The following is a 57,671-nucleotide window of genomic DNA, read 5'->3' on the forward strand; positions in this document are numbered from 1 at the left end:
GAAGAGGTCTGGAAAGGCCCGCCAAAGAAGGTAAAAGCCCTGTAATCGAAAATGTGGACCCTCCGCAGACGACTCCCGAGTAGTGCGGGGCACGTGAAACCCCGTATGAATCTGCCAGGACCATCTGGTAAGGCTAAATACTCCCTAGCGACCGATAGTGAAGCAGTACCGTGAGGGAAAGGTGAAAAGCACCCCGGAAGGGGAGTGAAAGAGAACCTGAAACCGTGTGCTTACAAGAAGTCAGAGCCCTCTTTATGGGTGATGGCGTGCCTTTTGTAGAATGAACCGGCGAGTTACGTTTGCAAGCAAGGTTAAGGTGAGAAGCCGGAGCCGCAGCGAAAGCGAGTCTGAATAGGGCGAATAAGTTTGTAGGCGTAGACCCGAAACCGTGTGATCTACCCCTGTCCAGGGTGAAGGTGCGGTAACACGCACTGGAGGCCCGAACCCACGTACGTTGAAAAGTGCGGGGATGAGGTGGGGGTAGCGGAGAAATTCCAATCGAACTCGGAGATAGCTGGTTCTCCCCGAAATAGCTTTAGGGCTAGCCTCGGTGGGACAGTCGTGGAGGTAGAGCACTGATTGGGTGCGGGGCCCGCCAAGGGTTACCAAGCTCAGTCAAACTCCGAATGCCATAGACTGAATAACCGGGAGTCAGACAGTGAGTGCTAAGATCCATTGTCAAAAGGGAAACAGCCCAGACCATCAGCTAAGGTCCCCAAGTGTGTGTTAAGTGGGAAAGGATGTGGAGTTGCACAGACAACCAGGATGTTGGCTTAGAAGCAGCCACCATTTAAAGAGTGCGTAATAGCTCACTGGTCGAGTGACTCTGCGCCGAAAATGTAACGGGGCTAAACACACCACCGAAGCTATGGCTTGATGCTTTGCATCAGGGGTAGGGGAGCGTTGTGTGCGCGTTGAAGGTGTACCGGAAGGAGCGCTGGAGTGTACACAAGTGAGAATGCCGGTATGAGTAACGAAAAGATCAGTGAGAATCTGATCCGCCGAAAGCCTAAGGGTTCCTGAGGAAGGTTCGTCCGCTCAGGGTAAGTCGGGACCTAAGGCGAGGCCGAAAGGCGTAGTCGAAGGACAACAGGTAGAAATTCCTGTACCACCGTAATCCGTTATGAGCGATGGGGTGACGCAGTAGGGTAGTGACGCGAGCTGATGGATGCTCGTCCAAGCAGTGAGGCTGGTGTGTAGGCAAATCCGCACATCGTTAAGGCTAGGCTGTGATGGGGAGGGAAAATTTACAGTACCGAAGGTCATGATCTCACACTGCCAAGAAAAGCCTCTAGCCAGGAGAAGGTGCCCGTACCGCAAACCGACACAGGTAGGCGAGAAGAGAATTCTAAGGCGCGCGGAAGAACTCTCGTTAAGGAACTCGGCAAAATGACCCCGTAACTTCGGGAGAAGGGGTGCCTCGGTAGGGTGAATAGCCCGAGGGGGCCGCAGTGAAAAGGCCCAAGCGACTGTTTAGCAAAAACACAGGTCTGTGCGAAGCCGCAAGGCGAAGTATACGGGCTGACGCCTGCCCGGTGCTGGAAGGTTAAGGGGAGCGGTTAGGGAGAAATCCCGAAGCTGTGAACCGAAGCCCCAGTAAACGGCGGCCGTAACTATAACGGTCCTAAGGTAGCGAAATTCCTTGTCAGGTAAATTCTGACCCGCACGAATGGCGTAACGACTTGGGCGCTGTCTCAACGAGAGATCCGGTGAAATTTTAATACCTGTGAAGATGCAGGTTACCCGCGACAAGACGGAAAGACCCCATGGAGCTTTACTGCAGCTTGATATTGGACTTTGATACGATTTGTACAGGATAGGTGGGAGCCTAGGAAGCCGGAGCGCCAGCTTCGGTGGAGGCGCCGTTGGGATACCACCCTGATCGTATCGGAGTTCTAACCTGGTACCGTGAACCGGTACGGGGACAGTGTCAGGTGGGCAGTTTGACTGGGGCGGTCGCCTCCTAAAGAGTAACGGAGGCGCCCCAAGGTTCCCTCAGAATGGTTGGAAATCATTCGAAGAGTGCAAAGGCAAAAGGGAGCTTGACTGCGAGACTGACAAGTCGAGCAGGGACGAAAGTCGGGCTTAGTGATCCGGTGGTACCGCATGGAAGGGCCATCGCTCAACGGATAAAAGCTACCCTGGGGATAACAGGCTTATCTCCCCCAAGAGTCCACATCGACGGGGAGGTTTGGCACCTCGATGTCGGCTCATCGCATCCTGGGGCTGAAGTAGGTCCCAAGGGTTGGGCTGTTCGCCCATTAAAGCGGTACGCGAGCTGGGTTCAGAACGTCGTGAGACAGTTCGGTCCCTATCTGTCGTGGGCGTAGGAAATTTGAGAGGAGCTGTCCTTAGTACGAGAGGACCGGGATGGACGCACCGCTGGTGCACCAGTTGTTCCGCCAGGAGCACAGCTGGGTAGCTAAGTGCGGACGGGATAAGCGCTGAAAGCATCTAAGCGTGAAGCCCCCCTCAAGATGAGATTTCCCAGTATGTAAGACCCCTTGAAGACGACAAGGTTGATAGGCCTGAGGTGGAAGTGCAGCAATGCATGGAGCTGACAGGTACTAATCGGTCGAGGGCTTATCCAAAAAACTCTAAAATGCAGTTGAGTTTCGTATCCAGTTTTCAGGTGATCAAGCGCCTGAGTGAGAAAGGTTTGATCTTTTCTCGCAGCGTTTTTTAGCTGCATGCCTGTTCTAAGGTATGATCTTTTGCTGAAGCGGAAAGCGTGGAAGTAAAAGCAGCGCAAAAATCATGTTTGGTGGCAATGGCGGAGGGGTTCCACTCGTTCCCATCCCGAACACGACCGTTAAGCCCTCCAGCGCCGATGGTACTTGGACCGAAGGGTCCTGGGAGAGTAGGACGCTGCCAAGCAATGTTCCCCGATAGCTCAGTCGGTAGAGCACTCGACTGTTAATCGAGTTGTCACAGGTTCGAGTCCTGTTCGGGGAGTCAAATCCCCAGAAAGTGACGATTTGCTTCGAAGCATATTCCGATTACTTTCTGGGGACCCCAAAAATTTGCTCTCATAGCTCAGTAGGTAGAGTGCATCCATGGTAAGGATGAGGTCACCGGTTCGATCCCGGTTGAGAGCTTCTCTACATATGGCCCGTTGGTCAAGGGGTTAAGACACCTCCCTTTCACGGAGGTAACAGGGGTTCGAATCCCCTACGGGTCACCATCTTCTTTCTTAAGTAGTCCCAGATATATGGAGGCTTAGCTCAGCTGGGAGAGCATCTGCCTTACAAGCAGAGGGTCGGGGGTTCGATCCCCTCAGCCTCCACCATAAATATTGGGGATTAGCCAAGCGGTAAGGCAACGGACTTTGACTCCGTCATGCATAGGTTCGAATCCTATATCCCCAGCCATCTTTCTTAGTAAGAGCCATTAGCTCAGTTGGTAGAGCACCTGACTTTTAATCAGGGTGTCGAAGGTTCGAGTCCTTCATGGCTCACCAGTATTCCTTGCGCGTGTGGCGGAATTGGCAGACGCACTAGACTTAGGATCTAGCGTCTTTGACGTGGGGGTTCAAGTCCCTCCACGCGCACCATCTATGCGCGGACGTGGCTCAGCGGTAGAGCATCGCCTTGCCAAGGCGAGGGTCGCGGGTTCGATTCCCGTCGTCCGCTCCATCTTAATACGCGCCCTTAGCTCAGCTGGATAGAGCGTTTGACTACGAATCAAAAGGTCAGGAGTTCGAATCTCTTAGGGCGCGCCACTTTTTCAATTTCATATTTCACCTTAATGACGGGATGTAGCTCAGCTTGGTAGAGCACCTGGTTTGGGACCAGGGGGTCGCATGTTCGAATCGTGTCATCCCGACCATCTCTTTAAGGTGCGGGTGTAGTTCAATGGTAGAACTCCAGCCTTCCAAGCTGGTAGCGTGGGTTCGATTCCCATCACCCGCTCCATACATAACAGCAACATCATCGGATAAGATGATGTTTTTTGTTATAATCTTATCCTTATTACCATTGCGGCCTTCCTCTGGGTATAAAAGTTTTCTATCGACCTGTTATACCCTTGCGTTTTACTGCTTTACCGTGTTAAGGTAAGTAAAGTTGCAAAACGGAATTGAATCTGCAGTCATGGTGTCCAAGAATTTCTTACAAATTAAGTGAAGATTTTCAGGGCAGATTGTTGTATGATGTTAGGAAACGCGTGGCGCACGTCATTAGGTCTAACCGACAAAGATCATGACCATGCTGAATAGAGTATGCAGCATTGGGATGAAAAGGGGGAGAAACATGACAGAGTTAACGGTTACCGCAGGTAAAGGCAACTCGAATAACCTGCTTCGGCGCGACATTCGTTTTTTGGGCAATATTCTAGGAGAGGTCCTGGTGCATCAGGGCGGCAATGAGCTCTTGGATATTGTCGAGAAGATACGTGAAGCCAGTAAATCCCTGCGGGCTGTATTTTTACCGGAGTTACATGAAGAGTTTAAGGGAATGATCAATTCTTTAGAACCCGGCATCCGTCATCAGGTGATCCGTGCATTTGCGATCTATTTTCAATTAGTCAATATCGCGGAGCAGAACCACCGCATTCGCCGGAAACGCGATTATGAGCGTTCTGCGGGGGAAGAGGTTCAGAGCGGTACGATCGAGGCTGCTGTCCGCGATTTAAAGGAACAGGGCTTTAGTTATAGCGAAGCTCAGGAACTCCTAAACGGCATGTCTCTGGAGCTGGTCATGACTGCCCATCCAACGGAAGCGATGCGCCGTGCGATTCTGGACATCCACAAACGGATCGCTGACGATGTCATGCAGTTGGATAACCCTACGCTGACCTTCCGCGAACGGGAGCAGTTGCGGGAGAAGCTGCTTAACGAGGTCATTACCCTTTGGCAGACCGATGAACTGCGTGATCGTAAACCAACAGTGCTGGATGAGGTGCGAAATGGGATGTATTATTTTCACGAAACCTTATTCCACGTGCTGCCTGAGGTTTATCAAGAACTGGAACGCTGCCTGACGAAGTACTATCCAGAGCATTACTGGCACGTCCCAACGTACTTACGCTTCGGGTCTTGGATCGGCGGTGACCGGGACGGGAATCCTTCGGTAACCTCTGACGTGACCTGGGAGACGCTGCGGATGCAACGTAAACTGGCGGTGCGCGAATATCAGCGGATTTTGTCCGATTTGTTCAAGCATCTTAGCTTCAGCACCTCGATCGTGGACGTTACGGACGAGCTGATGGCTTCCATTCAGCGGGATCGCCTGCAGGTGACGTTGCGCAAAACGCCGCAATGGAACAACGAGAAAGAACCTTACCGCGTTAAGCTGACGTATATGACGGAGAAGCTGCACAATGTTCTGGACGATAACACAAAGGATACGCCAGAGCGTTATCCAAACGTAGAGGCTTTTATCCAGGATTTGAAGATCATCGACCGCAGCTTGCGTCATCACTACGCAGACTATGTCGCAGATACGCATATTAAGAAGCTGATTCGTCAAGCGGAGTTGTTTGGCTTCCATACCGCGACGCTGGATATCCGTCAGCACAGTAAAGAGCATGAGAACGCCATGACGGAAATTTTGGCGAAAATGAATATTGTGGAGAATTATGCCGAACTGGAGGAGCAAGAGAAGATTCAACTGCTGGAACGGTTGTTAAACGACCCGCGTCCATTAACTTCTCCATATCAGGATTATTCGGAAAGCACCAAAGAATGTCTGGATGTATATCGTACGGTGTATCTGGCACAAAAAGAATACGGCACACAGTGTATCACCAGTTACCTGATTAGTATGACAGAGGCGGCCAGCGATATCCTCGAGGTCATGGTCTTCGCGAAAGAAGTAGGCTTGTTCCGTAAGGAAGCAGACGGCACCGTCGTCTGTACGCTTCAATCGGTTCCGCTGTTTGAAACGATTGACGATCTGCATGCCGCACCAGGTATTATGCGGCAGCTGTTCAGCATGCCGATTTACCGCGAGTCGGTGGCGGCGATGAACGATCTTCAGGAGATTATGCTCGGCTACTCCGATAGTAATAAAGACGGCGGCGTAGTTACAGCCAACTGGGAGCTACGCGTTGCCTTGAAGCAAATTACGGCGGCGGCCAATGAGTTTGGCGTGAAGCTGAAATTTTTCCACGGTCGTGGGGGCGCGCTGGGTCGTGGCGGTATGCCGCTTAACCGCAGCATCCTCGTGCAACCGCCGGAAACCATCGGCGGCGGTATCAAGATCACGGAGCAAGGCGAAGTGATTTCGTCACGCTACTCCTTGCGTGGTATTGCGTACCGCAGCTTGGAGCAAGCGACTTCGGCGCTGATCACCGCAGCGATTCAAGCGAAGCTGCATCAAGACCAAGGACCAAGCGCAGAAGAACAACGCTGGGAAGAGATCATGAGCGGGATTTCCGAGACATCGCTTCATAAATATCAGGACCTGGTCTTCCGCGATCCGGATTTCTTGAAGTTCTTCCGTGAGTCTACGCCATTGGTTGAGGTGGGGGAGCTGAATATCGGCTCCCGTCCATCCAAGCGGAAGAACAGTGATCGGTTTGAGGATTTGCGGGCGATCCCTTGGGTATTTGCCTGGACGCAAAGCCGGTATTTGTTCCCGGCTTGGTATGCAGCTGGAACCGGCCTATATCATTTCTATCAAAATAATGAAGAAAACCTCAAGGTTCTTCAGGATATGTATCAGAACTTCTCGTTCTTCCGTACGGTGATCGATACCTTGCAATTTGCGTTGAGTAAAGCAGACCTCGTCATCGCGAAGGAATACGCCCAAATGTGCAAGGATGATACTGTGAGAGAGCGGATCCTGGGGAAAATTGAAGAGGAATTCCATTTGACGCGGGAAATGGTGCTGAAGATTTGCGGGATTTCAGAAATCTTTGACAATCTCCCAGGCCTGCAAGAATCGATCCGTTTACGTAATCCTTATGTGGATCCCCTGAGCTATTTACAGGTGCAGTTGTTAACGGAATTGCGGTCTGCGCGTGAACAAGGGCAGGATGATGCTGAACTGTTACGTGAAGTGCTGCTTACGATTAACGGGATTGCTGCTGGACTCCGGAATACGGGCTGATCCTTTATTGGTCCATATAGCCATGCTAAGCCAGACCTTCTTAAAGAAGGTCCGGCTTTTTTGCTGTTGACTTAGCTGGATGTATTGCATTTTGGGATAAGTTGCTTTAACATTTGAATGAAGTGCCGACGACTGGAAGTACCCTTTCAAGGATGCAATGGTCAGGATTCGGATCGAGAACGACCTCTTGCATTTGCCTTAGCCAAAGGGACGAATAGCCGGACAGGCAGGGTACAAGTACCTGAGCCCTTCCAACCGATTTGGGGGAAAATATGGTGGTGGAACATTTCGATGCAAGACTGGTGAAGCTGGCCCGGAAAGGGGACCAGGGAGCCTTCGCTGAACTTGTTGATTTATATAAGGATAAGCTATATCATCTCGGATACCGGATGCTGTCTAACCGGCACGAAGCGGAAGATGTTGTGCAGGAGACGTTCTTAAGGGTACATAAAAACTGGAACCGCTACGACGATAAACAGAAGTTCTCAACCTGGATTTACCGGATTGCGACGAACTTGTGTATTGACCGACTGCGTAAGCGGAAACCAAGTTATTACCTGGACGCAGAGATGAACGATCAGGATGGCTTGGACGGATACACTCTGATTCCTGGGGATGAACGGACACCGGAAACGGAATACTTGCTGTCCGAAACGCAGCAAACGATTCATCAAGCGATCGAAGGCTTGCCTGCTAAATATAAGTCGGTGATCGTGCTCCGTTATTTGCAGGAACTTTCTCTGCAAGAAATCAGCGAGGTTTTGGATATGCCGGTGACTACGGTGAAGACGCGGGTTCACCGCGGACGCGAATTTTTGCGTAAAAAGCTGGAGCATAAAATGCTCTAAAATATGGGCTGTGCCTGGGGAATTATTTTTTGAAACGAATTCTGTACCATTACGTATTGTAAGGTAGGATGTAGGACGACTATGATCTTAGCCGTGCCTTCCGCATTTCGCATAGATTGATACTACTGAAAGGATTGGCTGATATGGAATGCAAACATGCCTCATCTATGATGCATGATTACCTGGACGGCGAATTAAGCCGCGACCAAGCCGAACGGCTGAAGCAGCATCTCGACGAGTGTCCGGATTGCCTCAAGGAATTCAGGGAATTGGAACGGACCGAAATGATGTTGTTTGCCACCATCAAGCAACATAGCAACATCTCGGCTCCGGACGAACTGGTGAACCGGATCATCAGTCAGATTCCAAGTCAACCCAAACAGCAGGCCTGGATCCAGTGGATCAAACGCCATCCGGCGTTGACCGCGGCGGCGATGTTCTTGCTGGTGATGTTGTTCAGCGCGGTATCGATTTGGGATAGCGACGATCAGCTGGTCGTAAAAGGAGCGGGCCTGGATCAAGTCATCATTCAAGGCGATACGGTCACGGTTCCAAGTGACGCTGTCATTGCCGGGAACTTGACCATTGAGAACGGGAAAGCCGAAATCTATGGTGAAGTTCAAGGCAACCTCACCGTGATTGATGGCTCCTATTACCAAGCCTCCACGGCGCATATTTCAGGCGAAGTGAAACAGATCGATCAAGCGCTGGACTGGATCTGGTACCGGATCATCAATACGTTTACGGAAGTCGCCTATAGGTGATTGTAAGGCGATATGGAATGTTTTGGGCGCCTTTCCTTTGGGAAACGGCGCTTTTTTATTTTTGTATCTATAGGTAAAATTTAGTAAGCGTTACGAAATGAACCTATTTTTGCTGGGCGCTTGCATCTGACATGTGAACGTTATAACCTAGTATTTAGGGGAAACTTAAAGAGACAGGCGTGAATGAAGCTGTACATATTGGTTCCTTGTTGGCGGGCCAAACGTCCGCAAGGATCTTTCCGGGGGTCGCAGCATGAACTATTTTATGAATTTGACTTGGCAGGATACCATTAAGGATGTCATCGATATCCTGATTGTTACCTATATAATATATCACATGATTTTGCTTGTCCGCGGAACGCGGGCTGTTCAGCTGCTCAAGGGGATTTTGGTTCTGGTGTTTATTTGGGCCGTCAGTACCTGGTTCGACTTGTATACGCTGAAATGGCTGATGAACCAAATGTTTACGTTTGGCGTGCTGGCGATCTTCATTATTTTCCAACCGGAGCTTCGACGGGCACTGGAGCAGCTTGGCCGAGGTAAGCTGTTTGGGCGGAACAGCGCGGACGAGGAAGAGTTTGGCAAGCAGATCGGTGAGATTATTAAAGCCGTCAATTATTTATCGCGCAGAAAGATTGGGGCTCTAATCGTGTTTGAACGCGATACGGGGTTAAATGAATATACCGAATCGGGAATTCCGATGCAGTCAATCATTTCTTCACAGCTGTTGATCAATATCTTTATCCCCAATACCCCGCTCCATGATGGAGCCGTGATTATTCAAGGCCAACGGATCTCTGCGGCTGCCTGTTATTTGCCGTTGTCGGAGAATCCATTCATCAGTAAGGAGTTGGGTACAAGACACCGGGCAGCGATCGGAATTAGTGAGGTCGGCGATGCGGTCTCAATCGTTGTGTCCGAGGAGACGGGGCAAATTTCACTTGCGATCGACGGACAGGTCGTCCGAGACATTAACGAGGAGTCGTTGATTTCCAAGCTGTATGCGGAATTAGGTCCGAACTCGCGCACCAAAGACAAGCGCAGCCCGTTCCGAAGACGGAAGGAGGCCGGCAAAAATGGATAAATGGCTGACTCACAACAATTTTGCTAAGGTCCTTGCGCTAGTGTTTAGTATCATGTTGTGGGCGATGGTTCATTTGGACAGCGGAACTCCCGTAGACTCCACGACCTTGGCGCAGTCGCGTTATATCGACAATGTCAAAATAGAAGTGACCGGATTTGACGAGGACAAGTACGTTTTATACGATCTGGATCCCAGCACCGTGCGTATGGAAGTGAAGGGGAAACGGATCGATTTGACGACGAATTTCTCAGATTATAAGGCGAGGCTAAATTTGGAAAATCTGGGACCAGGGACATTTACCCTTCCTTTAACCCATGAGCTTCCTCCTGGAGTCCAACTGGTCTCCATGGAACCTTCTATCGTGAAGGTGACGATTGAAGCGAAGGAAACCCGCACGATTCCTGTGACCATCGTCACGAAAGGGGAACCGGCCGACGGATTAGTACTTGGGACGCCTATTGTTGCCGGGAGCGGCACCGTTGATGTGACCCTGCCTGCGAGTGAGGCGCAAGAGCTGAGCAAAGTCGAGGGCACGGTTGATGTGACGGGATTGAAGGAATCCGTTAAAGGCAAAAGCGTCAAACTGACAGCATATGATAAGCAAGGGATACCTATGGAGAATGCGAAGATATCGCCTAGTTCTGTGGATGTAGATATCCCCATCAATAAGCTATACAAAAATGTGCCCATTGAAATACGTAAAACCGGACAATTACCATCTGGATATATCTTAACTGATATAGAGGTTGATGTAGAGGGCGTCGTTCTATACGGTACAAAGGAAGCGTTGGAGGGTATATCCTCCTATCCGCTGACGGTAGATCTGAGCCGTTATAACGGTTCGAATGAGACTAAATACGTGGTGGACTTGACTCCTCCGGAAGGTTTTGAGAAAATCGAGCCGAGCTCTGCCACGATCACATTGCATGTGATGCCCGGGGGGCAGAAGCAGCTGGACGACATTCCAATCACGTTGAAAAATGTCGGATCCATGTACGATGTCAAATGGATTCGGCCAACGGAACCAAGCTTGAGTCTGAACGTGATTGGGGCCAGCGCGGTGTTGGACGCGCTCCAACCGGAGAATGTTCAGTTGACCGCTGATCTCGCACATCTGGGGGCGGGGACGCATACGGTCCCGATTGAGATTCATTTACCTGAGGGCGTGGCGTTGGCCGACCCGAACACTTCCTTGTCCGTGGACGTGGAGCTAACGGAGAAAGGCAACCCAACCTCTGGTGTTCCTGTGGAGTCAGACGGTACACAAAGCCCGTCCGGTAATGGATCTTCGCATGGATCGCCACCTCATCAGGAGGATGGAGGCAATGCGACAGAGGACGAGACCTCAGGGAACGGCACGTGACATAAACACAAGCAGACAACAACGATGATAGACCGGTCAGACGCCTTCTGGGAGATGAGAGAACGGTGCGGCACTGGCAAATATTGAAGGAGTGAAATCATGGGGAAGTATTTTGGAACGGATGGCGTAAGAGGAATTGCGAATAAAGAATTGACAGCGGAATTGGCGTACCAGATCGGTCGCTGCGGCGGTTATGTGCTTGCAGGCCAGGTACCTAAGCCGAAGGTTGTCATTGGTATGGACACGCGTATTTCCGGCGTGATGCTGGAATCTGCGTTGGTGGCGGGGTTGTTGTCGATTGGCGCCGATGTGATTCGGCTTGGAGTCGTGACGACACCTGCGGTTGCTTATCTCACCCGCTTGCTTAAAGCGGACGCGGGAGTCATGATTTCCGCATCCCACAATCCGGTAGAGGATAACGGGATCAAGTTCTTTGGCAGTGACGGCTTTAAGTTGTCGGACGAAACGGAGCTGCAGATCGAAGAACTGCTCGACAAAGCGGTCGACGAGTTGCCGCGGCCAATTGGCGGCGACTTGGGAACCGTGACGGTGGACAATGATTCGAAGCTGAAGTACCTCGAACATTTGAAAACGACGATCAACTCCTCGTTTAAAGGGCTGAAGGTGGTGCTGGACTGCGCAAACGGGGCGGCTTATGAGCTGGCACCAAGATTATTCCGCGAGCTGGGAGCTGAAGTGCATACGCTGGCCGCTGAGCCTAACGGCCTGAACATTAACGATCACTGCGGTTCCACGCATCCAGAGCGGCTGAAGGAAGAAGTCGTTCGACTTGGCGCGCATGTCGGGCTTGCTTTTGACGGCGACGCGGACCGGTTGATTGCGATTGACGAGCTGGGGCAAGAAGTGGACGGCGACTATATCCTGTGCATCTGCGGCGATGCGATGAACAGAGCGGGCAAGCTGAAGGACAGCACCGTTGTTTCGACGGTAATGAGTAACTTTGGCTTCTACAAAGCCGCCAAGAAATTGGGACTGGCTACTCAGCAAACCGCAGTGGGCGACCGCTATGTTATGGCGGAAATGTTGCGCGGCGGCTATAATCTAGGCGGGGAGCAGTCCGGTCACGTGATTTTCCTTGACTACAATACAACGGGGGACGGTATTCTGACGGCGATTCAACTGGTCGATACGATGCTGGCTTCCGGCAAGCCGCTTAGCGAGCTGAAGAAGGTCATGAAGCAATATCCGCAGGTGTTGGTGAACGTTCGCGTACAAGACAAGAGCAAGTTCGCAGGGAACGCGGTGATTGCTGAAGCGATTGCGGAAGTAGAGCAAGAATTGGGCGATAATGGTCGTGTACTGGTTCGGCCGTCGGGAACGGAATCTCTGATCCGTGTTATGGCGGAAGGGCCGGAGAAAGCGGAGCTGGAGAAGCTGGTTGCGCAAATTGTAGAGGTTGTAGAGAAACAGTTAGTGTAACGATCGGATTATTTAACTCATGGATCTCTAGGACGTTGAGAACCGCCGGACGGGTGAGGATGCCTGTCTGGCGGTTTTTGCTAGGGAGAGGGTGTCTGTTGGGCTCTCTTTTTGATGATTATCCCTTTGCATCAGATTGGGAAGGTGACAGGCAACTGCAAATTAAGGGCATTCATTGCCTCCTTCGGGTGCGTATTCTTCCAGATCAAATCGCCCTGACCTGACTGAGAGGGATAATGGTGCAAAGAAGTGTGCGGAGGGGGGGATGAAGGTCACAAGGGGAATAACCCGATGGAAAAAGGAACGTGTCGTTTTTTTCTAGGCCATAAGGGTAAAAAGCACGGTTCGACGAATCAGGACAAGTTGATCATTGCCAAATCGTGTGAAGGTGCATATAATTAAGCATATTCGAGCAAAGAAAGTGAGGGTAGTAAGGTTTACCGGTTTTTAAGCGCCAGAACTTCATTGTGCGCGTTTCGTTTGGACGGATTAGGAAAGCGGCGTGATCAAGGGAACGTTGTTTGAGAGGCAGGGGCGGAAGGCTGGCCTGCAGCGACAACGGTAAGCCTTGAGGCGTGATATCGGTTCAAGCGAACGGCAAAGCGAAGTTGACGAGGTGGAGGTGTTCGGAATGTTCGGCGGGGGCCTCCCGGTGCTGCATCGCACCGTAACCGTATCGGCAAAAGGAAGGGGCGACCTTTCCCACAAACCGTGCGGGCAGATGGATAATCACATTCATAGATCGTTCATGAATGTACGTAAGCAAGTGACGCGGAAAGAGCCGCGGTAGACGGAGCAATCTGGACATTCGTGAAAAAATGAATGAAAATTGTGTAACGTTAGAGTGATGATCAATCTGGTGAGGATTGATTGGATATATTTTTTTACAATTGAATAGTTCTGTCTCGGTGTACCGCGAAAGGCTTCTTCCGTGCTTCATTTCTTACGGCCAAAAAACCATCTTGTAAGAATGAAACGGAGGATAAATTATTATGTGTGGTATTGTTGGATACATTGGGAATCGGGATACGCAGTCGGTGTTGCTTGAAGGCTTAAAGAAGCTGGAGTATCGCGGGTACGACTCTGCAGGTATTGCTGTATTTACGTCGGATGGTCTGAAGATTGCAAAATCGCTCGGCCGTCTGGCAAACCTGGAATCCAAACTGGAGGATGCACCACTTAAGGGTTCGGCCGGGATTGGTCACACCCGCTGGGCTACGCATGGCAAACCGTCTGACGTGAATTCTCATCCGCATACCGACCATACCCAGAAATTCTCGGTCGTGCATAACGGGATCGTCGAAAATTATCTGGAATTGAAGGAAGAACTGATCAGCCAAGGGTATGTCTTTGTGTCTGAAACGGATACGGAGGTCATTTCCCATCTGGTCGCTCGCGAGTATCAAGGCGATATCGTGAAGGCGGTACAGAAGGCGATCACTTATATGCGCGGCGCATTTGCACTTGGGGTGCTGACAGAGTACGAACCTGACAAACTGGTGGCTGTGCGTCAAGCTAGCCCATTGATCATTGGTCTTGGCGAAGGAGAGAACTTTATCGGCTCCGACATCCCGGCGTTGTTGAATTATACGCGGAACGTTTATATTTTGAACGATGGCGAGATGGCGGTACTGACCAAGGATTCTGTCGAACTGATGACCATTGAAGGGAATTTTATTTCTCGGGAAATGATTCGTGTCGATTGGGACGCTGTCACTGCAGAAAAAGGTGGGTTCGATCATTTCATGCTGAAAGAGATCCACGAGCAGCCGAAGGCTTACCGGGACACGATGCTGGGTCGGATCGACGAAAGCGGTCGCAAAGTCGTGTTGCCTGGCTTGAAACTGACGGACGAGAAGATCCGCAGCCTGAGAGCGATTCATATCGTTGCTTGCGGTACGGCCTATAACGCTGGTTTGGTCGGCGGGACAGCGATTGAGCAACTCGTACGCATTCCGGTGATGACCGATGTCGCTTCGGAATATCGTTATCGCTCGCCGTTGATTACGCCAGATACACTCGTGATCGTGGTCAGTCAATCGGGCGAAACGGCCGATACGCTGGCTGCACTGCGTGAAGCACAAGCGAATGGTGCCCATGTGCTGGCGATCACCAACGTGGTTGGCAGCTCGATTGCCCGCGATGCGGACGACGTCATCGCTACGCTTGCTGGTCCGGAAATCGCCGTCGCTTCGACGAAGGCGTATACGTCCCAGTTGATTGCCTTCTACCTGCTTGCCCTGTACATGGCTCAGGTTCGTGGTACGCAAAGCGAAGATCAAGTAGCTCATGTAATTGCGGCCATGCAGTCGCTGCCAGAGCAAGTGGAAAGCATGCTTGCTCAAGCCGATGTGGTGAAGGCTTATGCAGAGCAGATCGCGAGCAATGAGCATCTGTTCTTCATCGGTCGCGGTCTCGACTATTCCGTCGTGCAGGAAGGTTCGCTGAAGTTGAAGGAAATTTCCTATATTCACTCTGAAGCGTACGCTGCCGGCGAGTTGAAGCACGGTACCCTGGCACTGATTGAAGAAGGCGTTCCAGTAATCGCACTGGCAACTCAGGAATCGGTGCTGGAGAAAACCGTCAGCAATATCAAGGAAGTCAAAGCGCGCGGCGCAGAAGTTATGGCCATCACCCACGAGGAGCATGTGCCTGACCTGTTGAAGTCGGTGGACCAAGCGCTGTCCATTCCGAAGACGCTGCCGCTGCTGACACCAGCGCTGTCCGTTGTACCGCTCCAATTGCTCGCTTACTACGCTTCCCTGGCTCGCGGCAATGACGTCGACAAGCCACGGAACTTGGCGAAGAGCGTGACAGTGGAGTAAGAGGGATTTAAGAATGGTTTGCTGTAACCATGAAATAAAGTTCTTCTAAAGCGACCTAACGCAGGTAAAGCCGTATCAAAAAGTCGAGAAAACTCAGAGTCACTCCTGAGTTTTCCTCGGCTTTTTTCATTTTTGGAGCGTGTGATCCCCAGCTAATCCTTTGTTTTTTAATTTTTCTCCAGTCTTACATCAACATCATTATCCGAATTCATCATTTCACGGGTTTTCGCATTGTTACTCCACTAGAATTCTTATATACCTCGTGTAGAAACTGGAATTTAAGATGAGGAGCTGCAAAACTAAATTGAGCAAAGGGTCTCTCAAATTTTCGTCGTTTTTGACGATGCAACTTTACAAAAAAGAAATCCCCTAATGGGTAAATGAAAATGTCCAGATACAGTAAATTAAATTCAATCGCATTCTCGATAATTTACAATTCGGAATTTAGTATTGAAATACTTAATTTATTTGTGGTAGTATTTAGGTGGAGGTTATGTGTATAAAAAGGGATTAAATCCCGAATCTTTTTGTTATAAATCTCTCGGTTGTAAAATAAACGAAGTGACCCTAATTTTTATCTTGAAAGAAGGTGATAGATTGATTGAATCGTTCTGGAATATCTGTCTGCTCCATGATATATCAACCCGTGATCAGTTGCTTCGCGAAGCCATTCGAGTGAAACGGACGCAACAACTTCTGGAACAACAACAGTTGGCCGAAACGGAGCTAATGACAGAACCTGAGAAGCTGTTTCAGTGGATGAAGGAACGAGCCTTAGACAAAGAATTAGGCCATTTTCCCGGCGATCGGGATTTATTTTATAAATTATACCATGCAGGCAAGGACATGGACTTGTTGGAATACGCCATGCTAACCATCCAACAAGATCGGGTTACAGGGAGCATTGTCGTCCATCCGGGAATCGTCGAGCGGTTTGTCGATCAGTGTGAGCGACATGGTTGCAAGAACATTCTGTTTGCAGAAGCTGAAAAGTATATCAAAGGACTCATCGAAACGAAATGTTACCATCGACCATGGACAATCACATTGTTAACGGAAAACTACATCGTAGGCAGATTGTTCAAAACGTATTTCGAGCCCTATTCCAATATCCGCATCGTTCAAGGGTCCATTTATCAGCCGCTGCCCGCAGAACATCAATTCGACGCGATCCTGGCGATGCCAAATTTTGGTATGAAGATGAACGATGACGATGTCGCGGTTCGGGAATCCGAAGGCGCAGCGGCCAGCTACCTCCTTCCACTCTTGCAAGACGGCGGGAGATTGAGCGTGACCTTTCCTGCACGGATGCTGTTTCAATCCGGCGCGATCGCCAGCTGGCGGAAGAAAATGAATGATCAGGCGCCGGTGCAAACGATCTATTCGCTTCCGGACGGCTTGTTTCGTCCCTACACTTCTATCAAGACCTATCAGGTTGACTTCGGCAAAGTGCCTGTGGAAGAGGTGATCCTCGGGCGACTCCATATGGAGAAGTCAAAGCTTGTGGGGGAACGGGAGATTACCATCCATCCGGATCGGTTCCGAGAGCTGGATCATTGGCGAATCGAACTGCTGCTGGATGAAGATCAGGATATACTTCGTTCGTTTCAGCAGGCGGCAACCCCGAAAGTGAAGTTGCGCGATGTGGCAGAAATTTTTCGGGGAAAATCGATTCTTAAGCAGGATCTAAAGCCCGGGAACATTAAGGTGCTGAATATATCCAATCTGGATGACGGCGAAGTGCTATTGGATCAGCTTGAAACGATTGACGAGGAAGAGAGGAAAGTGAAACGTTACGAGATTCTCCCGGGTGACCTGGTCATGACGTGCCGCGGCACCGTGAACAAGCTGGCTGTATTTCCGGAGGCTCAAGGGATGGTCATCGCTTCCTCGAATATGATCGTGATCCGGTTCAAGTCGGCCATCAAGAGTCATTTTGCCAAAATGTTTCTGGAAAGCCCGGTTGGAACAGCCCTTATTCAAAGCTTCCAGCGGGGGACGACTGTAATGAATCTGAACCCGGCGGATGTGGCGGAATTGGAATTGCCTCTGGTACCGGAAGATAAGCAGCACGAGTTAATAGAGCAATATATACGGGAAAAAGAACGATATAAAGAAGTTGTTCGGGAAGCGATGAATCGCTGGGAACAAGTGAAGAGCCAGTTATACGAGGAACTCTACTGAGGAGGAATTAGGATCATGGCAACAGCGAACATTGGATTCGAGGAAAAATTATGGAGCATGGCCGATAAACTGCGCGGCAGTATGGATGCAGCGGAGTATAAGCATGTAGTGCTTGGCCTTCTATTTCTGAAATATGTGTCGGATGCGTTTGAAGAAAAATATGAAGCATTGAAAAATGAACCGTATGCTGATCCGGAGGACCGGGACGAATACGTTGCAGAAAATATATTCTGGGTACCGAAGGAAGCGCGCTGGAGCCATATCAAGGATAACGCGAAAAAGCCGGAAATCGGGCAGATCATTGATAATGCGATGATTGCCATCGAGAAGGAAAATCCGTCGCTGAAAGGCGTACTGCCGAAAGATTATGCTAGGCCAGCGCTGGATAAAACCCGCCTTGGCGAAGTAATCGACCTGTTCTCGTTCAAGGTCGGCGATGAAGAGAGCCGCTCGAAGGATGTTTTGGGTCGGGTATATGAGTACTTCCTTAGCAAATTTGCTAGCGCGGAAGGCAAGAATGGTGGCGAATTCTACACCCCGAACAGCGTTGTGCGCCTGCTCGTTGAGATGATTCAGCCGTTCAAGGGCCGCGTATACGACCCCTGCTGTGGTTCCGGCGGCATGTTCGTGCAGAGTGAGAAGTTTGTAGAGGAACATCAGGGACGCATCGGCGATATCGCGGTGTATGGGCAAGAGTCGAATCCAACAACGTGGAAGTTGTGCAAAATGAACCTCGCTATTCGCGGCATCGACGGCAATCTTGGAGAGCATCATGCGGACACGTTTCACAATGATTTACATAAAAACCTGAAGGCCGATTACATCCTGGCGAATCCGCCATTCAATATCAGCGATTGGGGCGGCGAACGACTGACAGAAGACGCTCGTTGGGCGTATGGGGTACCTCCCGCTGGGAATGCCAACTATGCGTGGATTCAGCATATCGTGAACAAGCTTGCGCCCAGCGGTGTTGCAGGCTTTGTACTTGCGAACGGCTCCATGTCGACAAGTACGACGGCGGAGTTTGAGATTCGCAGCAAGCTGGTTAACGCCGATCTAGTCGATTGCATCGTCACCTTGCCGGGGCAATTGTTCTATTCTACGCAAATTCCGGTTTGTCTTTGGTTCATTGCCAAAAATAAAGCGCCAAAGGGCCTTCGGGACCGCCGCGGCGAAATCCTGTTTATCGATGCACGCAAAATGGGTCATATGGTGGATCGGACGCATCGTGAGTTGAGTGCCGAAGATATTCACAAGATCGCCGATACGTACCATGCGTGGCGCGGACAGACGGAAGCTGGTACGTATGAAGATGTGAAAGGTTTCTGCAAAGCAGCGAAGCTTGCTGAGGTTCAGGAGCATGAATACATCCTGACGCCAGGACGTTATGTTGGCATTGAAGAAGTAGAAGAAGACAGCGAACCGTTCGAGGATAAAATGGTGCGGTTGACATCGGAGCTGGCAGAACAGTTCGCCAAGTCCCGGCAACTAGAGGATGAAATTCGCAAGCGGTTAGGGGGGATTGGGTTTGAGTTCTAATGGATTTATTTGTGCGAAATTAGATGAGGTGGCTTTAGTAGTAATGGGTCAATCGCCAAAAGGTGAGGACTGTAATCTAAACGGAATAGGGATACCATTATTAAATGGTCCAACAGAATTCGGAACCAGCTATCCCACCCCTGTTCAATATACAACAGATCCCAAAAAGAGAGCCAAGAAAGGTGATTTATTGTTTTGCGTTAGGGGCTCAACGGTTGGCAGGATGAATTGGGCTGATCGTGAATATGCAATAGGTAGAGGATTAGCCTCAATTTCACCGAAATACATTGGAGAGGAACATTATATTAAGGCTCTAGTTGATTACAACCTTCCACACATACTTAACATTGCGACTGGATCTACGTTTCCTAACGTGTCTAAAGATACACTTATCCAGTTGGATGTTTTGATAGCGCCTAGAGAAGAACGAATTAATATCTCTAAATTATTCAAAAGTATTGATAATAAGATCGAACTTAACAACGCCATCAACAAAAACCTTGAAGAATTGGCCCAAGCCCTTTTTAAGCGGTGGTTTGTGGACTTTGAGTTTCCGAATGAAAACGGCGAACCATATAAATCCAGCGGCGGCGAGTTTGAGGAAAGCGAGTTAGGTTTGATTCCTAAGGGGTGGAAGGTAGACCTTCTTCCGGACTGGATTGACTTTCTTGAAGGACCAGGAATCAGGAATTGGCAGTACAAAGAAGAAGGGATTAAATTTTTAAACATCCGTTGTATTAAGAATCAAGATTTGGATTTGATGACTGCAAATAAAGTTTCTGAAGAAGAGGCAAACGGGAAATATAAGCACTTTCTTTTAGCAGAGGGAGACGTAGTAGTATCTACTTCGGGTACGCTAGGAAGATCTGCAATTGTTAGAAAAGAACATCTACCGTTAATGCTTAATACAAGTATTATTCGATTTAGACCCAAAGACGGCATGAGCTTTTCATTCATGCATCAATATCTACTTTCTAAGGAATTTGTTAACGAACTCAATACTAAAGCTTCAGGTAGTGTTCAATTAAATTTTGGTCCCAAACACCTAAAGACCATTAAAATGCTAATACCAGAGAAGCAGTTACTTGGAAAATTCGAATACGCTGTAAGACCACTAATCGACCAGATGTGTAGCTTAAAAACTGAAAATAACAGGCTATTAATATTAAGAGATTCGCTACTCCCTAAACTCATGTCTGGTGAGATCCGTGTCCCTGTCGAACAAGAGCTTAGCACTCATGAGTCGTATCTGGTCGCGGAAAATAGAGCAGCCTATCAGCCCTAATCCAAAGGAGGTGCAACATGGCCTACTATACGACGTCTTATACCGAAAGTGACTTAGAGCAGGCCGCGCTGGAATGGTTCGAGGAACTGAACTACGAGAAAGCTTACGGCCCGGACATTTCTCCCGAAGGCGAGTATCCCGAACGGCTATTTTACCATGAGGTCATCCTGAAAGACAGACTGCGCGATGCTCTAATTCGCATTAATAAACATGTGCCGCGGGAAGCGATTGAGGAAGCAATCAGGGTCGTTGAAGTGCCGCGCAGTCCCAGCCTGCTGATCAATAACAAGGCGTTCCAGAAGATGATTACCGATGGAATCGATGTGCAGTATCAAGCCGCCAACGGCGAATATCCGACAGAGAAAGTATGGCTGTTCGACACCGACCCGGACCGGATCGACAACAACGACTTTCTGGTCGTCAACCAGTTTACCGTCGTTGAAAATCAGGGAGAGAAGCGCCCGGATATCGTCGTGTTCGTAAATGGATTGCCGATCGCCGTATTTGAATTGAAAAGCGCCTCCAACGAAGAAGTCGGGATCAGCGATGCCTACAATCAGATGCAGACGTATAAAGGAGCGATACCGTCCCTGTTCACGTACAACTCGTTCCTGGTCATCAGTGACGGTGTGAATGCGCGGGTAGGCACGTTGACCGCCAATGAAGATCGGTTTATGATGTGGCGCACGATCGACGGCGATGACGTGGCGCCCTCCTCCCTGCCCCAGCTTGAAGTGCTTGTGAAAGGGATGTTCGAGAAAAGTCGGTTGCTCGACATTATCAAGCATTTCGTGCTGTTTCAGACCGATGGGGAGCATCTGTTCAAAATATTGGCGGGATACCACCAATACCATGCCACCAACAAGGCAATTGCAAGTACGGAACGTGCGACGATGGACGAAGGTGATCGCAAAATCGGCGTCATCTGGCATACGCAAGGCTCCGGTAAAAGCTTGTCCATGGTTTTCTACGCGGGAAAACTTGTTCTGACGCTGAACAACCCGACGATCGTCGTGGTGACGGACCGGAACGATCTGGACGATCAGTTATTCAGCACGTTCAGCAAGTCGAAGGACTTGCTCAGGCAAACGCCTCAGCAAGCGGAAAATCGGACTCATTTACGTGAGCTTTTGTCGGTGGAGTCGGGCGGGATCATTTTCACAACGGTTCACAAGTTCACCCCCGATGAAAATGAAGACAAGTATCCTGTACTTACGGAACGCCGCAATGTGATCGTGATGGCGGACGAGGCGCATCGCAGCCAGTACGGGTTTCAGGCAGAAATGGTCGCCGGGGAAGACGAAGCGGCCATTAAGTACGGCTATGCCAAATATATGCGCGATGCGTTGCCGAACGCTTCTTATATTGGCTTTACCGGAACGCCGGTTGAACTGACAGATAAAAATACGCCTGCCGTTTTCGGGGACTACATCGATATTTACGATATGACCCGAGCTGTAGAAGACGGAACGACGGTCAAAATCTATTACGAAAGTCGAATTGCCCGCCTGGAGTTGTCGGAGGCGGAGCGCCCAGTCATCGACAGCGAGTATGAGGAAATTACGGAGTATCAGGAATATACGCAGCGGGAGCGTTTGAAGTCACGTTGGGCTCGGCTAGAAGCGTTGGCCGGTACGGAGAAGCGGGTTAAGAAAGTCGCTCAGGATGTTGTCGAACATTTCGAGCAGCGGCAGAAAGCCGGCTTCGGCAAAGCGATGATCGTTGTGATGTCGAGGCGGATTGCCATCGATATGTACAAAGCGATTGTTGCTCTCCGACCGGATTGGCATAGTGATGACGACAATGAAGGCAAGATCAAGATCGTCATGACCGGTAGTTCCAGCGATCCGGAGGAGTGGCAACCGTTTATCGGCAACAAGCGGCGCCGTGAACATCTTGCGAAGCGGATGAAAGATGTGAACGATCCGCTTCAGATCGTCATTGTCCGTGACATGTGGCTGACCGGGTTTGACGTGCCGAGCATGAATACGATGTATATCGACAAGCCGATGAAAGGCCATAACCTGATGCAGGCGATCGCCCGTGTGAATCGGGTATTCCGTGACAAGCCGGGTGGTTTGATCGTCGATTACATCGGAATAGCGGATTTGCTGAAATCGGCGCTGCAACAATATACGGAAAACGATCGCAAAACTGCCGGCATCGACACGGACCAAGCCGTTGACTTTATGCTGGAAAAACTGCAACTTATCCGTGAATTGCTTCATGGGTATGACTACAGCAAATTTGCTTCAGAGAAAGCATCCGAACGGATGAAGGCCATTGTTGAGACGGTCGATTACGTACTTGGATTGGGTGAAGAGAGCAAGCGGAACTTCCTAAATTGGACGACGGAATTAGCAAGAGCCTTCTCGCTTTGCGCGACGACTCCCGCAGCTGAGGAAGTTAATGTCGAAATTAGCTTCTTCAAGGCGGTAAAATCTGGTATTATTAAGTTGATAACTGATGAGAACAGGAAGAAAACGACGAAAGAGCTCGACGCCGAGTTGAATCAACTCATTTCGAAATCGGTCGTATCTGATGAAGTCGTTGATATTCTGGAAGCGGTAGGTTTGCAGAAACCCAACATCGCGATTCTATCGGATGCGTTTCTGGAACATGTGCGCGGGTTGAAGCAGAAGAATCTGGCGGTGGAACTTCTCCGCAGGCTGCTTCAGGGTAAAGTGAAGGCCGTTTCTCGGACCAGTATTGTGCAATCGAAGAAATTTTCTGAGATGCTGGAGGAAGCGATACGAAAATACAACAACCGCACCATTGAGACGACTCAGGTCATCGAAGAACTGATTCAAATGGCCAAAGAAATGAACGAGGCTGTCAAGCGTGGCGAAGACCTCGGTCTGGTCAAGGAAGAATTGGCTTTCTACGAAGCTTTAGCTTCGAACGAATCGGCCAAAGAACTGATGGGCGATCTGATGCTGAAGCAGATCGCACATGAACTGACCCAAGCGATCAAGAGCAACATTAAGGTCGACTGGACGCTTCGTGAGAATGTACGGGCGCAAATGCGGATTACCGTCAAGCGGCTGTTGAAGAAGTACGGTTACCCGCCGGATCTGGAGAAGATGGCCATTGATCTGGTGCTTCAGCAAGCTGAATTGATGGCGCAGGCGGAGACGGAAGAGTATAAATATTAAATGACATCAGGGCGTAGTAAAACAATTATACTTGTTTACTGCGCCTTTTCAACGAAAGGATGATACCATGCGCACTGAAATGCTAAAATTTCGGGTAACAAATTTTCGTTCTGTGAGGGATAGTGGCTGGATTGAAACAGGTCGAATTACTTCACTTGTTGGAACTAATGAGTCCGGAAAAACCAACCTTCTTATTCCCCTCTGGAAATTAAAACCTGCTAATGGCGAACCTATTGTACCTTTGATTGATTATCCAAGAAAGGAATTCATTGATTACGATGAAGGAAAAGCAGACGAAGTATTTGTATCTGCGGAATTCATACTATCTGACACAGATGCAGATCATTTGATGGAAAAAACCGGTTTTTCGAAAGATGCTGTTAAAAAGGTAATTGTATCTAGAAAATTCAACGGTAAATACAAGATAGAATTCCCGAATATAGGGGATCCAACTGTCTATCCATCACGAGATGTAATCGATAAATTAGATGATTTACGACGTAGAGCATCTGAAATTGCTTACAATTATAAAACTTATTCAAGTTTTAAAGACGACTTTATTTCTTTACTTTCAGAAACTATAGACAAAATTAGAAATATTGAGTATTTGAACAGTGAACATATAATTGAAATTCAGCAGGATTTTAAACAGTTTAATCCAGAACATATACCAAAAACAGCAGCAGATTTATCTTCTCTATTAAACACTGTTTTAGATTATATCGATTCATTACTTACTCAAGTGGAAAGGAAACCGCCAGCGGATGATAAAACAGTAGTTGATTTAGTAATCTCTATGATTCCTAATTTTGTATACTATGCTGACTATGGGAATTTAGACTCGGAGATATATTTACCACATGTAATAAATAACCTTGAAAGACCTGACCTTGGAGAAAAAGAACGTGCAAAAGTAAGGACTTTAAAAGTTCTATTCGATTTTGTAAAACTAGATCCCAAGGAAATCCTTCAGCTAGGACAAGAAAACATAAACATAAATAGTCCAGATCCTCAAAGGATTAAGCTTGAATCTGAAAACAAGAAAAAAAGGGAAATTTTACTTCAATCAGCTTCTACAAAATTGACTAGAGACTTTAAACAATGGTGGAAACAAGGCGATTATAAGTTTCGATTTGATGCGGATGGAAATCATTTTAGAATTTGGGTTAGTGATGAAAAAAGGCCTGAAGAAATTGAACTTGAAGGAAGAAGCAGAGGGTTGCAGTGGTTCTTTAGTTTTTTTCTTGTATTCCTTGTTGAGAGCTCCGATGGACATTATGAGTCGATATTATTATTGGACGAGCCTGGGCTATCATTGCACCCACTTGCTCAATATGATTTAATAAATTTTTTCAACACGCTGTCAGAAAGTAATCAGTTGCTATATACTACTCATTCTCCATTTCTTGTGAATTCCAATCATTTAGAACAAGTCAGGGCAGTTTTTGTAGATGAAGAAGGATTTACTTCGGTTTCAACGGACTTAAGAGCAAATACATCTATTGCTTCAAAATCTATCTATCCTGTTAATGCTGCACTAGGACTAACGGTGTCTGACACGCTATTGATCGGTTCAAAACCAATATTAGTCGAAGGTCCTTCTGACCAAATTTATTTGAATCTGATAAAGATGTATCTATTATCATATCAGTTGATTACTCTAAATAAGGAACTTGTCTTTATACCCGCTGGAGGGGTAAAAGGCATTTCTACACTTGTCTCTTTAGTTCAAGGAAGAGATGAAATTTTACCGGTTATAATTCTCGATTCAGATAAACAAGGTCAAGAAAAAGAGAAAAATCTGAAGAAAGAAAAATATGTTGGATTAGAGGAATTAATTGTAACAATGAAAGATATCTGCGGTATGGATCTCGCTGAAGTTGAGGACTTAATGCCAGGTGAAGTTATGGCAAAGGTTTTTTCTAGAATGTATCGTACGTCCGATGAGTATTTTGATGATGTTTATAAAGTAAATCAGCCAATAATACCTCAGATTGAGGGATTTGCAAGAAGAAATGGTGTTAGTCTTCCCCAAGGATGGAAAGTTGACTTTGCGAGACAAATAGCAAATTATTTTGATAAAAACGAAATAAAATTGGCAGATGAAACTGTGCAACGATGGAAAAAGCTTTTTGATAGAATAATTTTGACGCAAATCTAGGCTGAGTCTGAAAAGTTGGCATCTACTACAAGCTTGGTGTTTCTTCGGGGGAGATTATACGGAATGATGGTACCACGTCAGTGCCACAGGAGTCTAAAACTTTATTTTTCGATTGTTAAACGTTGTGAATAATCAGATCGTGCTCAGTCTAAAACTTATTTTTAAAAGCTGACGAATTTCCAACTCAAAAATCCGCGTCAGATCAACAACTCCAGTCTAATACTTTATTTTCTTCGAACATTATCTTTATCTAACTGGTGAAATAAATGTGTGGAACCAGTAAAGAGTGTCTGGTACCATTAAAAAATCTATGGAACCAGTTAAAAAAGTGCGGAACTTCTAGAACAGTCCCGATGATGCCGTTAGGTCATCGGGACTTCATTATTATGTAAGAGTTGGAGCTGTCACCAGAAAATAAAGTATTAGACTGCCCCTAGAATTTGAAACAGCAACAGCCAAGGACGAGAAAATATAGTCCTAGGACTGTTGCTGTTTCATTGTATTAACGGATCCGATGTCGCCTATTGGGTATAACAATTACCTGCCTATTGCACCTCTGCATGTTGGAGGTTTCTTCCGGTGAGCCGAGTTCTCGCGAACAGCAACGCAAAGGCGACACCAAGAACGATCATCGCTGCGCCGGACCATAACGCCGGCACCAAGTGCATGCCAAAATCATCAGGTGTTTTAATGGCTGCACCTGATTGGAAGATCAGCCCGCTGATGGCGATGCCGAACACGCCGCCAAGTTCACGAGTTGCGTTGCTGATGCCGCTGGCTTCCCCAGAAGATTGGTCCGGGACCGAGGTCATGATACCGTGGGCGAGCGGGGTGAAGCTGAAGCCCATCCCGGCTCCTGCCAGCATCATAAGCGGTGCTTGCCATAGGAACGGTACATCCACGCCAGCTGTTCCGATCAAGATAGCGAATCCGGCTAGTGCCAACGCTTGGGCTGTCATGCCGACGACTAACACAGTCCGGTTACCCAACCGCCCCACAGCGAACCCGGCAAGCGGAGCGCAGATCATCGTGCATCCAGTCCAGGCCATCGTCCGGACGCCGGCCTCCAGGGCCGAATACCCCTGCGCTTGTTGCAAGAACAAGGTGAGCAGGAAGATAGCGCCAAAGATGCCCGCATTCATCCAAAATCCGGTGAAGACATAGGCGGTGTAGCGCATGTTGCGGAACAGGGCGAAGCGGATATATGGCGTTTCCCTCTTCCGTTCCCACAGATAAAATAGAATCATTAAGAATACGCCGGCGGCCAGCGACCCGATTACTTCCAATGATGTCCAACCTTTGGTGTTGCCTTGTTCAAGTCCGTATACAATGCCGAACAATCCTATAGCAAGCAGCAGCACACCTGGCAAGTCAAGGGGCTTCGATTCGCCCTTCGTTTCGTTGAGCCAGAAGCTGCCGAACAGAAGCGCAAGCAGGCCAATCGGAACATTTACCCAGAAAATCATTTGCCATGGCGCGCCTTCCACGATCACCCCGCCGATCAGCGGCCCGATGGACAGCCCGAGCCCGGAAATGCCGGACCATATGCCAAAGGCAGCGGCTCGCATGTTTTCCGGGAAGCCAGCGTTCACAAGCGTTAGGCTGAGCGGTACGATGGCCGCCCCGCCCATGCCTTGCAGCGCCCGGGATAAGATAAGTTGCAGCGAGTTGCCGCTTACGCCGCACAGTATAGAACCAACAGTGAACAGAACGACGCCGATGAGGAACATCCTTTTGCGCCCGTAGCGCTCACCCAGCATGCTAAACGGGATCAACAATACAGAAAAAGCGAGCGTATATGCGTTCATAAACCATTGCAGATCGGTCATGCTGGCGTTGAAAGACCGCTGAATTGACGGCAACGCAACGCCGAGCACCAGATTGTCGAGCATGGCCATGAACAGGGCACAACAGGTGACAACAAGCAAACGAATTCTTGCAGGGGTAAACATAGGGGTCATCTCCTATTTGGAATTTTATTTATTAATAAATAAATTTGTGATTTGAGAAAAAGCAAAGCGCTGTACCACAGTGGCTTTGCCGGGATAACTTACGGGATTTGGTCGCAATCGATTAACACCAGGGCAGCAATTTGCTCAGGCCGACGGATTCGGAAAGTGAGATGACAAGCCCAGTTCCAATAAACGCACTTGCTTCGTTTCCGGGATTCGGAAAACCGGCTTGCTCGAACCGCGCCTTCAGCCGGTCATAGACAACATCAAAACATTGCCGGGTAAATTCCCGGACTGCCGGTTCTGGTATGGCATATGACATCATCACTAGCAATATCTCATTGCGATGGGTTTCAAGCAGCTTCGCAAAGGCCAGACCCAGCGACTCTTTCAATTCTTCCGGACGGGCTTCAACCGATTCAAATGCATAGTAGATTTGCTTCGAGGCTTGCTCCAGCACGGCCAAATACAGTTCTTCCTTGGATTTGAAGAAGTGGAACACGTACGGTTGCGTCACGCCAACCGCTCGCGCCACATCCGCTGTGGTCGTCTTATAATAACCGCGTTCGGCGAACAGGACTGCGGCCGCCTCCAGAATATGCTGTTTCCGGCTCTGCTGATCTTCTCTGGGTGACATGTTTAACGCCCTTTCTTATTTATTGACTGATAAATAATTTATAGGGCAGAACTTTCCATTTGTCAATCCTCTCGGATGGATAAAGTGATGCATTTGGTCGTGAATGTTGCGGGGATGAACACACTGATGTTTGTTGAGTCAGGGGAGAGAAAGTAAATATCCCTTTCGCACTTCAACCATGGGGACCACATTACGGGAGAAGTGGTCGATCTCTTTGGCGTGACGTGGATGATCACCAAGCAGTAAGCTTAGGTGACGAGAATCGGAGCTTAGGAACTTAACACGGAAAAACCGCGCCCCATACCAAGCAAGGTATGAGGCGCGATTCTTTTATATCGAGTCATCACAAATTTGCTCATCCCGCTTTATTTTTGCCTGCTGTTATTCAGTACTTCAAGGCCGTTCATTACATATGGCCGAACCATCTTTACTAATAAATCGGTTCGATGCTTGTCCCCAACCGTTAACCAATGATGGGCTGCGCCGTAGATCGCGGAGGCGGTCATAGCCGAAACGATTTTGATCTGACGGAGTTCCATAGCCGGCCCTTTGGTGAGAAGGCTTTCGATGATTTGCTGCAACATTCGCTTTATCTGTTCATCCACAAGCGTCGCGATTGATTTGGAAATCATTCTGCATGTCTGATAAAAATCCACAATGTAGCGGTGTGTCAACAGGATCAACTGATCACAGATTTCAGATGAAAACTCCTGCGCATTCTTCACTTCATCGGGAACCATATCATGGAAAAACTGTTCGGTGTATTCTTCAAGCAACGCATATTTATCTTCATAATGGGCGTAAAAGGTGGCGCGGTTAATAGCAGCTTGCTGGGTGATATCCTTGATGGATATCGCATCAAAGTCTTTACTCCGCAACAATTCTCTGAATGCTTCTCGGATAAACTGTCGTGTGCGCATGACCCTTGGATCTTGCGGATTAACCATAAACCTGTCCCCCTCTAAAACATCAAATATCCAAATGTGTTGTTTAGGCAACGTCCTCGTGAATCTGTCTGTTGAACTCATGATCCTAGTGTACTACGATTTTATCAGACAGATGTTGCTTAAGCAATTTATGTCGAGTATCTTCTAGAAAGGTAGGAACATCATGAACTCGAGACAACCTCGACTTTTGATATTTGGTGCAGGTGTGATTGGCAGTGTATATGCCCTCCGTTTTGCACAGTATGGATTAGACGTCACCGTTTTGGCGAGAGGAAAGAGACTAGAGGTCCTGCAACAGAAGGGATTGCTCTACAATGAAGGTGGAGTCGTTAAACAAATACCGATCAAGACCATTGAGAAGCTGGAAGACAACGACATCTATGATTTTATTTTGGTACCCGTACGATTCGACCAAGCCGAATCTGCCCTTAAGGTGCTCAAGGATAATAAGAGCAAAACGATCGTCACTTTGACGAACACCGTTGGATATGACAGTTGGCTTGACATCGTAGGTGATCGACTGCTCCCTGGATTCCCGGGTGCAGGTGGAGACATCAAAGATGATGTTCTATACGCCCAATTTGGTACGGCGAAACATCAAGGCACCATTTTTGGTGAAATCAATGGACAGGTTACCGAAAGAGTGAAAGAGCTCGCTAAAATCCTTGAATCGGTAAATTTACACTATGAAATCCAAACTGACATTCAAGCTTTCCATATTTCCCATGCGGCATTAGCCATCGTCAACAAGCATTTCCATACCAAGGATGGCATGATGGATGTAGAATCGGCAAGAAGTGTGAGCACGCTAAGCAAAATCGCTGCAGAGATGAAGCAAAATCTTCGCCTGGTTGAGCAAGCCGGAATTCCGGTCATTCCAGCGGAAACGAAGGCGGTACTGGAATTGTCCGATGACGAGATCATCTCCAGTCAACAACAGATGCTGACCAACGATTTTATCATTGATGTGAAGCTTGGGAACCATGCCGTCAGCCAAAAGGCAGAAATCTTGTTACTCGATGAGATGTTTCATAAGAAGCTGTCCAATCTTCGATAACTTAGGATTTGGTTGAATAAAAAAGCAGCGGCGGGCTAAGACTTTACTTTTAAGTATTAGTCCACCGCTTTTTATTTGGGGGGTGCCCCTCTCATTTCAAATTCGCCTTCTTCCACTCCTCATGATATGTCCACACCCGCTTCCACAGCTCCTCACGTTCAAGCTGGCTATAGCTGACGAGATGCTCCTGAAACACGTCTCCCAGCACTTCCAGCCATTGGGTTTTGGTGCGGAGCTCTGTTTTTTCGATTGCTTTGTTGTCTCGTCGAGTCCATATACATCCTCTTAATTCATTACTGCCCGTGGCGTGTCTATGCCGAACAAGAAATAGCTTCATCCAGGGCGACTCCGGCGATCGGCTGTAAAATTCATGCTTAGGTTTGAATTCCTCCAGATTCTCCAGTTCATCCGGGTCATAATCAACGCCAACAAACGAGGCGTTCGGGTCGTGCACCAGCCGCCAGCCGCCTTCTGCCACGTCGGAGTTCACGACTTGATAGCGTAGCGGCCCTTGCTCGTAAGTTCCGATCTGCAGCGGAAGCGGTTCATAGGGCATATCCCCCAGCCCCACATCGATGATGTAACGTTGTGCTTGCTGCTGTTCATTGGTCAAGCTGACGGTAAGACCAAGGTGAAAGGAGTTAATGCGCGGTTCCTGCCCTGGCGGCTGGACACCGGCTCGATGCCAAAACACACGGTAACCGAGGGAATGAAGCAGTACGCCAAACGCACCGTTTAAGTGAAAACAATACCCGCTTCGGTTGCTCAACATCAGACGGACGCACTCATGAAGATCGATTGGAGTGGGTCTGCCAGCAACGATATCGATAGTCTGCCAGGAAATGGTCGACACATGGGCTCTGTGAAGCTGGGTGAGATAGTCAAGGGTTGGCGGTTGGACGTCTGCGATCCCGATTCTTTTTAAGTAAGCTTTGATTTCAGCGGGGGTCATCCTCATGTTTCCATCATCACTTTCTCAGAATGCTTGCTGTCATGCCCCAGCTTCTTGACCAGTGCGATAAACCGCTCAACGGCTTGATCGATACGCCCAAGAATCTCCTTATCTTGCGGAAGCCCATTTGGATCAAAGATCGATTGGCCTTCCCCAACGGAGATCCATTCCGGACAATGGATGCCATGCAGATTCCGAATGATGCTCTGCAAATGGAGAAGTGAACTAACCCCCAGAGGACCACCTGCCGAGCTCACCGTTAAGAACGGCTTCCCTGCCACGTGGCGGTTGTCCAGGTAATCCAGTGCATTTTTTAAGGTGCCGGAAATGGAACCATGATACTCAGGAGTGCCCAGGATAATGCCGTCGGCATGTTCAACCGAAGTGATCAGAAGCTCCGCTTCCTTAGGAACAACCTCGGAATCAGGGGAAAAGAGCGGTAGCTGCACAGCCGCCAAATCAATAAATGAGACGGGAATATTGTTCGATTTCAGCAGGTTTTCGATATAGCGAAGAATACTTGTGCTAATCGCATGGTGCCGGTTGCTTCCGGCGATCAGGGTAATATGCATCGTTACGACCTCACTTTATTCGTTAAGCTGGTGATTGCCAAGCGATACTGCTAAGTAGGAAATGAAGGTGCCCCCCATCATAAAGAAGCTGATCTCCATGGCGCTAAAATGCTGGGTGACCACTCGGGCCAGCACATTATACCCGGCTAACGTAATGCAGGCGAGAAGGAGCAGGACGATTCCGGCTGTGTGCGACCAGTTGCTGCTGCCATTCATCATATATATGAACACAATGCCGCCTGCAGACAGAAGAAGAGAGAGCTTCTGCATCCAGGAGTTTTTTTCTTTCAAGAAAAGGGAGGCGAAAATAGCATCGTGACCGCAGGCGTCATGGCGCTGATGATGCCCCCTTCTGCGGAACTCGCATGCTGAAGCCCAAAGGTTAGCAAGATAAAGTAAGCGATCGGGTACAACGCAGCGAGCAATAGTAGGGAAAATATCGATTTACCACGAAAGCCAAAGTCAGTTTGAACAACAGAAAAGTTATGCCAATCACTGTCGCATTCAGGATGGCAACGAAATAAGCGAGCTTCAGTTGAGAAATCACCTCCAGGTTGTCATACCAGCTCTAGGATGACCGCCGGCGGACATCATGCGCTGCAATATAAACACGTGACCTAATGGTCACTTTTAATATATGTTACTATATGGTAACATGTCAACGGTTATGAAGACATTTTTTGCCCACTATTTCGTGGACGTCATGGAGGCATGTCCTGATGGACGATATATTTAAAGCACTGGCGGATCCGAGCCGACGCACGTTGCTCGATCTGTTATATGAGAAGGATGGCCGAACGTTAAACGATCTCTGTGCGCATCTGCAGATGTCCCGTTTCGGTGTCATGAAGCATCTACGAATCCTGGAAGAAGCGGGTCTGCTGACGACCCGGAAGGTGGGCCGGGAGAAATATCACTACTTGAACCCCGTATCCATACGCCAAATCTACGATAGGTGGGTAAGCAAGTACGCCGAGCCATGGGTATCGGGATTAAGTTTGCTAAAAAAAGAGTTGGAGAGTGAGCCAGCCATGGAGCCAAAGCCAAGACATGTCAGCCGAATTGCGATCAAGACCAGTCCGGAACAGGTATGGAACGCGCTGACCAATCCTTCGCTGACCTCAAAATATTGGTATAACGGGTCACTTCGCGGCGAACTCAAAGCGGGTTGCCCGTATGAGATCTGGAATCCTCAAGGGCAGGTGCAGGCCAAAGGGGAATTTCTTGCCGTAGAGCCGCCTCGTCGGCTGGTGATGTCCTGGCAACTGCTGATCCAACCCGAGACCGCGGAGGAGAAGCCTTCCCGATTAACTTGGGAAATCGAGCCGCATGCCGAGTTCGCCGGGGTAACGTTAGTGACTGTGGTACACGACGAGTTCGAGGAAGCTCCCGTGACTTCGCGTATATTGGAAGAGGGATTGCCGATCGTATTGTCCGGGATGAAGACTTTGATTGAGACAGGTGGTGCATTAACTACTTAAGGGAAAAATAAGGAGGCAGAATTCCAATGAAAATCGTGGTGACAAGCCTATTCGTTCAAGATCAGGACAAGGCGTTAGAGTTTTATACCCAAACCCTAGGGTTTGTAAAAAAGCATGACGTTCCTGCCGGAAAATTTAGATGGATCGCGTTGGTATCGCCCGAGGAGCAAGACGGGACCGAGCTTTTACTCGAACCCAATGACCATCCTGCTGCGAGAGAATATCAACAGAAGTTGTTCGCCGATGGCATCCCAGCCACGATGTTTGGAGTTGCAGACACTCACCAAGAGTACGAACGCTTATTGAAGCTGGGGGTGAAGTTCACGATGGAGCCGACGCAAATGGGCGAGAACACCATCGCGATCTTCGACGATACTTGCGGCAATTTGATTCAGATAATTGATTATTAAGAAATAACTTCATTCGTTGAGATCTGTAATGTTCGATCCCACTTCTTGTAACTTGCGAAGAGAGTTCATTGATTTATGACAGGATCTGTCACTAATATCCCTTATCATAAACAAGGAATCTCACCAGACGCTACAAGGAGTGATCGAAAGTCATGTTCAGATTTACGATACTATTCTTTGGTATCATGTTTATGATTGGAACCGACACCTTTCTCATCTCGCCGCTGCTGCCAACGCTGCAGGATCAATTTGGTGTGGATACGGGCATTGCCGGCTGGATGATTGGCGCCTACACGCTGGGTTCTGCCATCTTTGCCTTTTGTTTGCGCAGCAGGAAGAGGTTGTAGGTTGCGTAGTAAGAGATCATCACGAACATCAACCCGGCGGTCCAACCGCCGGTGATTCCTTGCCATTGCTCTGCGGAGGAAACGCCGGTTTGGGTGAATGCAACGTAAAATCGGAACAAGAATCTTATCAAAAACAATAGGGTGACAATCATTCCGATCCACAAATTTGGCATGTAATGCAATCGTCCTTCGCGTTGTTCGAATCGGGTCATCGCCGCACTGCAGGTTGCCAGAATGATGCCGAGGGCGGTTCCTGCTAGGTCAGAGATTAGACTGCTTATATGCGACGAGCCTGAGATCAACAGGATGAATCCGAAGATCGTCATGATCACGGTAGACACTTGTAACCTGCGCGAATTCAGCGGTTGCCATCCAAAATTTCGCCGTAGGCGACGATAGACGCGGTGCAATATAAAAAAAGCGAGAAGTGCGAAAATAATGATTTGTGTATTCATCGCGGGGTGTGGCCTCCTTCGATTGTTCTTTGGTCTGATCTCCATGTTACTTGAGTTCGTTTGGATCAGCGACCATCCTCGGATACAATTGCGCAGGTTCTGTGTATATCTGCGGATAGAACAAGGAGATGAGGTGATGACCTTGAACATCAAAGGAGGGGAAAGCTCAAGATAGAGGGGGAATAGAAGCGTGGAACCTTGCTAGCTGATAGGGTGGAACGGAGGGGGTGTTCCAGCCCATATGCAGCATACGACTGGATGTTGCGTGTCTTCAGCACCGTTCATTAAGTGAGGAGACGGCAAAGAATCCTCACGACGGCTTCAGCATCTCCATCGAAACCTCGGCAATTTGATGGAGCTTCTGCTTATCCGTGGAAGTGCGACGCATAACGCGGATTCCGAGCATCGTCGCATGCAAACTGGACGCCAGCAGGCGAGGGTCTAATCCGGGTGAGATATCTCCCGCCTGTTGTCCCTGTTGGATGAGCTCAGTCAACAACTGCTCTTCATTGCCGAACAGCTCGCTCGTTAATTTGCTGACCTCAGGGTCTCGGTAGGCCAGCTCCGTCGCTGAGTTGACAAAGAAGCAGCCGATTGGTTGGTCGCCATTGGTCTCAATCAAATAATCAAAAATCAAACGGATGGATTCTAACGCCGTCCGGCCGCGTTGGACTTCCGTCTTAATGGCAGCATTCGTAATCCGTGCATACTTCTCCATCGTTTTGAGGTACAGCGTGTGCTTGTCGCCAAACGTGTCGTATAAGCTGCGGCGATGAACCCCCATATGCTCGACGAGGTCTTGCAGCGAAGTCTTCTCATAACCTTGCTCCCAAAATAGACGCATTGCTTTAAGGAGCACCTCGTTCTCATCAAATTCCTTGCTTCGTGCCATAGTAAATCCTCCTTTATCCCTTATCTTAACATATTGAGAATGAACGGTAAAAGAAAGGATAGCGAGCGTCCCTTCGATCCTTTATGAATTCACTTCGCATGCTGGTGTCAATCTCGATAAGCATACTCCTCTAGAAAGCTTTGCAACCGTTCAATTCCCAGTTCGATCTTCACCTCAGGGAGATTGCCATAGCCAAGCAAAATATGCCGCGTATAGTTGCCTTGGATGAGGCAGTAGTCCTCGACCCCATATACGCGTACGCCGTAGGCCTGGGACTTGGACCAATCGAGACCTGCAGGAATCCCGCGAAACTCAACCATCAGGTGCATGCCGGCTTCATCCCCTTGAATAACCGCACGCGCGCCGAAATGGCGTTGTATCGCTTCGATCAATAGCTGGCGCCGCTGTCGGTAGTTTTTTTTCATTTTGTGAATATGCCGGTCCAAGCAGCCATCCCGCATAAACATCGCCAGCGCAATTTGCAGCATCGACGGGGGACGGAGATTCTGGGCTTCGCGCAGGTCAGCCATGGGCCGAACGAGATGAACCGGGAGAACCAGGAAGCCGAGACGCAATCCGGGCGCCAGCGTCTTGCTGAACGTTCCAACGTATATCACGCGACCCGGGTTTAAGGTATATAGCGGCGGGATCGGAACTCCCTTTAATCGAAAATCACCATCATAATCGTCCTCGATGAGATAGGAGGCCGCTTCCTCTGCGAGGCGGACGGCATGTTGTCGCCGCTGAATCGGCAGAATACCGCCGCCCGGAAACTGGTGCGAGGGCGTGAGCAGCATGAGATGTCCCGGCTCCCATTCGCGCAGCTCATGCACCTTCATTCCGGCGCTGTCGATAGCGACCGGCGAGATCCGATAGCCAACTTTGCGAAAAATATGCTGCGTGAACTCAATCGTCGGATCCTCCAAGTACACGGCGTCAAAACGGTCCCGCAGCGTCTGGGCAATGAGGGCAAAGCCTTCCGAGGAGCCGGATACAATCATGATTTGCCCCGGTTGGCAACGCATGCCTCTCGTTCGGTAGAGGTAGGCGGCAATCTCCTTTCGCAGCGCTTCTTCCCCGCGGATGTCGCCGTAATCGAGGGAGGTGGAGGGGATTACCTCCGCCGCTTCTTTTAAATATTTAGCCCATAGCTTCCGAGGAAAATGGCGCAAATCCGGCGTGCCGATCTCGAAATCGATCAAACCCTCGGAATCGGAAGATGCCTCTCCCTCCCATCCCAACCGCTCCATCTCCAGTTCCTCTCCCTCACTTTCGCCAGCGCTGGCAAGGCTCGTCCGAATTCCACTTGCCACATAGGTGCCGGAACCGGTTTGGCCGATCAAATAGCCTTCGGCAATGAGCTGCTCATACGCGTCGATCACCACGTTCCGGGCAATCCCAAATTCTGCGGCCAGCTTGCGGGTGGGAGGGAGCCGCATTCCTTCCCCCCATTCACCTCGTTCAATATTTTGCCGGATTTGCCGGCAAAGCTGGGCCGTCATCGTTAGTTCTGAAGCCGGATCCAGTTGAATTCCGTACATGATTACTCCCCCTCCCTTCGGGAAATTGGTTCCTAAAAATAACCAAAAAGTGGCTCTAAAAAGAACCGATTATCTCTATTATACTGTGATGGAAATCAAATGGAAGATGGAGGGATCAAGCAATGAATAAGAAAACGATCGGCTCCTCCGGGCTTCAGGTGAGCCCGCTCGGATTCGGCGGATGGGCCATCGGGGGACCTTTCCTGCTGGACGGCTTACCGGATGGTTGGGGAGAGGTCGACGATAAGGAGTCGATCCGGGCTGTTCAAACGGCGCTGGACCAGGGGATTAATTTCTTTGATACAGCGGATGTGTACGGCACCGGTCACAGCGAGGAAATTTTGGGACAGGCGCTGCATGGGCGGCGGCAGGACGCAGTGATCGCTACGAAGTTTGGCTTTACGTATGATGCCGCAACCCGGAACGTATTTACGAAGCTGGATGTGTCCCGCAATTATATCCGTTGGGCTTGCCTGGCCTCCTTAAGACGGCTCGGTACGGATTACATCGATTTGTATCAAATCCACCCGGGGGATTTCTCGTCAGAACAACTCGATGAGGCGATCGATGGGCTGGAACGGTTAAAACAGGAGGGGCTCATCCGCGCTTACGGATGGAGCACCTGGAGCACAGCGAATGCCGAGCAATTCGCCCGCAAGTCCTCCGGTGCTGCGATCCAGCATCCTTTGAATGTGCTTTCCGATGATAGCAGCATGGTCGAATTGTGCGAGCGGCACGGGTTGAGCAGCATTAACAACTCCCCGCTGGCGATGGGGCTGCTGAGCGGCAAGTTTACGGCTGCATCGAGCCTTCCGGCAGATGACGTTCGCGGGAGCGGGCATGAGTGGGTACAGTATTTCAAAGACGGCAAGCCGCTTCCGGAGTATTTGGCGAAGCTGGATGCGGTTCGTGAAATTTTAACCTCCGGCGGACGCAGCCTGGTGCAGGGAGCGCTGGCCTGGATCTGGGGGAAGAGCGAGTGTACCATCCCGATTCCGGGGCTCAAAAACGTCAAACAGGTGGAGGAGGCGGCAAAGGCCATCTCATTGGGCCCGTTGACTCCATCCCAAATGAGCGAAATCGAAGCGATTTTGCGATAACCTAAAAAAGACCTCTTCGAAAATCTCGAAGAGGTCTTGATTCCATTCGGTAAGCAAGGGATCAGCTCAATGTGGAGAGGGCTTCCTTAGTAAATGGCTTCAGCTCATCCATGCGGCCGTCGCGGATTTTTGCCGCCCAAGCCGGGTCGGTGAGCAATGCGCGGCCAACGGCAACGAGGTCGAACTCGCCGCGTTCGAGGCGCTCGATCAGCTGCTCAATACCGGTTATGTCTCCGCCTTTGCCTGACTCGAACAAGCTGGTGAACTCGGAGTTCAGTCCGACGGAACCTACAGTGATCGTCGGTTTGCCGGTCAGCTTGCGCGTCCAACCGGCCAAGTTCAGCTCTGAGCCCGCGAACTCCGGTTCCCAGAAACGGCGAGTGGAGGCATGGAAAATATCAACACCAGCCGCACTCAGCGGAGCTAGGAAGCGTTCCAGCTCTTCTGGGGTCTTGGCCAACTTGGCACTATAATCAACAGGCTTCCATTGCGAGAAACGGAAAATAATCGGGAAATCCGGCCCAACCGCAGCACGGACAGCTTCGATTACCTCAACGGCAAATCGAGTACGCTCAATGAGGTCGCCGCCGTATTCGTCCGTCCGTTTATTGGTGACTTCCCAGAAGAACTGGTCAATCAGATACCCATGCGCCCCGTGGATTTCGACGGCGTCAAAGCCAAGGCGCTTCGCATCTGCAGCAGCTTGAGCGTAAGCCTGAACCAGCTTGCGAATCTCTTCCTTCGTCAGCGGTTCCGAGACTTGCTCACCGGTCAGGCTGAGACCGGATGGTCCGATCGGATCGGCATCCGACTCAGGGAACGTCTCTCGCTTGCGGGCCGTACCGGTATGCCAAATTTGGGGGGCAATTTTGCCGCCGGCTTCATGCACTTCATCGACGACTCGCTGCCAACCAGCCAACGCTTCCTCTCCGTAGAAATGAGGTACATCCCGATCGGCAGGAGCTGCCGGATGGTTGATCACCGTACCTTCCGTAATAATCAAGCCAACGCCGTTCTCCGCTCTTCTCCGATAGTAACCGGCGACATTAGCCCCCGGGATACCTCCTGGAGAAAAGGAACGAGTCATTGGCGCCATGACAATTCGATTGGCAAGCTTCAGTCCACCGCCTTCAAAAGGTGTAAACAGAGCGGCAGCGGTTTGAGAAATGGACATAGGGATCTCTCCTCTCGTGTATAGATATATCTAAATATATAGATCAACGGATGAATATGCAAGCTGAAAAAATTTTCTGCTGTATTATTTTTTGGCCTTCAACTTAGCGGCGAATTGTTCCAAGAAGGCATCAATTCCTTTTTCATTTAACCGGTAATACGTATATTGCCCATATCGGCGGGATTCTAACAAGCCGCTCTTTAGCAAGCTTGCTAAATACGAAGAAATGACGGATTGCGCTAATCCCGATTTTTCTTGAATCGAGCCGACACATACGCTGCCCGGAAACTCCTGTTTGATGACCTCCGGCAGATCGGGCTCTAATTTCTCCGGCTCCCGCAGCCAACAAAGGATGTTGAGCCGGGTTTCGTTTGAGAGGGCCTTCAGTACAGCCAGCATGTCGTGGTCTTTCATCGCATTGGATCCCCGTTCTTGGTTGGTTTGTTCTCAGTATACCAAAATTTTCGCCGCCCTATAAAGAGTGAAGATAGATGGAGTAACGCTTGGGATAAGTTGAATTCATATCGAATTCATTTATAATATACATGGATCAGCAATTCATGAAAAAGGTGGGTTAGGTTAAATGGTGCATTTCATTAGACTGCGTCATACCGCTTTGAACAAGTAATTTCATATGTTCAAAGGCTCTGTTCACCGGAACAGGGTAAACGGGACCAGTCTGCCCATTTTTCATAACTCTTCAAATTTAGGGATCGAATCGTGATATGAAGGAAGGCGGGAAAGTTCTGCCTTTCTTTTTTTATGCCTGTTAGGGGATATAAGCATGCGTAACTACGCCTTCGGTTCAGGCCAGGGCTTGCCTTTCCCGTTTACTCCGCTTCCGAGATCAATTGAGGAGAAGGAAGGGAAAACATTGATCGGCATTTACACAGCGTGAGGCCACCGAGATCACCATCGATGTGGAGATTCTGGTGGGCATCCAGGAGAGGCGCTAGACGGTTATTCGGCAACACGTTATCATGAATGAGGACAGAACTTATGAACGGATAGGAGCAGGAATATGATCGGAACGATTGTGAACACGGTCGCCATATTGGCGGGGAGTGTGCTTGGCAGCATCTTTAAGAAAGGGCTGAAGGAGACGTATCAGACCGCCCTATTTACCGCCATCGGTCTGGCTGCCACCATGCTTGGCATTAACGCTGCGGTGACCCATATGAAGGACAGCACATTCCCTGTGTTGTTTATCATCAGCCTGGCGGCGGGGAGTCTGGCCGGAACTGCACTGGACATCGACGGGAAATTCCAACGGCTGGTGGGGCGGTTCTCCACCTCGAATTTGGGACAAGGACTGTCGACGGCCATCCTGCTCTTCTGCATTGGCACGTTATCCATCCTTGGGCCGATCGAAAGCGCGCTGCACGGGAATCATACGTACCTGTACATGAACGCCACGCTGGATTTGGTCACCTCCATGGTGCTGGCCTCCAGTTACGGCATCGGAATTGCCCTTACTGCTGTCGTGCTCTTTTTATGGCAGGGGGCCATCTATATGAGCGCTGATTATTTGGCGACATTTCTAACGACTCCATTGCTGACGGAGATCTCCATTGTCGGCGGCGTGCTGATTGCCAGCTCAGGGTTATCGATATTGAAGATCATCGACGCGAAGACGCTAAATATGCTGCCGTCCTTATTGGTGCCGGTGATCTGGTTCTTGCTTAAAGGCTGGTTTGGTTATTGAGGACTCAAGTCGGGTGAGGCGGAAGCAACAAACATCCTCAATGCTAATTAGCTGGAAAAAGTACCGTTAAATTCGACGTAGATGGTCCTTTCGCGCAACGAACAGTAAAACCTGCCGTTAATTTCATCAAAATCGCTGATTTCGTGGAAAAGCACTCAAATTAACTATACATTTTGCTGTTATATCGCCCAAACCTTGCGTTCTCGTCAAGATTAACGGTAGAAATTCCAGTTAGTTTTGATTTCACCTACGGAGAGTGCGTAGCGATCCCATCGTCCACGGATACACAAAAAGGTAGATCAGGGTTATCTCCCTGATCTACCTTTTTTTATTTAAGCTTTCACCGCTGTCGTCGATTCGCGCACGATTAAGCGGGTAGGCAGCAGAATTTCCTGGTACGCTTCGTCCGGATGCTTGATCCGCCACATGAGCTGTTCAAACGCTTTGTGCGCGAACAGGGACAGGTCAACCTCCATCGTCGTGATTTTGGGTGAGGCCATTTGGGAATAATGGCTGTTGTCGAAGCCGCAGATCGAGATCTCGTCAGGGATTTGGTACCCCAGTTGACGCAACGCCAAGCTGACGTAAAACGCAAATCCATCATTCAGGCAGAACCATGCGCTAGGCTGTTTGTCCAAACGGCGTATGGCTTCTGCGATTGTCTCCTCCTCTTCCTGCGTATGCACAAGCATCAGCTCTTTACGCGGCTCCAGGCCGTGCTCTCGCAGGGCAAGCAGATAACCTTCCCAACGCTCTTGATAACTAGGCGACACTGCAACATTGCCCAGGATGCCGATATCCTGATGGCCATAATCCAGCAGATGCTTGACGGCGATATAAGCGCTGAAACGGTTATTGGTCAGAACCGCATCGGTTGAAAGCAGCGGGTGATGGTGGTCGATCAGCACGGTGGGGATGCCTTGCTCAAGCACGTTGCGGATATAAGCCGTACTGATATGCGACAGAATCAGGAGGCCGTCCACTTGCTTCTCTTCAATGAAAGAAGGCAGCTGCAGCCGGTCGCGCATCTCGGGAGTAATCGATTGAATCAGGAGATTGATGCCATGGTTCTTGGCTTCCCGTTCGACCGCAAGATAGATTTCCCCGAAAAACTGCATGGAAAAAGCAAAATCTGAGGCAATAAGTCCGATCGTCTTCACTTGATTTGGGTTGCCGGCCGCAGTCTTCTTATTGTAACGGTAGCCCATGGCTTCCGCTGTTTCGATAATTTTGCGCCGCGTTTCTTCGCTGACTCCGTCTTTGCCGGATAACGCCTGGGAGACAGAGTTTTTAGATATATTTAAGCGATCCGCGATATCCTGCATGGCGACTTTTTTTCGCATGTTAGAATCCCCTCTATGCTACAGCTTATCGTTTTTGTAACGTTACAAAAATAAATATACACGAAAAATGTTGTAATGTAAACGATTGGCGGAGGAAAAGCCTGTTTTTTAGCATTTTACGATTCCGAAATCCTCTCTTGACAGCGTTGTCATTTGGATACATAATAAAAATGTAATCTTGAGTAACGTTACAAAAGAATGTTAGTCATGAAGTTAGTAATTCTATCATCTATCTGGTAGGGGGTCATTCATGTGAAGAAGAAATTTTCCATGGCCATCATCTTGGTTCTTGCAGTTTCCCTGCTGTTGTCGGCCTGCTCCGGCAATAACGGCGGAGGTGCCAGCCAAGGCGATCAGAATGAGAAGGGAGGGCAAAGCGCTGAACCAGGCAAGAAGGTCGAACTGAAGTTGACGACCTGGGCCGGGGCAGACGAAGCGAAAGAGCTGCAGCAGCTTCTTGACGAATTAAATGAGAAATCTACAACGTATACGATTGTGCAAGATTCGAATCCAGCGGAGTACGATACTCGATTAATCACCCAATTAACCGGTGATTCGGGACCGGATTTGTTCTGGATCAGCGCACAGCGTGCGGCCCAGTTCTCGTCGGAAGGCGCGATGCTGGACATTACAGATCGATTGAAGTCCTCTGACAAACCGGCAGCGAACGTAGATGACTATTATGAGTCTTCCCTTCAACCATTTACGCACGATGGGAAGGTTTACGGTCTGCCATGGTTGCAGCAACCGGTGATGCTGTACGTGAATAAGGGTCTGTTCGATGAAGCCGGTGTGGCTTATCCGGATGAAACCTGGACCTGGGAGCAATTTACCGATGCAGCCACGAAGCTGACTAAAGACAAGAACGGCAAACATCCCGGTGAGGATGGGTTTGATGAGAAGTCGGTTGTACAGTGGGGCTTTACATTAAACGGCTGGCCGCCGTCTCAAATGTTCATCTGGCAAAACGGCGGAGACGTCTTAACCGAAGACGGTCAATCGCCAATCGACTCGCCGGAAGCGAAGGAAGCGCTGAACTTCTACTCCGAACTGGTGAAGGGGCCATTGACACCTTCGCAGCAAATTGTGCGCGATCGCGGCTTCGACAAAATGTTCCGCGACGGCCAAGTGGCGATGTTCATGGGCGGGGCAGCCGATGATCTGGATTCCACGGTCGATAACGTGCAAGCTTTTATGGTTCCAGCCGGACCAACCGGCATCCATGCCACCTTTGGCGACATCCTTGGCATGGGCATCAACGTCAATACGAAAAACGCCGATGCAGCTTTCGAAGCTTTGGTGGACCTGAGCGATGCGATCCACCACTGGAAGATCATGCCGCCGCGTAAATCCCTGGCGGACCTGGCGACGCTGCAGGAGCTTCATCCGAAGAAATCACATTCCCTTGAAGCGATTATCAGCTCGATGGAATACGCAAGACCGTATCGCTACTCTGAGAAATATCCGGAATGGGAGAACATTTACTGGACGCAGCTGATGGACCCGATCATCAACGCTGGGACCGACCCGGAGAAGCTGATTCCGGAAGTGAAGCCGCTGCTGGAGAGTGTGATGAAATAATTGAAGGTTCAAGCGAGAAGGACGGGGAGGCATCAGCCTCCTCCCTTTTCTTCATCAAGTGAACGGGTCAACCTGTGCAGAAAGGAGGAAACCGCATGGAAAACCATCTGGCAACATTCATCCGATGGTTGCTAGTCCCTGTTGTCCTGTTAGTCATTGCGAGCGTGCTCTACTTCGTTGTTTCTAAGCTGGGTTGGAAAAAGAAGCAGGCGATCGGTTTAGCACTCGTTTCTCCGTGGATTGTAGGTTTCCTGATTTTTACCGTATATCCTTTGATAGATTCCTTATATTTGAGCTTTACCGAGTCCTCGATCTTCGGCAAGACAGAATGGGTTGGATTCGGCAATTATATCAAGCTGTTTACGAATGATATCGAGTTCTGGCCGTCCATTCGGATTACGCTATTGTACGCCGCCTTGTCGCTGCCCATCGGCGTGATTGGCGCGCTGCTGGTCGCTATGCTGCTGAACAATAAAATCAAGGGGATCGGTACGTACCGGACCATCTACTTCCTTCCGGCGGTCATGCCCGAGGTGGCCGTGGCGCTGCTGTGGAGATGGATGTTTAACAGTGAATCCGGCATTATCAACTACGTTCTATCGCCGCTGTTATCTCTATTTGGCATCGATAAGCCCAATTGGTTTGGCGATCCTCATTACGTGATTGGCGCGTTTGTCATTATGAGCTTGTGGGGGATCTTCGGAACCAATACGGTCGTATTCCTAGCCGGCTTACAAGGTGTTCCCAAAAACCTGTACGAAGCCGCTGAAATCGACGGAGCCGGACGATTGGCCAAGTTTGTACACATCACGATTCCGCAAATTTCGCCGGTGATCCTGCTGCAAGTCATCATGGGGATGATCGGAGCATTGCAGATCTTTACGATTGCGATGTTTGTCCGTCCAACTTCGGCCGCCGGCAAATTTATGAACCAGCTGGTGTACGAACGCGGATTCACGCAGCTGCATATGGGCGAGGCATCGGCCATCGCTTGGGTGTTGTTTATCATCATCCTGGTGTTGACGCTGCTCGTGTTCCGTTCCAGCCCGGCGTGGGTTCACTACGAATCGGAACGGCGCTAATAGGAGGTGTAACACATGGAAAATACTTCGACAGCCCGTACTCAAGCCGTCTCCGGCAGAACGTGGAAATGGGTGAACAAGACGATCATATACGTCATCGTCACGTTCTTAGCTGCCGTTATCCTGGTGCCGTTCTTCTGGATGGTGTCGACCGCCCTGCAAGCGGACGGGGATATCTTCGCCTGGCCGCCGCAATGGATTCCAGATCCGCCGCAATGGCATAACTTCGTGGAAGCGTGGACGGCGATGCCGTTTAACCGCTACTTGTTTAACACGATCTTTATCGTGGTGTTGGGGATCATCGCGGAGTTGATCAGCGCCACGATTGTCGCTTATGGATTTGCGCGGTTTCGTTTTCCTGGAAGCGGCTTGATCTTCCTCGTGCTGCTGGCTACGATGATGCTGCCGTTTCACGTCACGTTGATTCCGACGTTCCTGATCTGGCAGAAGTTTGGCCTGGTCGGCCAATTTGACCCGCTTGTCCTGCGGGCGTGGACGGCTTGGGGACCGTTTTATATATTCCTGCTGCGTCAGTTTTTCATGACCTTGCCGCGGGAGCTGGACGATGCGGCTGAGATGGACGGGTCGAATTTCTTCCAGACTTTCGTTTATATCATGCTGCCGCAGGTGAAGCCGGCGTTGCTGGCTGTCGCGATCTTTGCGTTCCGGGGGTATTGGAACGACTTTCTGGGTCCGCTCATCTACCTGTCGGATATGAAGATGTATACGCTGAATGTCGGGATGTATTTCTTTATGGGCGGCGTGAACGAAGCCCCGCAATGGAATTACCTGATGGCCATGTCCACGCTGGTGGCGCTGCCGGTCATCCTGTTGTTCTTTATGGCCCAGCGTTACTTTATCGAGGGCATTACGTTTACGGGCATGAAAGACTAATCAGTCTGAATTTCGGATAGGAGGAACTGCTAGATGACGATGTTGCAAAAGATAGAGATCAATCGCTCCGTGAACAATCCGCTGATTACGCCGAAGGATGTCAAGCCTACCTTCCCGGATTGGGAAGTACTTGGCGTATTTAACGCTGGCGTAGCTGAATATGAAGGAGAAGTGCTCCTGCTGCTGCGGGTGGCGGAATGCCCTCGGCAGACCGACCCGCGCTATGTGCTTGTACCGGTGGTGGACGTAAACCGCCAGACCCGCGGGGCAGAGCCAGCAGTGGAAATTGTGAGAGTCGACCGGGAAGATCCGAGCTTCGACTTCTCCGACCCTCGGGTGATCCGCGATCAGCAGGGAACCACGGTGTACTTAACGTCCATCTCCCATTTTCGCGTGGCCCGCAGCCGGGACGGCTTGAACTTTACCATCGACGAGACGCCTAGCGTCTGGCCGGAAGACCCGCTGGAACGCTGGGGGATTGAAGATCCGCGGATTACCCAGTTGGGAGATCAATATCATATCACCTACAGCGCCGTTTCTGAACGAGGCGTAGCCGTTGGCCGGTTGACGACCACCGACTTTGTGACGTTCAATCGGGAAGGGGTGATCCTGGCCCCGACGAATAAAGATGTAACCTTGTTCCCCGCAGCAATCGATGGCAAATATTATATGCTTCACCGCCCGGTGCCGGAAGGCCTCGGATTGCCGGAAATCTGGGTGGCCGAGTCGCCGGACCTGGAGCACTGGGGAAATCATCGCTTCCTGATGGGACTGCGCGAAGGAAAATGGGACGGAGCCCGCATCGGCGCGGGTTGTGTGCCGATCCAAACCGAGGCAGGCTGGCTGATTCTGTACCATGGCGCGGATCAGACGCATCGCTACTGCATGGGCGCAGCCTTGCTGGACCTCAACGATCCAGGCCGGGTAATCGCCCGCATGGAGGAACCGCTGATGGTGCCGGAAGCGGAATATGAGACGAGCGGATTTTTCCACAGTGTGATTTTTGCTTGCGGAGCAATCGTCAAGGGAGAACAAGTGATTATGTATTACGGGGCATCGGACGATTCGATGGCCTGCGCGAGCTTCCGCCTCCCGCAGCTGCTGGAAGCTTTGCAACCACTAAGCTAACGGAAAGGGAATCAGATGATGGCAAATTTTCAGAACAGCGGTGTGTTGTCGTGCGAGAAGTTGGTTGAGGCCTACCGGCATAAGGCAAAGGTGAACAAGCCCGGAGAGGCCGTCAAACTGATATTTGAAGGGGTAGGCGAACGGGACGTTTACAATATTTCGGCTCCCTTCGAGGACGAAGGGGAGCTGGTCATTGCCGGACGCGTGGAGCGCCGGGACAGCGAGGAGTCGGAGATTTGGTTTTTTGTTCGCCGCGGCGAGCATTGGGTTCCCCGGGAAGGGGCGCCGGTGTTTGGGCTGCAGGATCCGTTCTTCACTCGCATCGGCGGGGAGCTGATATTCGGCGGGGTGCAGACGTTCCCGCACCCGGAGCTGGAAGGAGCGCTCAGTTGGCGGACGGTATTTTACAAGGGACCTCGTCTTCATCAGTTAGAGCTGTTTTTCCAAGGCCCGGACCAAATGAAGGATTTGCGCCTGGTGGAGCTGTCCGACGGAACCATTGGCGTATTTACCCGTCCGCAGGGGGAGAAAGGGGGCAGAGGGAAAATCGGCTTCGCGAAAGTGGACCGGCTTACGGATCTCTCGCTTGAGGTGGTGCAGGAAGCACCGCTGCTTGAGCAATTCCTTGATGAGGAATGGGGCGGCAGCAACGAAATCCATCTGCTGGCTAACGGCAAGCTGGGGGTGCTGGGCCATATTGCCCGCTTCGATGAACAAGGCGACCGCCATTATTACCCGATGGCCTTCGGGTTTGACCCGGCAACCGGCCAATACACCGATATGGAGATTATCGCCGAACGCGCCGATTTCCTGCCGGGCCCGGCGAAGCGGCCGGATTTGGCTGACGTCGTATTCAGCGGCGGACTTGTCCGTCAAGGCGGCGGCAAAGCGACATTGTATGCGGGAATCAGCGATGCGGAAGCGCAGAGCTTGGTGATCGACGATCCGTTTATTAAATTGGAGCAATAAGATAGGATCTAAGCCTCTCTCGGTTGTCGAGAGGGGTTTTGTTTTTTCGTTGAAAAAATAGGAATTGTCGACTACACTAGCGGTAGTCTCTTCTACTTTTTTGTACATCTCTGCTATTACGAACATAGAATACTCATATACGTCATTTCACTTTATTTCGGCAGCGAAAGAGGTGGGGCAGCAATGGGAATTTGGATCGTATTAGCCATCGGATGGATTGCAGGATGGATCCTGTTTCGGGCGGTTGTTGTTCCCGAACGGGAAGAACCTTATCGCGGAGGAGAGAAGGTGTCGGTAATCATTCCGGCGCGGAATGAAGCCGGGAATTTACCGCATCTGCTGGGTTCGTTGCAAAATCAAACCTATCCTCCCGATGAGATCATTGTGGTGGATGATTTTTCGGACGATGGCACCTATGAGGTCGCCGTTAAATATGGGGTAAACGTAATTCGGAACGACGCGCTGCCTCCCGGATGGACAGGGAAAACCTGGGCGGTCTGGAACGGCTACCGGCAATCCACCGGCAACGTGATCGTCTTCCTGGATGCCGACATTCGATTGGCCCCCCGGGCGCTGGAGTCACTGCTGCAGGCGCGGGCTGAGGCGGGCGGTGTGATTTCCGTTGTACCGTTTCATGTCACGGAGAAGTTTTATGAACGTCTGGCGCTCATTACGAATGTCCTGGGCGTATTTGCGTTCACTTCGCCGTTTGAACTGCGCAGCCGGCAAAAAGGGCTCTACGGCTCCTGCATCGTGACGACACGCCGCGATTACGAGGCGATTCAGGGGCATGACAGCATTCGTGCGGAGCTGCTCGACGATTTGAACCTTGGTGCGAAGTTCCGCGAGGCGGGCATTCGCGTGACCAATTTTCTCGGCAGCGGCCTCGTCTCTTTCCGGATGTACCCGAACGGGATTCGCAGCGAGCTCGAAGGGTTCGGGAAAGGGGCGGTGCTAAGCACAGCCAAGCTCCGGCCTGCAACGACACTGCTGGTTGCGGCGTGGCTTCTGGGGCTTATCGGTTCTGAAAGTGCCTTGTTCCTTTGGAACACGGCCTGGGCTTACCCGCTGCTGATCGGGTATGTGCTGTATGCGGTACAGCTGTACTTTCTGGTGCGCTATGTAGGGAAGTTTGGCATAGGGATGCCCCTGCTTCATGTGTTGTCGACCCTCTTTTTCCTCGTGATCCTGATCTATTCGGCCTATCAAGTGGTGTTTCGGGGATCGGTCACCTGGAAAGGCCGGGACGTACAGGTAGGAAGCAGGGGAGATCGATGATTCTCTGGCTGGCAGCGGTGGAGTTCCTGTGCGGGGCTTTAATGTTTTCCTATTGGCTGGGCAAGGCGGCCCGGAAAGATTTACGGCAGGTTGGCGACGGCAACCCCGGCGCGTTTAATCTGTGGCAGTCTGCCGGTTACCATTGGGGATTGGCGGGCATTCTGCTCGATTTTATGAAGGGATATGTGCCGCTAGTCTTCCTGGTCGAATCGGGGATGCTGGGACGCGATTACGGGATGACGCTGGTTGCGGTCGCCCCGATCCTTGGGCATGCCTTTTCGCCATTCCTTAAATTTAAGGGAGGCAAGGCGATTGCCGTAACCTTCGGCGTGTGGAGCGCCTTAACCCGATTTGAGGCGGCTTTGGCCTATGCGGTGATTCTCGCCGTGCTGCTTGCGGTATTTTCCTGCTATAAGAAGGGAAAATATGCGTCTAGGGAAGCCGACGGCTTCCAAGTTGTCGTTGGCATGGCGATGCTGTCCATTTTTCTGCTGGTTTCCGGCTATTCACTGCCTTTCTGGGGCGTCTGGCTGGTGAATCTGATCGTGCTGACGTATGCCAATCGACAGGCGATTCGGAGCTTTCTGACCGGAAAGGGCGGCAAGCTGCCTCGTTCCGGGGATGGTGTCACACTGTAGCTGCATCGGGCCAGCGTGTTGCTTAAATCTAGCAGCCAAGGTATATTTTGCATGTGAAATAGAAATGCTATAAGCAACCTGAGATGGAAGGAGCAAAGCTGTATGGATGCCACTCTTGAAGCGGATGAAGTTGTCCGCCGAATCAAACGATTGCAGAGTGAAGGCGTTTCGCTGAGCAAGAAGCAAGTGAAGCAGAACGATCCAGAGTTGATGCGCAACGCTTTGTTTTATTTTCCTAGCTGGGAGCATGCGGTAAAGAACGCAGAAAACTTATAATAAACACCCTATCAAACCGATTCGGGTTGGCGAAGTAAAAGCCATGGACCCGGGTCGGTTTTTTTGTTATTTATTTTCTGGACAAGGGCCGATATGATGAATATGAGGCTGAATGTAAGCGATTAAATCGATGAGAAAGCTTGGCGATCCTATGAAAAAATATATTCCCTTCACCTACAAAATGCTGATTCCCTACCTGCTGCTCGTGCTGTTAACGGACGTGATCATCGGCTACGTGTCGTACGCGATGCTGACCGAATCCCGGACGGAGATGGCCGAGACGAACATCCGCACCGGAATGGAGCAGGCCCGGAACAACATTCGCTATCAGATGGACGAGATCCAGCGGATGTCGGATACCTTGTTTGGCAATCTCGCCTTTCAACGGGCGCTGCAGACCAAAGGGGAGCCGTACGACATTTATCTGGTCATGCTGGATGAGATCGTTCCGCAAATTACGGCGCCGCTCAAGCTGTTTGGCAACCACATTCGGCTGATGCTGTATACGCTGAACAGCGATCTGTATATCGTCTCGGGCGATAACTTGGAGGAGCCGATTCACCGCAGTGACTATTACATTCTGCCGTTTGAGGACATTCAGGACAGCGCCTGGTATCAACAGTTTAAAGATTCCGAACGGGATAATATCTGGCTGCAGATCGACACCGATCAGCGGTTGGGGAACATCTCTCATATCCGCCGCCTGGTCTCATATAGCGGGAACATGACCGTGATCGGATATGTCCGCATCACCGCTTCCCTCGACGATTTGTTTGGCGACTTCTCCACGTTTCCTGTCGAGCAGGGGATTACGGTACGCCTGATTGATTCTGCGTCAGACGGGGTCTTGCTCTATCAGCGGGGGAATGCGGAAATGGACGCCCAGCGGGGGAAATATCTGAGTCTGCATGAACCGATTCCCGGCACCGACTTTGTGATTGAGGCGCTGGTTCCGAAGGCGTACTTAACTAAGGATGCAGGCAGGCTGCAGCGGGTGATTTTTACCGTGTGCGGCATCAGCTTTATCGTCATGGCTTTCATTGGGTTTATCGTGGCTCGGCTGTCCGGACGAAAGATGAAACGCATCGTTTGGCTCGTCCGTTCCTTTCAGGAGGGGAACTTCCAGAAGCGGATTCGCTTCTCCGGTAACGATGAGTTTGTACATATTGCCGATGCATTTAACGTGATGGCAGCCAATATTCAGGGGCTGATCAACAGCGTGTACGTGCAGGGCATCCAGAAGAAGCAAGCAGAGCTGGAGGCGTTGCAGGCGCAGATTAACCCGCATTTTCTATACAACACGCTGTCGACAATCAGCAGTTTGGCCAATCTCGGTGAGACCGCCAAGGTCACCGAGATGGTGCAGGGCCTGTCGCGATTTTATCGGCTGACCTTGAATCAAGGGAACGTCTTTACACCTCTGGAACATGAGTTGAAGCAGGTGGAGACATATCTGGGTATTCAGCGGGTCAAATACGCCGGGGCTTTCTCTGTCCACGTCGACGTGGATCCCGAACTGCTGCAGGTGCAAGTGATGAAGCTGATCCTGCAGCCGTTCGTGGAGAATACGTTTAAGCATGCCTGGTTTGGCGAATCGATTGCGATCGTCATTAAAGGGAAGCGGCGGGGCGATGACCTGGAGTTGAAAGTGATCGATAACGGGATTGGGATGAGGCCGGAGACGGTGCAGCGTTTGCTGATTGGTCCAAGCCAATCCGGCGGCTACGGGGTGAAGAACGTCGACGAGCGGATCAAGCTTCGCTACGGAGGCAAATACGGTATTCGCATCGCTAGCATCTATGGCGGAGGGACAACGGTTCAGATCCTGCTTCCGATGAACCCTGGGGAGCTCCCGGCATTGGAATAATTTTTTGGTGATCTCTCAGAGGAAAGTCTGTAAAATCGGTGAATTTGTATAGATTATCATTGCAAACCGATATGTTCAGCGGAACGAGCGATAAGTATGCTCGAGATAAGAAGTAAACTTACGAGAAGGAATGACGGCCATGGAGATTAACGTATTACTTGTCGACGACGAGGCAGTAGACCTCGAGTGGCTGCGCCGCAGAGTGCAGGGCAGCGGAATGAACCTGCAGGTGGCGGCAACCGCCAATAACGGCTTTAATGCGCTTAAGGCGATGGAGCAGGAGCGAATCGATCTGATTCTGTCCGATATCCGCATGCCAATCATGTCAGGCATTGAATTCGCCCGTAAGGCCAAGGAGATTCAGCCAAGTGTCAAAATCGTATTTATCAGCGGGCACGAGGACTTTGAGTACGCCAAGGAAGCGATCAAGATCAGCGCGTCGGCTTATTTGCTGAAGCCTGTGGAAGATCAGGAGCTGTATAAAATGCTGGGTGAGCTCTGTACGGTCATCGAGCGCGAACGGGATCAGGATCGTACATTTACGGAAGCGCTGACGATCGTTAATGAAGAGCTGCTGTTGCGTTGGTTGAACGAGATCTCTCCGGAGCAGGTTGAGGGGCATATTCGCGGGTATTTGCAAACCCTGTTTAGAACAGGAACTGCAGCAGCCCTTGTTGAAATCGACGACCTGGAATGGAAGACCGGGGATTTGCCGGAGGAGGAGCGACGCAAGCAAATTCAGAAGGTGATGGCGTTTATCCAGCATTTTACGACGGAGATGAAGCTGGGCACGTTCATCGTCAGCCAACCGACACGGTTTCTCCTGCTGGCTTCTGTACCGGAAACGGCGTTCCTGGAGCTGCTGGAGGAGCTGATCCGGGCGGTCCGAGGAATCTCCCCCTTCTCCGTGACCGTTGGGGTAGGCAGCTTCGCACGGGATGAAGAAGCGCTGCGGGCGTCCTACCGCCAGGCGCAAGCGGCGCTTAGCGCCAAGTGGCTGGTCGGCAAGGACCGACTGATCCATGAAGCTCGGGTGTATCCGGGCGAAAGCCGATTTGCCAGTGCACGAACGGACGAGATTCTCCGGCGGATGTTAAAGGCGATTCTAGGCTATGATCTCGTAACGATTGACGACTGCTTGCTGGAGCTGTTTTATCAAGGTTCCCCGCTGGCCCAGAAGAACGATGTATACGATCTCATCATCCGCATCACCACCCAGCTGCATGCCGATCTGCGTGAGATCAATGAAAATCTGTATGAGCTGTTGAAGTGGGATACGCACCAGCCGGTGCTGCTGTTCCAGTTCGAGACGATTCATGATATCACGTCTTGGCTGCGGAAACGGTTCTTTGAGTTGTCCGAGCTGTTGTACGTCAAGAAGCAGAAGCAGAAACGCAAGCTGATTCAAGATATTATGGCCTATGTCGAGAGCAATTTGGAGCAAAAAATGACGCTGAAAGACGTCGCCGCCCGCTTCGATTTTACGCCAAACTATCTCGGCTTTTTGTTTAAGGAAGAAACGGGCCGGCATTTCAGCGATTACTTGAACGAGCTGAAGACCAAGCGCATCTGCGAGCTGCTGACCGATCCTACCTTGAAGATTTATGAAATCGCTGAACGGATGGGCTATAGAAATATTATTTATTTCAACCGGCAATTCAAGCAGGCTACCGGGATGACGCCCGGGGAATATCGCAAAACGCATAAGATCTGATAAGGTCCGGGCCGCAATCCCCGCTGCGTTCTTGGCCGGCCACGGCTAACGGACATGACGGACGTTATTGACCTGATGGTGCTCGCATTTCCTTTTTAACGGACAGAGGAGACCTTATTTCGGATATTTTTGAGCAAATTGCTGTCATAGGGCCGCTTTAAGGGTGCTGGAGTCCGTTAGCTTGGGAAATCTCCGGGAAATGAGCCCATAAGGTCATTACGGTCCGTTACGATGCGGGCGCACGAGTCTCGCTGGTCACTGCACACTACACGCCCACTGGTTACTGCTCACCCGACAATGGCGGTGGCCTGCCCCCTTCATTGGTTTCTGACCTCGTCTCTCCGTGATTACGGAGGGCGAGGTCTTTTTTTCTGAATTTTTGGATCATCGTGGAATTTGTATTAGTTTTTGTTGTTTCACTGAATCCCGAATGAAACAGCACTCCTCTATACTGTGAGATAAAGAGACAACCAAGAGGGGAGTTCGAGACATGAAGCGAAGCGGATTCTGGAACGACGTGAAGAAGTATAAGGTTCTGCTGCTCATGCTGACGCCGGCCGTCCTGTTCTTCCTGCTGTTCGCCTATGTGCCGATGGCGGGGATTGTCCTGGCCTTCAAACAATACAACTACACAGGCGGAGTGTTTGGAAGCCCCTGGAATGGGCTGGACAACTTCCGGTTTTTCTTCGACTCCGGGGACGCCTGGCGGGTTACCCGCAATACGGCTTTGTATAACATCGCATTTATTGTGGTGAACAACGCGATCCAAATTTTTGCCGCGATCCTGCTGTTCGAGGTGGCCGGGAAATGGTTCCGCAAAATCACGCAAACGGTGATGTTCCTGCCGTATTTTATCTCCTGGGTCGTCGTTGGTGCAATTGCATATAACCTGTTCAACTACGATTATGGTACGATCAACGTGCTTCTGAATGCGATCGGGCTCGAACCGATTGATATTTACAACACGGCCGCCTATTGGCCGGTGATTCTCGTCGTCGTATCGGCGTGGAAGACGCTTGGTTACGGAACGATCATGTACCTGGCTGCGATCACGAGCATTGATACGGAGATGTATGAAGCCGCCGAGATCGATGGGGCGAACGTCTTTCAACGGATACGCAAAATCACGATTCCAAACCTCTATCCGACGCTCATCATTTTGGTGCTGCTGGCGATCGGGAATATTTTCCGCGGGGACTTCGGCATGTTCTATAACATGGTTGGCAACAACGGCTTACTGTTCTCTTCAACGGATGTCATCGACACCTTCGTGTTCCGGATGCTCACGACCTCGAACGAGATTGGGATGTCCGCCGCGGCGGGATTCTATCAATCGATTTTGGGCTTCGCGACGATTATGCTGGCGAACTATGCCGTGCGGAAATACGATAAGGACCGTGCTTTGTTCTAAACGGTGCGTAAAAAACAACCGCGATGGGGCAACACGAATGAAACGAGTGGAGGTTAACGCTGATGAGTACGATGGCACCCAATCTGCAGCCGGCCATGAAGCCGGCAGCTCCCAAACGCAAACCGATCGACCGTCTGCTGCTGCAGATGATCGGATATGTTGCTTTGACTTTGCTGGCGGTGTTTTGTCTTTTTCCTTTCATTTTGGTCCTATCTTCTTCGCTGACGGACGAGAGTAAGATCATCGAGGACGGGTTCCAGCTGATCCCGGCGTCCTTTTCGCTGGAAGCCTACGGTATTCTGTTCAAGTATCCGCAGGAAATGCTGAAGGCGTATGGCGTGACGATTTCCGTCACTTTGCTGGGCACACTGTTTGGATTGTTTTTGACCTCGATGACGGCCTATGTGTTGGCACGCAAAGATTTTAAATGGCGCAGCCACTTCTCTTTCTTCTTCTTCTTTACGACGCTGTTCAGCGGCGGGCTTGTCCCGTGGTACTTGCTGATCGTGAACTACCTGGATCTGAAGGATACGCTGCTTGTGCTGATTCTGCCGATGCTGATGAACGTCTTCTACATCATTGTGATGAAATCGTTTATGAGCAGCATCCCGGAGGCGATTATCGAATCGGCAAAAATCGACGGGGCGGGCGATTTCCAAATTTATTTGCAATTCGTGATCCCGCTGTCGAAGCCGGCGCTGGCCACCATCGGGCTGTTTATCGCCTTGGGTTACTGGAATGACTGGTATAACGCGCTCTTGTTTATCTCCAATTCCGACCTGATGCCTCTGCAGTATTACTTGTACCGCTTGCTCGGCAACATGGACGGCATGCGCAAGGCGATGATGGCGGCAGGAGCCGTCGTCTCCTCGGACATCCCGACGGAGAGCTTAAAGATGGCGATGACCATCGTAGCCACCGGACCAATCATGATCGCGTATCCGTTCATCCAACGTTATTTTGTGCAAGGCCTAACGATTGGCGCTGTGAAAGGGTGACCTCGGGGCAACCCGGTTATCACATAGAGGAGTTTTTTTTATACCAATTCATTTGTAGGGGGAATAAACGTCATGAAACTGAAGAAGAAAACAACGTTTCTTGTGGCTATGGTGCTGGCGTTAATGACTTTACTGTCCGCTTGCGGCGGCGGGAACAATAACGCAGGCAGCGCCAACACCCCGGACGACGCAGCATCAAATAACGCTGCAGCTTCGAACAATGCGTCGGCCAATACGGCAACCACTGGGGCTGTAGATACGTCCCAAGAAATTACGCTGAAGCTGCTCATGATTGGCAGCAAACCGACAGATTATGATGAGGTATACGGCGAGCTGAACAAGCTGCTGAAAGAGAAAATTAACGCAACTGTGGAGACGGAGTTTTTGGATTGGGCGGACTGGACCCAGAAATACCCGTTGAAATTTGCAGCAAACGAAGATTTTGACATCGCTTACACCGCGAACTGGGCGTTCTATAATGACCAGGTGCTGAAGGGCGGATTCCTTGAGTTGACGGAGGAAATGCTCCAGACTTATGCCCCAATGACCTGGGAAGCAATGCCGCAAGCCTCTTGGGATCAAGCCAAAGTGAACGGCAAGCTGTACATGGTGCCCAACAACAACCAGGAAGTGACGGACAAGGTTGTTCTGATTCGCGAAGACCTGCGTAAAAAGTACAATCTGGAACCGGTGAACAGCCCGGAAACCTACGCCGCTTATCTGAAAGCGATTGGAGCGGGCGAGAAAGGCATCAGCCCATTCGGCGCAAAGCCAGCTGACGGCTGGAAATGGCATGAGCTGGACCAAATTTTGCTGGAACAACAAAATGAATGGAATCTGGTCGATTACAACTTCCCGCTGGCTTACAAATTGGACGATCCGACAGGGAAAGTGTTCAACGTGTACGACACGCCGGAGTTTACCGAACTGATCAAATATTATAAAGACTTGGCGGATAACAACGGTTGGTCGAAGAACATTGTGAGCAACAAAAACGACGTGTTCCAGGACATCAAAGCCGGCAAAACCTCCTCGTATGCGCAAAACTTGGGAACGATCTCCAGCAACGTTGGTGAAATCCGCCGCGACAAGCCGGAGATGGAAGTCACCGTTGCCGACTTGACGCCGGATAAGAAGAAAATCGGAGCGATCTCCACGCAGAACGGGTTGGCGATTCATGCCACGTCTAAAAACGTCGAGCGTTCGCTGATGCTAATCGACCTGCTGCAAAACGATAAAGAAATCCATGATCTGACGATGTACGGCATCGCCGGCAAGCACTACGAGCCGTTGGGTGATGACAAATACAATCCAGGCCCAAGCTTCAACAACTACAACCTGTCGGGCTACTCCGTATGGGGGTGGAACTCACTGCTGAACCGCACCGACGCTTCCTATCCGGAAGAAGGCAACCAAATGCTGGCGGATTGGCAGTCTAAAGTTTATCACTTCCCGCTGGAAACCTTCGTCTTTGACGACACCAAGGTGAAGAACGAAGTCGCAAACGTAGGCAACGTCATGCTGCGCTATGCGATCCCGCTGGAGTACGGCCTGATCAAAGACTTGGAGA

Annotated in this window: 43 protein-coding genes, 11 tRNA genes, 2 rRNA genes and 1 pseudogene (2 of these 57 only partly in view); 45 read left to right on the forward strand and 12 right to left on the reverse strand. The window is 50.2% G+C overall.

Annotation, left to right across the window (positions count from 1 at the left end; genetic code table 11):
• The 26 genes from C812_RS23025 to C812_RS00500 all read left to right on the forward strand — a co-directional run.
• Positions 1–2,591, forward strand: a 23S ribosomal RNA gene (locus tag C812_RS23025) (it extends 181 nt beyond the left edge of the window).
• Positions 2,592–2,760: 169 nt separating this feature from the next.
• A 5S ribosomal RNA gene (gene rrf, locus C812_RS00385) occupies positions 2,761–2,877 on the forward strand.
• A gap of 5 nt (positions 2,878–2,882) precedes the next feature.
• Positions 2,883–2,955, forward strand: a tRNA-Asn gene (locus C812_RS00390).
• Positions 2,956–3,025: 70 nt separating this feature from the next.
• Positions 3,026–3,098, forward strand: a tRNA-Thr gene (locus C812_RS00395).
• An 11-nt stretch (positions 3,099–3,109) separates the two neighbouring features.
• A tRNA-Glu gene (locus tag C812_RS00400) sits at positions 3,110–3,184 on the forward strand.
• 29 nt (positions 3,185–3,213) lie between these two features.
• Positions 3,214–3,289: transfer RNA gene (locus C812_RS00405), tRNA-Val, on the forward strand.
• Between the two features lie 7 nt (positions 3,290–3,296).
• Positions 3,297–3,371: transfer RNA gene (locus C812_RS00410), tRNA-Gln, on the forward strand.
• A gap of 13 nt (positions 3,372–3,384) precedes the next feature.
• Positions 3,385–3,460 (forward strand) — tRNA-Lys (locus C812_RS00415).
• 9 nt (positions 3,461–3,469) lie between these two features.
• A tRNA-Leu gene (locus C812_RS00420) sits at positions 3,470–3,553 on the forward strand.
• Positions 3,554–3,560: 7 nt separating this feature from the next.
• Positions 3,561–3,635, forward strand: a tRNA-Gly gene (locus tag C812_RS00425).
• Between the two features lie 9 nt (positions 3,636–3,644).
• Positions 3,645–3,721 (forward strand) — tRNA-Arg (locus tag C812_RS00430).
• A gap of 30 nt (positions 3,722–3,751) precedes the next feature.
• Positions 3,752–3,828, forward strand: a tRNA-Pro gene (locus tag C812_RS00435).
• Positions 3,829–3,840: 12 nt separating this feature from the next.
• Positions 3,841–3,914: transfer RNA gene (locus C812_RS00440), tRNA-Gly, on the forward strand.
• Between the two features lie 336 nt (positions 3,915–4,250).
• Complete coding sequence (gene ppc / locus C812_RS00445) at positions 4,251–7,052, forward strand: phosphoenolpyruvate carboxylase (protein WP_016310734.1); 2,802 nt, start codon at positions 4,251–4,253, stop codon at positions 7,050–7,052.
• A gap of 272 nt (positions 7,053–7,324) precedes the next feature.
• Positions 7,325–7,900 (forward strand): RNA polymerase sigma factor SigW, encoded by a 576-nt coding sequence (gene sigW / locus C812_RS00450; RefSeq protein ID WP_016310735.1) that lies wholly within the window; start codon positions 7,325–7,327, stop codon positions 7,898–7,900.
• Between the two features lie 143 nt (positions 7,901–8,043).
• Positions 8,044–8,664, forward strand: a complete 621-nt coding sequence (locus C812_RS00455) for a zf-HC2 domain-containing protein (RefSeq protein WP_016310736.1) — start codon at positions 8,044–8,046, stop codon at positions 8,662–8,664.
• A 253-nt stretch (positions 8,665–8,917) separates the two neighbouring features.
• Positions 8,918–9,748: a diadenylate cyclase CdaA gene (cdaA, locus tag C812_RS00460; RefSeq protein ID WP_016310737.1), complete on the forward strand. Its 831-nt coding sequence runs from the start codon at positions 8,918–8,920 to the stop codon at positions 9,746–9,748.
• Positions 9,741–11,111 carry a CdaR family protein gene (locus C812_RS00465; RefSeq protein ID WP_016310738.1) on the forward strand — a complete coding sequence of 457 codons (1,371 nt, stop codon included), beginning with the start codon at positions 9,741–9,743 and terminating at the stop codon, positions 11,109–11,111. The genes cdaA and C812_RS00465 overlap by 8 nt, the downstream gene beginning before the upstream one ends.
• A 99-nt stretch (positions 11,112–11,210) precedes the next feature.
• Positions 11,211–12,551 carry a phosphoglucosamine mutase gene (glmM, locus tag C812_RS00470; RefSeq protein WP_016310739.1) on the forward strand — a complete coding sequence of 447 codons (1,341 nt, stop codon included), beginning with the start codon at positions 11,211–11,213 and terminating at the stop codon, positions 12,549–12,551.
• A 568-nt stretch (positions 12,552–13,119) separates the two neighbouring features.
• Positions 13,120–13,341, forward strand: a complete 222-nt coding sequence (locus C812_RS22460; protein WP_167669284.1) for a hypothetical protein — start codon at positions 13,120–13,122, stop codon at positions 13,339–13,341.
• Between the two features lie 202 nt (positions 13,342–13,543).
• Positions 13,544–15,376 carry a glutamine--fructose-6-phosphate transaminase (isomerizing) gene (gene glmS / locus C812_RS00475; protein WP_016310741.1) on the forward strand — a complete coding sequence of 611 codons (1,833 nt, stop codon included), beginning with the start codon at positions 13,544–13,546 and terminating at the stop codon, positions 15,374–15,376.
• Between the two features lie 579 nt (positions 15,377–15,955).
• Entirely contained in the window at positions 15,956–17,560 is a 1,605-nt protein-coding gene (locus C812_RS00480; protein ID WP_244268266.1) for a restriction endonuclease subunit S, read from the forward strand.
• Between the two features lie 15 nt (positions 17,561–17,575).
• Positions 17,576–19,099: a class I SAM-dependent DNA methyltransferase gene (locus C812_RS00485; RefSeq protein WP_016310743.1), complete on the forward strand. Its 1,524-nt coding sequence runs from the start codon at positions 17,576–17,578 to the stop codon at positions 19,097–19,099.
• On the forward strand, positions 19,089–20,384 hold the full coding sequence (locus C812_RS00490; RefSeq protein WP_051134886.1) for a restriction endonuclease subunit S: 1,296 nt from the start codon (positions 19,089–19,091) through the stop codon (positions 20,382–20,384). The genes C812_RS00485 and C812_RS00490 overlap by 11 nt, the downstream gene beginning before the upstream one ends.
• A gap of 17 nt (positions 20,385–20,401) precedes the next feature.
• Positions 20,402–23,539, forward strand: coding sequence for a type I restriction endonuclease subunit R (locus C812_RS00495; protein WP_016310745.1), 3,138 nt, complete (start codon positions 20,402–20,404; stop codon positions 23,537–23,539).
• 67 nt (positions 23,540–23,606) lie between these two features.
• A complete protein-coding gene (locus C812_RS00500) occupies positions 23,607–25,700 on the forward strand; it encodes an AAA family ATPase (protein WP_016310746.1) in 2,094 nt (697 codons plus the stop codon).
• A 545-nt stretch (positions 25,701–26,245) separates the two neighbouring features.
• Here C812_RS00500 and C812_RS00505 read toward each other — a convergent pair.
• The 3 genes from C812_RS00505 to C812_RS00515 form a co-directional block, all read right to left on the reverse strand.
• Entirely contained in the window at positions 26,246–27,652 is a 1,407-nt protein-coding gene (locus C812_RS00505; RefSeq protein ID WP_016310747.1) for an MFS transporter, read from the reverse strand.
• A 121-nt stretch (positions 27,653–27,773) separates the two neighbouring features.
• Positions 27,774–28,289 carry a TetR/AcrR family transcriptional regulator gene (locus tag C812_RS00510; protein ID WP_016310748.1) on the reverse strand — a complete coding sequence of 172 codons (516 nt, stop codon included), beginning with the start codon at positions 28,287–28,289 and terminating at the stop codon, positions 27,774–27,776.
• Positions 28,290–28,654: 365 nt separating this feature from the next.
• On the reverse strand, positions 28,655–29,236 hold the full coding sequence (locus C812_RS00515) for a TetR/AcrR family transcriptional regulator (RefSeq protein WP_016310749.1): 582 nt from the start codon (positions 29,234–29,236) through the stop codon (positions 28,655–28,657).
• A 163-nt stretch (positions 29,237–29,399) separates the two neighbouring features.
• Between C812_RS00515 and C812_RS00520 the strand changes: the two genes are divergently transcribed.
• Positions 29,400–30,293 (forward strand): ketopantoate reductase family protein, encoded by an 894-nt coding sequence (locus tag C812_RS00520; protein WP_016310750.1) that lies wholly within the window; start codon positions 29,400–29,402, stop codon positions 30,291–30,293.
• A 91-nt stretch (positions 30,294–30,384) separates the two neighbouring features.
• Here the strand turns inward: C812_RS00520 and C812_RS00525 are convergent, their stop codons facing one another.
• From C812_RS00525 to C812_RS21435, 3 genes are read right to left on the reverse strand one after another with little or no spacing between them, the layout of a single operon-like run.
• A complete protein-coding gene (locus C812_RS00525) occupies positions 30,385–31,245 on the reverse strand; it encodes an arylamine N-acetyltransferase family protein (protein ID WP_425270060.1) in 861 nt (286 codons plus the stop codon).
• A gap of 2 nt (positions 31,246–31,247) precedes the next feature.
• Positions 31,248–31,817 carry an NADPH-dependent FMN reductase gene (locus C812_RS00530; protein WP_016310752.1) on the reverse strand — a complete coding sequence of 190 codons (570 nt, stop codon included), beginning with the start codon at positions 31,815–31,817 and terminating at the stop codon, positions 31,248–31,250.
• A 15-nt stretch (positions 31,818–31,832) separates the two neighbouring features.
• Positions 31,833–32,108, reverse strand: coding sequence for a hypothetical protein (locus tag C812_RS21435; RefSeq protein WP_167669285.1), 276 nt, complete (start codon positions 32,106–32,108; stop codon positions 31,833–31,835).
• Between the two features lie 428 nt (positions 32,109–32,536).
• On the opposite strand from C812_RS21435, the gene C812_RS00540 reads away from it, so the two are divergent.
• From C812_RS00540 to C812_RS21730, 3 genes and pseudogenes are all read left to right on the forward strand, one after another.
• Positions 32,537–33,298, forward strand: coding sequence for an ArsR/SmtB family transcription factor (locus tag C812_RS00540; RefSeq protein ID WP_016310754.1), 762 nt, complete (start codon positions 32,537–32,539; stop codon positions 33,296–33,298).
• Positions 33,299–33,324: 26 nt separating this feature from the next.
• Positions 33,325–33,708, forward strand: coding sequence for a VOC family protein (locus tag C812_RS00545; RefSeq protein ID WP_016310755.1), 384 nt, complete (start codon positions 33,325–33,327; stop codon positions 33,706–33,708).
• 152 nt (positions 33,709–33,860) lie between these two features.
• Positions 33,861–34,028, forward strand: a pseudogene (locus C812_RS21730) (MFS transporter); the annotation flags it as partial.
• Here the strand turns inward: C812_RS21730 and C812_RS22145 are convergent.
• The 3 genes from C812_RS22145 to pdxR form a co-directional block, all read right to left on the reverse strand.
• Positions 33,998–34,660, reverse strand: a complete 663-nt coding sequence (locus C812_RS22145) for a CcdC protein domain-containing protein (RefSeq protein WP_482802599.1) — start codon at positions 34,658–34,660, stop codon at positions 33,998–34,000. The pseudogene C812_RS21730 and the gene C812_RS22145 overlap by 31 nt on opposite strands.
• A gap of 160 nt (positions 34,661–34,820) precedes the next feature.
• Positions 34,821–35,402, reverse strand: coding sequence for a TetR/AcrR family transcriptional regulator (locus C812_RS00555; RefSeq protein WP_016310758.1), 582 nt, complete (start codon positions 35,400–35,402; stop codon positions 34,821–34,823).
• A gap of 107 nt (positions 35,403–35,509) precedes the next feature.
• Positions 35,510–36,943 carry a MocR-like pyridoxine biosynthesis transcription factor PdxR gene (pdxR, locus tag C812_RS00560; protein WP_016310759.1) on the reverse strand — a complete coding sequence of 478 codons (1,434 nt, stop codon included), beginning with the start codon at positions 36,941–36,943 and terminating at the stop codon, positions 35,510–35,512.
• A 122-nt stretch (positions 36,944–37,065) separates the two neighbouring features.
• Here pdxR and C812_RS00565 point away from each other — a divergent pair, with 122 nt between their 5' ends.
• Entirely contained in the window at positions 37,066–38,043 is a 978-nt protein-coding gene (locus C812_RS00565) for an aldo/keto reductase (protein ID WP_016310760.1), read from the forward strand.
• 61 nt (positions 38,044–38,104) lie between these two features.
• On the opposite strand, the gene C812_RS00570 is transcribed toward C812_RS00565, so the two are convergent.
• Both C812_RS00570 and C812_RS00575 read right to left on the reverse strand, forming a co-directional pair.
• Positions 38,105–39,217 carry an NADH:flavin oxidoreductase gene (locus tag C812_RS00570; protein WP_016310761.1) on the reverse strand — a complete coding sequence of 371 codons (1,113 nt, stop codon included), beginning with the start codon at positions 39,215–39,217 and terminating at the stop codon, positions 38,105–38,107.
• Between the two features lie 84 nt (positions 39,218–39,301).
• Positions 39,302–39,631 carry an ArsR/SmtB family transcription factor gene (locus tag C812_RS00575; protein WP_016310762.1) on the reverse strand — a complete coding sequence of 110 codons (330 nt, stop codon included), beginning with the start codon at positions 39,629–39,631 and terminating at the stop codon, positions 39,302–39,304.
• Positions 39,632–40,238: 607 nt separating this feature from the next.
• Between C812_RS00575 and C812_RS00580 the strand changes: the two genes are divergently transcribed.
• A complete protein-coding gene (locus tag C812_RS00580; RefSeq protein ID WP_016310763.1) occupies positions 40,239–40,922 on the forward strand; it encodes a DUF554 domain-containing protein in 684 nt (227 codons plus the stop codon).
• A gap of 332 nt (positions 40,923–41,254) precedes the next feature.
• On the opposite strand, the gene C812_RS00585 is transcribed toward C812_RS00580, so the two are convergent.
• Positions 41,255–42,265 carry a LacI family DNA-binding transcriptional regulator gene (locus tag C812_RS00585; RefSeq protein WP_016310764.1) on the reverse strand — a complete coding sequence of 337 codons (1,011 nt, stop codon included), beginning with the start codon at positions 42,263–42,265 and terminating at the stop codon, positions 41,255–41,257.
• Between the two features lie 252 nt (positions 42,266–42,517).
• On the opposite strand from C812_RS00585, the gene C812_RS00590 reads away from it, so the two are divergent.
• The 13 genes from C812_RS00590 to C812_RS00645 all read left to right on the forward strand — a co-directional run.
• Positions 42,518–43,846, forward strand: coding sequence for an ABC transporter substrate-binding protein (locus C812_RS00590; protein ID WP_016310765.1), 1,329 nt, complete (start codon positions 42,518–42,520; stop codon positions 43,844–43,846).
• A gap of 95 nt (positions 43,847–43,941) precedes the next feature.
• Positions 43,942–44,928 carry a carbohydrate ABC transporter permease gene (locus C812_RS00595; protein WP_016310766.1) on the forward strand — a complete coding sequence of 329 codons (987 nt, stop codon included), beginning with the start codon at positions 43,942–43,944 and terminating at the stop codon, positions 44,926–44,928.
• A 15-nt stretch (positions 44,929–44,943) separates the two neighbouring features.
• On the forward strand, positions 44,944–45,822 hold the full coding sequence (locus C812_RS00600) for a carbohydrate ABC transporter permease (protein ID WP_016310767.1): 879 nt from the start codon (positions 44,944–44,946) through the stop codon (positions 45,820–45,822).
• Between the two features lie 33 nt (positions 45,823–45,855).
• Positions 45,856–46,950, forward strand: coding sequence for a glycoside hydrolase family 130 protein (locus C812_RS00605; protein ID WP_016310768.1), 1,095 nt, complete (start codon positions 45,856–45,858; stop codon positions 46,948–46,950).
• Positions 46,951–46,968: 18 nt separating this feature from the next.
• Positions 46,969–47,919 (forward strand): MTP-1 family protein, encoded by a 951-nt coding sequence (locus C812_RS00610; protein ID WP_016310769.1) that lies wholly within the window; start codon positions 46,969–46,971, stop codon positions 47,917–47,919.
• A gap of 183 nt (positions 47,920–48,102) precedes the next feature.
• Positions 48,103–49,197 (forward strand): glycosyltransferase, encoded by a 1,095-nt coding sequence (locus tag C812_RS00615; RefSeq protein ID WP_016310770.1) that lies wholly within the window; start codon positions 48,103–48,105, stop codon positions 49,195–49,197.
• Positions 49,194–49,835, forward strand: a complete 642-nt coding sequence (locus tag C812_RS00620; RefSeq protein ID WP_016310771.1) for a glycerol-3-phosphate acyltransferase — start codon at positions 49,194–49,196, stop codon at positions 49,833–49,835. Before C812_RS00615 ends, C812_RS00620 begins: the two co-directional genes overlap by 4 nt.
• A gap of 102 nt (positions 49,836–49,937) precedes the next feature.
• Positions 49,938–50,111: a hypothetical protein gene (locus C812_RS22465; protein ID WP_009226517.1), complete on the forward strand. Its 174-nt coding sequence runs from the start codon at positions 49,938–49,940 to the stop codon at positions 50,109–50,111.
• A gap of 151 nt (positions 50,112–50,262) precedes the next feature.
• Positions 50,263–51,978 (forward strand): sensor histidine kinase, encoded by a 1,716-nt coding sequence (locus tag C812_RS00625; protein ID WP_016310772.1) that lies wholly within the window; start codon positions 50,263–50,265, stop codon positions 51,976–51,978.
• 139 nt (positions 51,979–52,117) lie between these two features.
• On the forward strand, positions 52,118–53,692 hold the full coding sequence (locus C812_RS00630) for a response regulator (protein WP_016310773.1): 1,575 nt from the start codon (positions 52,118–52,120) through the stop codon (positions 53,690–53,692).
• Positions 53,693–54,182: 490 nt separating this feature from the next.
• Complete coding sequence (locus C812_RS00635; protein WP_009226514.1) at positions 54,183–55,103, forward strand: ABC transporter permease; 921 nt, start codon at positions 54,183–54,185, stop codon at positions 55,101–55,103.
• Between the two features lie 95 nt (positions 55,104–55,198).
• The gene (locus C812_RS00640; protein WP_036624457.1) at positions 55,199–56,101 is read left to right on the forward strand and encodes a carbohydrate ABC transporter permease; all 903 of its coding nucleotides are present in this window, start codon (positions 55,199–55,201) and stop codon (positions 56,099–56,101) included.
• A 72-nt stretch (positions 56,102–56,173) separates the two neighbouring features.
• Positions 56,174–57,671: the 5' portion of an ABC transporter substrate-binding protein gene (locus tag C812_RS00645; protein WP_016310774.1), read on the forward strand. It continues 107 nt past the right edge of the window; the window shows 1,498 of its 1,605 coding nt (coding positions 1–1,498); its start codon is at positions 56,174–56,176; its stop codon lies off the right edge, out of view.

This window comes from Paenibacillus barengoltzii G22 (assembly GCF_000403375.2).
Taxonomy (GTDB): domain Bacteria; phylum Bacillota; class Bacilli; order Paenibacillales; family Paenibacillaceae; genus Fontibacillus; species Fontibacillus barengoltzii.

Coding starts and splice junctions, on each gene's coding strand:
- ppc (WP_016310734.1), top strand. CDS start 4,251: ATGACAGAGTTAACGGTTACCGCAGGTAAAGGCAACTCGAATAACCTG.
- sigW (WP_016310735.1), top strand. CDS start 7,325: ATGGTGGTGGAACATTTCGATGCAAGACTGGTGAAGCTGGCCCGGAAA.
- C812_RS00455 (WP_016310736.1), top strand. CDS start 8,044: ATGGAATGCAAACATGCCTCATCTATGATGCATGATTACCTGGACGGC.
- cdaA (WP_016310737.1), top strand. CDS start 8,918: ATGAACTATTTTATGAATTTGACTTGGCAGGATACCATTAAGGATGTC.
- C812_RS00465 (WP_016310738.1), top strand. CDS start 9,741: ATGGATAAATGGCTGACTCACAACAATTTTGCTAAGGTCCTTGCGCTA.
- glmM (WP_016310739.1), top strand. CDS start 11,211: ATGGGGAAGTATTTTGGAACGGATGGCGTAAGAGGAATTGCGAATAAA.
- glmS (WP_016310741.1), top strand. CDS start 13,544: ATGTGTGGTATTGTTGGATACATTGGGAATCGGGATACGCAGTCGGTG.
- C812_RS00485 (WP_016310743.1), top strand. CDS start 17,576: ATGGCAACAGCGAACATTGGATTCGAGGAAAAATTATGGAGCATGGCC.
- C812_RS00495 (WP_016310745.1), top strand. CDS start 20,402: ATGGCCTACTATACGACGTCTTATACCGAAAGTGACTTAGAGCAGGCC.
- C812_RS00500 (WP_016310746.1), top strand. CDS start 23,607: ATGCGCACTGAAATGCTAAAATTTCGGGTAACAAATTTTCGTTCTGTG.
- C812_RS00505 (WP_016310747.1), bottom strand. CDS start 27,652: ATGTTTACCCCTGCAAGAATTCGTTTGCTTGTTGTCACCTGTTGTGCC.
- C812_RS00510 (WP_016310748.1), bottom strand. CDS start 28,289: ATGTCACCCAGAGAAGATCAGCAGAGCCGGAAACAGCATATTCTGGAG.
- C812_RS00515 (WP_016310749.1), bottom strand. CDS start 29,236: ATGGTTAATCCGCAAGATCCAAGGGTCATGCGCACACGACAGTTTATC.
- C812_RS00520 (WP_016310750.1), top strand. CDS start 29,400: ATGAACTCGAGACAACCTCGACTTTTGATATTTGGTGCAGGTGTGATT.
- C812_RS00525 (WP_425270060.1), bottom strand. CDS start 31,245: ATGACCCCCGCTGAAATCAAAGCTTACTTAAAAAGAATCGGGATCGCA.
- C812_RS00530 (WP_016310752.1), bottom strand. CDS start 31,817: ATGCATATTACCCTGATCGCCGGAAGCAACCGGCACCATGCGATTAGC.
- C812_RS00540 (WP_016310754.1), top strand. CDS start 32,537: ATGGACGATATATTTAAAGCACTGGCGGATCCGAGCCGACGCACGTTG.
- C812_RS00545 (WP_016310755.1), top strand. CDS start 33,325: ATGAAAATCGTGGTGACAAGCCTATTCGTTCAAGATCAGGACAAGGCG.
- C812_RS22145 (WP_482802599.1), bottom strand. CDS start 34,660: ATGTTCAAGGTCATCACCTCATCTCCTTGTTCTATCCGCAGATATACA.
- C812_RS00555 (WP_016310758.1), bottom strand. CDS start 35,402: ATGGCACGAAGCAAGGAATTTGATGAGAACGAGGTGCTCCTTAAAGCA.
- pdxR (WP_016310759.1), bottom strand. CDS start 36,943: ATGTACGGAATTCAACTGGATCCGGCTTCAGAACTAACGATGACGGCC.
- C812_RS00565 (WP_016310760.1), top strand. CDS start 37,066: ATGAATAAGAAAACGATCGGCTCCTCCGGGCTTCAGGTGAGCCCGCTC.
- C812_RS00570 (WP_016310761.1), bottom strand. CDS start 39,217: ATGTCCATTTCTCAAACCGCTGCCGCTCTGTTTACACCTTTTGAAGGC.
- C812_RS00575 (WP_016310762.1), bottom strand. CDS start 39,631: ATGAAAGACCACGACATGCTGGCTGTACTGAAGGCCCTCTCAAACGAA.
- C812_RS00580 (WP_016310763.1), top strand. CDS start 40,239: ATGATCGGAACGATTGTGAACACGGTCGCCATATTGGCGGGGAGTGTG.
- C812_RS00585 (WP_016310764.1), bottom strand. CDS start 42,265: ATGCGAAAAAAAGTCGCCATGCAGGATATCGCGGATCGCTTAAATATA.
- C812_RS00595 (WP_016310766.1), top strand. CDS start 43,942: ATGGAAAACCATCTGGCAACATTCATCCGATGGTTGCTAGTCCCTGTT.
- C812_RS00600 (WP_016310767.1), top strand. CDS start 44,944: ATGGAAAATACTTCGACAGCCCGTACTCAAGCCGTCTCCGGCAGAACG.
- C812_RS00605 (WP_016310768.1), top strand. CDS start 45,856: ATGACGATGTTGCAAAAGATAGAGATCAATCGCTCCGTGAACAATCCG.
- C812_RS00610 (WP_016310769.1), top strand. CDS start 46,969: ATGGCAAATTTTCAGAACAGCGGTGTGTTGTCGTGCGAGAAGTTGGTT.
- C812_RS00615 (WP_016310770.1), top strand. CDS start 48,103: ATGGGAATTTGGATCGTATTAGCCATCGGATGGATTGCAGGATGGATC.
- C812_RS00620 (WP_016310771.1), top strand. CDS start 49,194: ATGATTCTCTGGCTGGCAGCGGTGGAGTTCCTGTGCGGGGCTTTAATG.
- C812_RS22465 (WP_009226517.1), top strand. CDS start 49,938: ATGGATGCCACTCTTGAAGCGGATGAAGTTGTCCGCCGAATCAAACGA.
- C812_RS00625 (WP_016310772.1), top strand. CDS start 50,263: ATGAAAAAATATATTCCCTTCACCTACAAAATGCTGATTCCCTACCTG.
- C812_RS00630 (WP_016310773.1), top strand. CDS start 52,118: ATGGAGATTAACGTATTACTTGTCGACGACGAGGCAGTAGACCTCGAG.
- C812_RS00635 (WP_009226514.1), top strand. CDS start 54,183: ATGAAGCGAAGCGGATTCTGGAACGACGTGAAGAAGTATAAGGTTCTG.
- C812_RS00640 (WP_036624457.1), top strand. CDS start 55,199: ATGAAGCCGGCAGCTCCCAAACGCAAACCGATCGACCGTCTGCTGCTG.